Genomic DNA, 57,671 nt, shown 5'->3' with positions numbered 1-57,671 from the left:
GGTTCTATACAAGAATAATAGGGAAATGGGTGAAAATCCCATACAGCCCCCGCTACTGTAAGTGATGATGAAATCAACTTATGCCACTAGAGAAATCTGGGAAGGCGTTGATGGTAAAATGATTCACAAGTCAGGAGACCTGCCTAATAGTATCGAGTGACCTTCGGAGGGAAGGAAAAGCTTCAACTATTGATTAGTTAAATCAGTATATTTCCATCCCTAATCTGTTTCAGGTTAGGGATTTTTATTCTCCTCATAGGTCATCTGCAATAGGAAATAAAGGATTATCCTTTATAAAATAAATGTGAGGTGATTTTATGAAAAAGAAATTGTTCATGTGGGCTGCATTATTCGTTTTAATTATAACCCCACAGATGGCACATGCAATGCATATTATGGAAGGCTTTCTTCCTCTTAAATGGGCATTAGTATGGGCAGCATTAACTTTACCATTTTTAATTATTGGATTTAAGAGATTAGGTAAAAATCTAAAACAAGGACAAGATCAAAAAATGCTTTTAGGATTAGCAGGAGGATTTGCCTTTGTTTTATCAGCTCTTAAGATTCCATCTGTTACTGGATCTTGCTCTCACCCAACAGGAGTAGGCTTAGGTGCAATATTATTTGGACCAACAACTATGACTGTTATAGGAATTATTGTACTATTATTCCAAGCATTATTATTAGCACATGGAGGACTTACTACACTAGGAGCAAATTCATTTTCAATGGCTGTAGTGGGACCACTTGTTTCCTATGGTATTTATAAGGCTTTAGGTAAGGAAGGCAAAAACAAAGGACTAGCTGTTTTCTTAGCAGCAGCATTAGGAGATTTGGCTACTTATGTAATTACATCAATTCAACTTTCCTTTGCATTCCCAGATGCCACAGGAGGATTTACGGCATCTCTTACTAAATTTATATCTATATTTGCCCTTACACAAATACCACTAGCTATTGTTGAAGGTATAGTAACTTTAATGGTATTTAATCTTATTCAGGAATATAGAAAGGAAGGAGTGCTTAAAATTGAAGAATCTATTTAAACAGAATATTATTTTATTAATTTTAATAATTGCAATCGTAATCACTCCATTAATCATAAAAAGAGATTCTGAGTTTGAAGGTGCAGATGGAGAGGCGGAAGGATTAATACAAGAGATAAGTCCTGATTATGAACCATGGTTTGAATCATTATGGGAACCACCAAGTGGTGAGATAGAGAGTTTGCTTTTCTCTCTTCAAGTTGCCATAGGTGCAGGTCTTATTGGATATATTTTCGGTGTATTAAAGGAAAGACGAAAAGTTGTTGCTAATAGATAAATATGCATACACCAATAAGTTAAAGGACTATTCTCCACAGGCGAAAATTATCTTTGCCTGTGGAGGAATAGTATTACCAAGACTAATCAATAATTATTATTTTGATTTATTAACTATTATAATTATGGTAGTATTGGTTGTGGCCATAGCGAAGGTGCCACTTAAAAACTATTTCAAAATGCTTCTTCTGCCCATTTCTTTTCTAATACTTAGTTTAATTGCAATAATGGTTTCAATTAACAGCAATAGTTATCTTCACTATTTTAAACTTGGAAACATATATATTGGCATAACTAAAGATTCTTTAGCCATTGCAGCAAAATTATTTACTACAGTATTATCATCTTTGACATCTGTATATTTTTTAATATTAACTACTCCAATAATAGCTATTATCAAAGTTTTAAAAAAAATAAAAACTCCTAGTTTATTTATAGAATTAATGGTACTAATTTATAGAAGTATATTTATATTCATTGAGGAAGCAAATAATATCTATTTAGCACAAACAATGAAATTTGGGTATGAAAACAATAAGAATACATTAAAATCAATATCCCTATTAATTAGAAATCTCTTTCTTAGAGTGTTTTTAAAGCATAGGGAAATGAATATATCCTTGGAGTGTAAATTATATAATGGGGATTTTAAATTAGGTGATTAAATGATAAAAATAGAAAATCTATATTATGAATATGAAGATGGAACGAAGGCATTAAATAATATAAATATGGATATGTCAAAGGGAAAGATAATAGGTATTATTGGAGCTAATGGTTCTGGTAAGTCTACATTATTTTTAAATATTATGGGGATTCTTAGACCAAGCAAGGGTTCTATAAAATACAATGATATTCCTATAAAATATAAGAAATCTTATTTAAGAGAGTATAGAAAACAAGTGAATATTGTATTTCAAAATCCTGAGCATCAAATATTTTATTCCAATGTATTTGATGATATAGCATTTTCCTTGAGAAATATTGGTATGTCTGAGGATATAATAAAGGAAAAAGTGGATAGAGCACTTAAAAAGGTTAATGGTCTTGATTTAGAAGATAAACCAATACATTTTTTAAGTTATGGTCAGAAAAAGAGAATTGCCATTGCTGGAGTATTGGTAATGGATTCTAAGGTGCTTTTATTAGACGAACCTACAGCTGGTCTTGACCCTTATATGACGAAGCAGATGAAGGGCATAATCAATGAAATTAGCAAAGATAAAAATATTATAATATCAAGTCATGATATGGATTTGATATATGATATATGCGATTATATCTATATACTTAGAAAGGGAAGTATTATTGGAGAGGGAAAACCACAGGAGGTTTTTCTAGAAGATAGTCTAATAGATGAAGCATATTTGTCAAAACCTTGGCTAATTAGAATACATGAAAAATTTGATATACCTTTGTTCAAGAATGAAGAGGAATTTATAACATATAATCGAAAGGAGAACCTATGAAAAGAGGAATAATAGTAGCAAGTTTCGGGACAACCCATGAAGATACTCGAAAACTTTGTATCGAAAATATCGAAAATATAATAAAGGAAAAATATAAGGATTATTTAGTTTTTAGGGCATTTACTTCACAGATGGTTATTAATACTTTGAAAAAAAGAGACAGTATTCATGTTTTCAATCCTAGTGAAGCCATAGAAGAAATGAAAGCTCAAGGTATAGAGGAAATATATATTCAGCCTCTTCATATAATTCCAGGACATGAATATGAGAAACTTACAAAATATAATTTAAGAGTAGGATTGCCTCTATTAAGCTTGCGAGAAGATAATGTAAAAATTGTAGAGGGAATGGGGATTAATGAATTAGGTAATAATGAGGCAATTGTATTTATGGGACATGGTTCAGATCATGAGGCAGATAAGGTTTATGAGGTTTTAGAAAACATTTATCACGATAAAGGTTTAAAAAATGTGTTTATTGGAACTGTTGAAGGAAGTAAAACAATCAATGATATTATATCGAATTTAAAAGAAAAGGATATTAAAAAAGTTAAGCTTCAACCATTTATGTTAGTGGCAGGAGACCATGCAAAAAATGATATGGCATCTGATGATGAGGATTCTTGGAAATCAATACTTGAAAAAGAGGGCTATGAAGTAGAAGTAAGCCTTAAAGGCCTTGGTGAGTATAAAATTATCCAAGATATATTTTTAGAACATCTTGAGAAAACAATAGGAGAGAACTAATGAAGAAATTATATGGAATTGGTACAGGACCAGGAGATAAAGAACTCTTAACTCTTAAAGCTGTTAAAGCAATGGAGAATTCATCGGTTATATTTACTCCAAATAATAGAGGAAAAAATATGGCTGTAGATACTGCAAAGGATTTTATTAAAGATAAACCAATAGTCTTTATTGATTTCCCAATGGGAAATGTTACAAGGGAAGATTATAAGAAGGCTGCAGAAATCATATTAGAAAAAATATCTGAAGGGAAGTCAGGTTCTTTTCTTACTATAGGGGATCCTATGATTTATAGTACATTTATATATATTATGGAAGAATTAGAAGGAAAAGACATAGATATAGAAATAATATCAGGTATCCCATCATTTGTGGCTGCAGCTGGAGAAAGTAAAACTCCCCTAACTTTAAAGGGAGAAAATTTTATATTATGTGATGAATTTAATGGGGAATTATTAGATAATGTAGATTCTATGGCTATATTAAAGACAATAAAAGAAAAGGAAAATATATTAGATACTCTGAAGGACAATGATTTTAGTTATAAATATATTAAAAGGGCAACATTTGAGGAACAGGAAATATTGATAGACAAAGAAAAGATATTAAATGATAGGGACTACATATCATTGATTATAGCTAGAAAAAATTAATATATAATTATATAAAATATTGAAATTAATATTATAAAATGATATAAAGAAGGTGAAGAAATGGAACATGGAGGAGACTTATTATCTTATAAAGATTATTATAAGGGAGAATTAATAGATTATAGCAGTAATATAAATCCACTGGGGCCGCCGAATGGGTTAAATAAGGTACTAATAGATAGTTTTGAAAATCTGGAAGCATATCCGGATATTAAATATAGAAATCTAAAAAATTCCATATCCAATTATTTAAATTGTGATGAAAATAATGTAATAGTTGGTAATGGTGCCGTAGAATTAATAGATAATTTTATAATTTTAGCTAATAGGGTAATAGTTTGCACACCTTCTTTTTTGGAGTATGAAAAAAGGGGTCTCATACATGGAAAAGAAGTAATCAGAGTTCCATATAATGATGATTTTACTATAGATATTTTAGAAATAGGAAATAGAATAGAGAAAGGTGATTTGCTAATACTTGGTAATCCCAATAATCCTACAGGTCTTAGAATAGATAAAATAGAGCTTATAATGATATATAATATGATTGAAAAAGCAGAGGCGCATTTATTACTGGATGAAGCTTTTTTTGAGTTTTGTCCTATTGACTATGATAGTATAGAGCTATTTAGACAAACAAATTATGAGAATTTAGGAATTATAAGGGCTGCTACAAAATTTTTTGCATTACCTGGTATTAGATTAGGATATGGATGTACATCTAAAGTATTGGCAAATATGATAAATAATGTAGAATTACCTTGGAGTGTAAATTCATTTGCGGAAGCAGCAGGTAATTTTATATTTGATGATAGAGATTATATAGAAGAGAGTAAGGGATATATAGAGGATGAAAGAAAGTACATTCACCAAGAATTATCAAAACTTTCTAATATAAAGGTATATCGTACAGAAACCAATTATATATTGATTAAACTTTTAAAATGGGATGAAGAATTTGTATTTAAATTCTTTTTAAAGAGAGGGATAGTCATAAGAAAATGTTCTAGTTTTGCAGGACTAAAAGAAAACCATATTCGAGTGGCTATAAAGAGCAGGGAAAATAATATAAAGCTTATAAAAATTTTCAAAGAACTGGAGAGCGTATAGATGAAGAGCATAATGATAACGGCTCCATCAAGTAATACGGGAAAGACGACCATTACACTTGGAATAATTAGAGCCATTAGAGATAGAGGATTAGATATTTCTGCCTTTAAAACAGGACCAGACTTTATTGATACTAAATATTTAGAAATAGCATCTGGAAAAAGAGCGGGGAATTTGGATATGCATTTAATGGGTAAAATTGGTATAAAAGAATCCCTGTCTATGAATAATGGAGAATATGGTATTATAGAAGGTGTTATGGGATATTTTGATGGAATATATAATACTTATGAGAATTCAAGTTTTCATATATCCAAAGAACTAGATATTCCTGCGATACTAGTATATAGGCCTCAGGGGGAAATGTTTTCTGCTATTCCTAAGATTAAAGGAATGGTAGAATTTCCGGGCTCAAAGATAAAAGGCATTATATTAAATAAAGTTAGCAAGGAAATATTTTTATTATTAAAAGAAAAAATTGAGGAATATGTGGATATCAAGGTATTAGGATATCTTCCCCAAGATATATCCCTAGAAGTTGAATCTAGATATCTAGGATTGATGCAGGCCTGTGAAAATAATGATTGTGAGGAATTAATATCTAATGTAGCTAAAGCTATAGAAAAGACAATAAACATAGATAAAATATTAGAATTAGCTAATTCAATAGAAGTCTTTCCGTATGAATATCCAGAAAAAAGGAATATTCATATTGCTATAGCCTATGATGAGGCCTTTAATTTTTATTATAATGAAAATATAAAATTAATGGAGAATATATGTAAAGTAAAATATTTCTCACCACTTAGAGATAAAGAAGTTCCGCAGGCTGATATTATATATATTGGTGGAGGTTATCCAGAGTTGTATAAGGAGGTATTATCGTCAAATATAGAGATGCTTAATTCTATAAGAGAAAATGCCATGGCTGGAAAATATATTATAGCTGAAGCAGGGGGGTTTATGTATCTAGTATCCTCCATAGAAAATTATTCAATGTGTGATATGTTTAAAGGTAATGCTTCGATGACAGGAAGATTACAAAGATTTGGATATGTAAACATTTTATTAAATAAAGATACAATATTAGGAAAACAAGGTAGTGTAATTACAGGGAATGAATATCATCGTTCCATAATAGATATAGAGGATGAGCCGGCATTTAATATTACTAAACCAATGAATAATGATAAAAAATGGCAATGTGGATATATTTATAAAAATGTGTTGGCATATTATCAACATATTAATTTCCTTGGAAATATAGAAAGTTTTAATTATTTGTTAGATAGGGTAGAAAGTATAAAAAGGGAGGGATAGAAATGTATATTAAAAATCCGATGGAAATAGAAAATAAGAGTATGGATATTATAGATGAAGTCATGGGAGATACTAATTTTTCAGAAGAGGAAAAAGTAGTGGCAAAGAGAATGATTCATACAACTGGGGACTTTGATTATAGAAATATAATTGTATTTAAAAATGATTTTATGAAGGAAGCTAAAAAAGCTATTTCAGAAAAAAAGATTATATTTACTGATACTAAAATGGCATATACTGGAATTAACAAACCTGCATTGGCAAAGGCTGGTTGTGAATTGAGATGTTTTATAGATGATGAAAGAGTATTTACTCTATCTAAAAAGCTTGATACCACAAGATCAGCTTGTGCAGTGGATTTGGCTGTAGAGGAAGGTATTGATATATTTGTAATAGGCAATGCTCCTACAGCGTTATTTAGGATACTGGAATTAGTTAAGGAAGGTAAGGTTAATCCAAGATTTATAGTGGGAGTTCCTGTAGGATTTGTTGGAGCTGCTGAGTCTAAGGAATATTTAAGGGAGTTTAATATACCATCTGTATCTACAGTAGGCAATAAGGGAGGCAGTAATGTAGCTGCTTCAATAATCAATGCCTTATTATATATGATGGTGGTAGGTAGATGAGCCTAGATTTATATGTAATAAAAGAAGGAAAAAGATTAAGATGCGGATATACTACAGGCAGTTGTGCAGCAGGAGCGGCTAAAGCAGCTGCTATTATGCTTGAAACAGGTAAGATAATAAAATATGTTGAAATAGATACACCAGCAAATATAAGGTTAAAACTTGAAGTAAATAATTCATCTATTGAAGAGGATAGAGTTATATGTTCCATTGTAAAGGATGCAGGAGATGACCCTGATAATACAGATGGAATAGAAATATATGCTGCTGTTTCCAAAAGAAATGATGGACAAGTTCTTATAGAAGGTGGACAGGGGATAGGAAGAATAAGTAGAAAAGGATTGTTTGGTAAAGTAGGTGAAGCCGCCATAAATCCAGTACCAAGGCAAATGATAGAAAAGGAAATAAAAGAAGTTTCAAATAATGGATATGATATTTTAATATTTGCACCTCAAGGAGAGGAAATTGGGAAAAAAACTTTTAATAAGAATATTGGTATTGAAGGCGGGATATCCATTATAGGTACCAAAGGTATAGTATATCCAATGTCAGAAGAGGCTCTTATAAAGACTATATATATGGAGATAGATATGGTAGAAGAAAACCATGGAAAATCTAATATTGTTTTAGTGCCTGGAAACTATGGGGAAAAATTAGCAGAAGAATTAGGGAGAAAAGAGCCAAAAGTAAAGGTGTCGAATTTTTTAGGTGATAGTTTATTATATGTTTATAATAAAGGCTTTAAATCCATAACTTTAATAGGTCATATAGGTAAGTTTTCCAAACTATCCATAGGTGTATTCAATACTCATAGCAAAGTATGTGATGGCAGAATGGAAGCTTTTATATACTATTTGGCCTTTATGGGGGCACCAATGGAATTACTTAATAATGTAAATAATGCTGTTACAGCTGAAGAAGGTTTAAATATTTGTATAGATGCTGGTTATGGAGAAGTTGTAAGGCATATGGAAAAAGGAGCTGAAGATAGGATACGAAAATATTTAAAGGATGAGAACTATAAAGTAAAGGTAATTATTTACTCTATGGAAAGAGGTGTGGATATATGCTGATTGTAGCTGGGATAGGACCTGGAAATCCAAGGTATTTGACTTTTGATGTAAAGATGAGAATAGAAAGTGCAAAGAATATATTAGCCTTTGGTAGAGTAGCAAATTCTCTTAAATCAATTAGAGATGATATTATAGAGGTAAATAAAGTAGAAGAAATAATGAAATACATAGATATGGGAAAGGAACTATTATTACTTGCTTCGGGAGATCCAAATTTTTTTGGTATAGTAGATTATTTAAAGAAAAAGGGATTAGAAATAAAGGAAGTATTACCTGGATTATCTTCCTTTCAATATATGATGGGAAAGCTTCAAAAGTCATGGCAAAATGCAAATTTCATATCTCTCCATGGAAGAGATGAAGGTCTAGAGAGTATTAAATTAAATAGACTTAGTATATTATTAATAGATAAGGACAATTCACCTAATAAAATATCAAGAGAATTACATAGATTAAATATTAAAGGAAAGATTTATGCAGGATTTAATTTATCCTATGATGATGAGAAGATAATTATAAAAAATATTGGAGAAGAAATAGAAGATATTTCATCCCTTGGAGTGGTGGTAGTTGAAAATGAAATGGATTAAAGATGAAGATTTCATAAGAGGAAATCTTCCTATGACTAAATTCAATATTAGGATATTAACTATGGGATATTTGGCCATAGAAGAAGGAGATAGATTTCTAGACATAGGAGCAGGTACAGGCTCCATATCCATAGAAGCAGCTTCCCATGGAGCTAAGACTTGGGCGATTGAGAGGGAAAAGGAAGGCATAAAATTAATTAAAGATAATTCTAATAAATTTAATGTAGAGATTAATATAATAAATGGAGAGGCTCCAGATAATCTTCCTAATGAAAAATTTAATAAATGTTTCATAGGTGGTTCAGGTGGAAAATTAGAAGAGATATTTTTATATCTCAAAGAGAATTTAGAAAACAAGGGAATATTATGCGGGAATTTTATAACATTGAAAAATTTGAATCAGTTTATTGAATTATTAAATAAATATAGTTATAGTGATATTGAAGTCCAATTGGTCCAAACATCTATTATGGATAAAATAGGACTTTTAAAGGGACAAAATCCAATATTTATAGTAAAAGGAGTGAAAGACGTTGATTAGCTTTGTAGGAGCAGGACCAGGAAATGTGGATTTAATCACAATTAAAGGCAGGAAACTTTTGGAAGAGGCGGATGTAGTTATATATGCAGGTTCATTGGTGGCTAAGGAACATTTGGAATTTTGCAAAGGAGAGGCTAAAATATATAATTCAGCTTCAATGACATTGGAAGAAGTTATTGAAGTAATGGATATGGCAGTAAAAGATAGTTTAAAAGTAGTTAGATTACATACAGGGGATCCTACAATATATGGAGCCATAAGGGAACAGATGGATTTGTTAGATAGTAAAGGTATTACATATGAGGTAGTTCCTGGGGTTAGCTCATTTACTGCAGCGTGTTCATCTATAAAGAAGGAGTTTACACTTCCAGATGTAAGTCAGACCATAATTCTAACTAGAATAGAGGGACGTACTCCAGTACCAGAGGAAGAAGATCTAGAATCTTTGGCTAAGCATAAAGCCTCCATGGCAATATTTTTATCGGTGCAAGAAATAAATAGAGTAGTAGAAAAATTGATAAAAGGTTATGGAAGAGATGATGTACCAGTGGCTATAGTATATAAGGCCACATGGGAAGATGAAAAGATAATATATGGGACCCTTAAAGATATAGAAAAAAAGGTAAAAGAAGAAGGAATTAATAAAATGGCACAAATTTTAGTAGGGGATTTTATAGAAGGAGAATATGAAAGGTCAAAGTTATATGACCCTAGTTTCACCCATAAATTTAGGAGTGCATCAAAATGAAAATAGCCTGTCTATCATTTACAGATAAAGGGAAATTAATAGGTGATAGGCTAAAAAGTCTAAATGAAGAGAATAAGGAGTATATAATAACTCATTATGTTAATAAGGAGATAGAAGGAGGCATAAAATCCTTATTAGATTATATTTGGAAAGAATATGATGGTTTAGTGTTTATATCATCAACTGGAATAGCAGTAAGAATGATAAATCCATATATTAAAGATAAAATAACAGATCCAGCTGTTGTAGTTATAGATGATTGCGGAAAATTTTCCATATCTTTATTATCAGGTCATTTGGGAGGGGCGAATGAATTATCACAATGGCTGGGAGAAAAGATAAATGCAACTCCAGTTATTACAACAGCTTCAGATAATAGAAAAATAGAAGCTATAGATTTATTTGCAAAGAGGAATGATTATTATTTAGAAGATATGGAATCAGTAAAAAAGATAACAGCTATGATGGTAAATGGGAGAAACATAGGATTTTATTCAGAGGATAAAAAAACAATAGATTATTCTAATCTTATGGTATTGGAAAATTTAGATTATATAAATCCTAAGATAGAAGGAATGATTATTGTTAGTTCAGAGATTAGCAAATCTCTAAATATAAATATACCAGTTACATATTTAAGACCAAGGAATATTAATATTGGAGTAGGGTGTAGAAAGGGAGTAGAAAAGATACGAATTATAGAAGCCATAGAAGAAGTTCTTCATAAGGAGAATTTATCTAATAAGAGTATAAAGGCGATTGGTACAATTGAAGTAAAAAAAGATGAAAAGGGAATTATAGATTCGGCAAGACATTTTAATTGTCCAATGAAAATATTTACTATAGATGAAATAAGGCAAGTGGAAGATAAGTTTAGTAGGTCTCAATTTGTCAAAGAGAAAATAGGAGTTTATTCTGTATCGGAACCTTCTGCATATTTACTTGGGGGAAAATTAATTGTAAATAAATCTAAACACGAAGGTATTACAATATCAATATCAAAGGAGATAAAAAATGGCTAAATTATATGTAATAGGAATAGGTCCAGGTGGTAGAGAGCATATGACCTATAAAGCAGTAGAGGCAATTAAATCTAGTGATATAATAGTAGGATATACACCATATATTGAATATCTTGGAGATTTAGTAGAGGGAAAAGAATTATTTTCTACGGGGATGAAGGGGGAACTAGAAAGGTGTAAAACAGCCATAGATATGGTTAGAAATGGAAAAGATACTGCAATAGTAAGTACAGGAGATGCAGGACTTTATGGCATGGCTGGACCAATTCTTGAGTTGGCAGAAGATATAGAAGTTGAAATAATACCGGGAGTAACTGCTTCATTTTCTGCAGCATCAGAACTAGGTTCACCTATTATGCATGATTACTCCTCCATTAGTCTATCTGATTTATTAACTCCCTGGGAAGTAATAGAAAATAGATTAGAAAAATCAGCAGAGGCAGATTTTGTTATTGCCATATACAATCCTAAGTCAAAAGGGAGGAAAACTCATTTAGAGAAAGCGGTAAATATAATTTTAAATCATAGGAAAGGCAATACTCCAGTAGGTATAGTTAAAAATTCAGGTAGAGAAGGCAGAGAAATAACTATCACCACTTTAGATAATATAGACTATGAAAAGGTAGATATGTTATCTGTAGTCATTATAGGAAATTCAAATTCATATATAAAGGATAATAAGATTATTACACCAAGGGGATATAAGATAAAATGATTTGGATAATAGGAGGCACCAGTGAGGCTAGGGAAATAGTAGATAGAATAAAGGATTTAAATAATTATATCCTTACCATAGCCACAGATGGAGGAAAAGAGTTTGTAAATACCAATAGGGTAATAGTTGGTAGAATGGATTATGATGATATGATATTATTTTGTAAGGAAAATAAAATTTCCTTAATAGTGGATTTGACCCATCCATATGCTAAGATAGTATCAGAAAATGCGAAAAAAGTAGCAAAGAATCTGGAAATATATTATATTAGATATATGAGGGGCAGGACATCTTTAGAGGGAAAGATTGTTTATGTAAATAGTTATGAGGAAGTTTATGATTACCTATTAAAAATTTTTGGAACAGTATTTTTTACTACTGGTTCTAAAAATATTGGAGATTTTGAGAAAATACGAGGTAATAATAGATTTATCTATAGAATACTTCCAGCCATGGAAAGTATAGAGGAATGTAAAAAGTATAATGTACAAATGAAAGATATAATAGCAGTATTAGGTCCATTTTCTAAAGAATATAATAAAGTTATGTTTGAGGAGTATGGGGCTAAATATTGTGTTATGAAGGATAGTGGAGATAAAGGCGGTACCCTAGAGAAATTGCAAGCCTGTAATGAATTAGGTGTAGTCCCAATAGTAATAGGCAGAGAAGATGAAAAAGGAATCAATGATTTGAACTTAATAGAAAAAATTATTAGGGAGAAATCTAAAGGGGGAAAATAAATGGAGAATTCATATAGGTTTTATAGGAACACAGCTTGTGATTATTTTCCATGTCATAGGGTGGAAAATGAAGAAGAATTTAACTGTATGTTTTGCTATTGTCCATTATATCTTATGGAGGAATGTGGTGGAAATCATATAGAAAATTATGGTGTTAAGGATTGCTCCAACTGCCTTATACCACATAGACCAAATGGATATGACTATATAAACAAAAAATTAATTGAGAGAAACAATATGAAAAGAAATAAATAATAAAAAGGGTGGAATACATATGAATCTATTAAAAGAAACTATAAACTCAATAACGCCTTCAAATGAAGAGGCAAAAAGGTTAGCCAGAGAAAAATGGGATGGTTTAGTTAAGCCAGTAGGCAGTTTAGGTACATTAGAGGAGGCTACTATAAAAATAGCAGGTATGACAGGGAAAGTAATCAATAAAATTGAGAAAAGAGCCATAGTTGTAATGTGTAGTGACAACGGAGTAGTAGAAGAAGGAGTAAGCTCAGCACCTCAAATCTTTACTAAGGTATTAACAGAAAGTATGCCTAAAGGTTTAACAGGGGTAGCTACTTTAGGAAAATATGCAAATACTCACATTGTTACAGTAAATTTAGGAGTAATAGGTGAAATAAATGATCCTAAGATAATAAATAGAAAAATAGCAGATGGAACAAAGAATTTTGTGAAAGGGCCTGCAATGACCTATGATGAAGCAATTAAGGCTATAGAAGCAGGTATTGAAATGGGAGATAAATTATATAAAGAAGGATATGATATTTTAGGTACTGGAGAAGTGGGAATAGGAAATACTACTACTGCAGCAGCAGTTCTATCAGTCTTAGCAGATTTAGATGTAGATATAACCTGTGGTAAAGGTGCTGGTCTTACTGATGAACAGCATGATAATAAGAAGGCCGTAATAAGAAAAGGAATAGAATTAAATAAACCAAATAAAGAAGACCCAATAGATACAATAGCAAAAGTAGGTGGATTTGATATAGGCGGTATGTGTGGATTATTTTTATCAGCTGCTAAAAATAAAAAGCCTGTAGTGGTAGATGGGTTTATATCATCATCTGCAGCTCTTTGTGCTGTTAAACTAAATCCATTAGTTAGAGATTATATAATTCCTTCCCATCTATCAGGAGAACCAGGAGCAAAACATATAGCAGAGGAATTACAGTTAAAACCAATGTTAAATCTAGGTATGAGATTAGGAGAAGGAACAGGCTGTCCATTAACTTTTCAAATTATAGAGGCTGGAATGTATACATTGGAAAATATGGGGACTTTTGAAGAAGTATCTTTAAATGGATCAGCATTAGTTGATATAAGAGAAGAATAAATGAAGGTGAGAAGATGATAGCTTTAGTCACAGGTGGAGCTCGTTCAGGGAAAAGTAGATTTGCAGAAAGTTTATATAAAGACAGAAAAGATGTAGTATATATAGCAACATCTAAAATAGCAGATGATGAAATGAAGGAAAGGGTAAAACTTCATCAAAACTCTAGACCTATGGAATGGAGAACCTATGAAGGAAACTATAATATTAAAAATGCCATAGGGGAAGAAAGGAACTATCTTCTTGATTGTATAACTGTTCTTACTTCTAATATAATGTTTGATATATCAAAGGATATAGAGTATATAAATTATGATATGCAAAGAGAAATAGAGAATACAGTTGTATTAGAAATGGAAAATCTAATTAAAGAAATTAGACTAAAAGACTACAATTTAATTCTGGTAACAAATGAAGTGGGAGATTCCATAGTGCCGGAACATCATATATCAAGGGTTTTTAGAGATATTCAAGGAAGGGTAAACCAAAGGCTTGCATCTTTAGTGGATGAGGTTTATTTGGTATGTTGTGGCATACCAGTGAAAATCAAATGATAAAAGGACTTATACTTTCCTTACAGTTTTTTTCTCATATACCTGTTAATATAAATGTGGATTTCGGTGGGAAAAACATTAAATATAGTATATTCTTTCTTCCATTAGTAGGGGCAATTATAGGAGCATTGGGAGGAGTGGTATATTACTTAGTTCATCCTTATAATAATCTTATTGCTTCCTTTTTAGGATTACTAGCTACAATATTAGCAACAGGTGGACTGCATTTAGACGGTCTTTCAGATACTTGTGATGGTTTTTTATCCAATAGGGATAAGGAAAAAACCTTGGAGATAATGAAGGATAGTAGAATAGGAGCTTTTGGGGTACTTAGTTTAATTCTATTAATTCTATTTAAATTTATATTGATTTATAGTACTAAAAACCTACCTTTAGCTATGATATTATCATTTACAAACAGTAGGCTAGTAGTTGCTTGGATAATATCATATAAGAAGAATGCAAGACCTGGAGGATTAGGAGATTTGTTTCACCAGAGTAATCCTAAAAATCTAATGATAATAAGTGGGATTGTTTATATAATTATATTAATGTTATTAGATATAAGATATATAATTCCATTATTAATTAACTTTTTAGTCGGAGAATATATATCCTATGTAGCTTATAAAAAAATAGAAGGATTTACTGGTGATGTATATGGTGCTGTTATTGAAATAGGAGATACTATTTCATTACTTGGTTTTTGGGGTGTGATGTTATGGATATAATTATGATAAGACATGGTGAGTCAGAAGATAATATACAGAGAATATTCAGTAGAGATGATACCAGTCTTACAGAAAATGGTACAATGCAGATAAAAAATACTAAGGGATTACTAAAAAAATTTAGTTATGATAAGGTATACTATAGTCCATTAAAACGAACAGTGGAAACCCTAGAGAACTTGGGGTTAACTGGAATAGAGGAATTAAGAATTAGGGAAATTAATTTTGGGATTTTTACTGGAAAAACCTTTGAAGAAATATCAAAGATTCATCCAGGTGAAACGAAACTATGGCTAGATGATACACAAAATTATATTATACCTACAGGTGAAAGTGTATTAGGTGTATATAATAGGGTAAGTGAATTTTTAGAAGAAATATCAAAACAGGATGAAAATATTTTATTAGTTACCCATGATTGTGTTATTCGATTAGCTTTATCATGGATATTCAATAATCCAGATTATTTCTTTAGATTCAAAGTAGATAATGGCAGTATAAATATAATATCAATAGATGAAGGATATAAATATATAAAGAAGTTGAATTATATTTAAGGATGTAAGAGGACGAATCTTCTGCGGCAATAATTTTCATATTAGAAAGAATTTCTGTTTCTATAATATTAGGCTTTAAGGTATAGATTTACAAGAGTTATCTATAGAGGTGGAAGGAGATTTAGATCCTGCCCGTCCGAGATACTATGACAAACCCATCCACTATGAAAACTGAATTTGTCTTAGAAAAATAACAATTAAATAAAAGGTATAAAAATATAAGGTGGAGTTTATTGATAAACCCCACCTTTATCTATTTTAATATTTAAAACAATATATGCATAAACAATGCAGTTATAGGTATAGCTATAATAGTTCTTTCAAAGAAACATATGATTAATTCACTTAATTTTACTGGCAATTTTGCTGCCATCATTACAACTATAGTTTCAGAGAAGAAAATAATTTGGACTATGGATATAGTTGTGACTACATATCTAGCGCCGATATCTAATAATTCTACTTTATCAGCAATCAATAATACTGGTAAAAACATTTCGGCAATTCCTACTGGAAGAGAAGGTGCTATTTCAACGGCATTAGGTATTTGAAATAATTTAAGCAGTGGAACAAACAAAGCACCAAGCCAATTAAAAAGAGGAGTATACTCAGCAACAATTAATCCTAGAATTCCCATGGAAGCTAGTAAAGTCAAGACCTTAGGAAATACACTATAGCCATCAATTAAACTAGATTTTATTTCACTAAAAATATTATTAGCAGTATAAGATTTTTTTATAGCTCTATCCAAACTTGTTTTAATAATTCCTTTTCCCCTATTTTTTTGAGTTTTAATATCGTCTTTCGTTTGAGCCTTACCATTATAGTAAATATCTTTTTTTCTACATAAAGGTGGTATCCTTGCCATTATTGCACTAATCAATAGAGTGATGAATAATGCTATAAAATACACTTTTAAGAAATGATCGGCTAAACCTGCCGTTTTAATTACCATATAAGCAAATCCTACACTTACTGCACTAAATCCTGTGGCAACGAGGACAGCTTCTTTCTCTGTATAGACTCCTGTATGATATAGTTTATTTGTAATCAAAACTCCTACTGAGGAGGAACTAACAAAAGATGCTATAGCATTTACTGCTGCTCTTCCAGGAACTTTAAAAATAGGTCTCATCAGGGGTTCCATCAATGACCCAACAAAATCTATTACTCCATAATTTAATAGAAAAGGCATAAAGAAACAGCCAACTGGGATTATCCAAGCTACACCCATTACTATTGCTGGGACAACAGTTCCGCCAGTACTAGCTCCTACTATCCATTCTGGACCTGTAAATCTAGGAACTGTTGCATCCAGAGTATATAATAAGGTAAAGAAACCACCTAGTAAATACATAAAGGGATGAAACACAGAATCTTCATCAAAATAGTTACCTAACATAGTATCTTTTTTAGCAAAGAATTTTCCATATACGCTCAAAACTCCAGTCAATACTATAACTAAGGTTATTAACCATAGTCCAAAATTTCCTAAAGTCTTTATAAAGAAATTGTAGATAAAACCAAAAGGAACATCTGTTGTTCCTTTTATGGTTAAAGGTATAAAGAATACGAATATGGCAATTGCAGTAAAAAAAACAGATTTTATCAAACCTATTTGGCTGCTTTTTTTGTTTAAGGATAAAGAGTCTAGAACTGTAACATCATTTAAATCTAGATTTAATTTTTTTAGTTCTTCTAAATTATCTCCCTTAATCAAAGTATCGGACATATATAAATCCTCCAGTCTTTGGTTTATTTTTATCTTATTATCTACTATTTTTTTTCTTTAGAGCAAGGATTGATAAAAACTCGAAAGCAATATTAGCAGCCATATATGATGTAATCTCTCCAAAATCATATGGTGGTGCAACTTCAACAATATCAAAACCTACAAAGTTTAATTCCTTAATTCCTCTAATTAAATTTAAAGTTTCAAGGGAAGTGAATCCTGCTACTTCTGGTGTTCCTGTACCAGGAGCATAGGCTGGGTCTACAAAGTCAATATCAAAGGTAAGGAAAGCTTTTTTATCTCCTACTCTTTCTTTAATTTGTTTTAATAGTTCTTCAAAGCCCATTTCTCTAATTTTGTGAGCTGGAATTAGCCTTAGACCTAGTTCAGCAGCCATTTTATGTTCATTAGGGTCATATAATGAGCCTCTCATACCAATTTGGATAGAATGTGAAGGATCTATTAAGCCTTCTTCAATAGCTCTTCTAAAAGGAGTTCCATGATTGTATTTTTCACCAAATACCTCTTCATTAATATCCGCATGGGAATCAAAATGAACCAATGATACTGGACCATGTTTTTTGGCAATTGCTCTTAATTCAGCAAGGGTTATTGAGTGGTCTCCTCCTAAAGCTATTGGTGTAACATCTGCATTGACGATTTTAGTCATTTCCTCTTCGATTTTTTCATAGCTAGGTAGTATATAGCCTGGGACTATATTTATGTCCCCATAGTCTCCGCCCTTTAGCTCATCTAAGATATTGATTTCCATTATTACATTATTAGGCTTCATCATTACAGAAATGTTTCTGATTCCATTAGGGCCAAATCTTGCACCTGTTCTAAAGGAACTTGCTGTGTCAAAAGGAATCCCCACAATAGCAAAGTCTAAACCTTCTAAATTATCAATTCTTGGCATCCTCATAAATGTGCCCATATTAACAAATCTTGGTGAGGATGAAGCACTTGCTGGTTGGTTTGCATTAATATTTTCCATTTTTATACCTCCAAATAAATTTTATTTTTCGATATACTATATAGCAAGTTTTATGCCAAAAAAACAACCTGATAAATCAAGGGTTTACAACAGGAAAACTGAAAATAGGAGGAATAATTTCCTCCTGAAAATGCTTAAATACTTATGGAATAAAAGCTAGTCAATATCAATAATTTAAGGAGGAATAATTTCCTCGTGGGAAATCATTCCTCCTTAAATTTGAGTTTGATATTTAGCCTTTTGAATTTTTTTCTTATGGTACTCCTATCTAAGTTTAGTATTTCAGCCATTTCATAGGTACTTTTGCATTGAGACATTACATCTAGGAGTAATTTTCTTTCATATTCTGCAATAATATTTTTATAGCTGCTAATCTTATTTATATCAAAATTTGAATAATCTTCTATAGAAACTAATTGGCAATCAATAATATCCTGCCTATTAATAACATCATCATTAGTTGTAACTACTAGTCTTTCAATAAGGTTTTCAATTTCTCTAATATTTCCAGACCAATTATAACTCAATAATATTTTCATAGCTTCAGGGCTTATCTTTTTATTATAATTATATTTCTCATTAAATCTATTTAAGAAATTTAAAATAAGAGGAGGGATATCTTCTTTTCGCTCTCTTAGTGGGGGAATTGTTATGGGAACCACATTAAGTCTATAATATAAATCTTTTCTAAAGACTTTGTTTTTTACCATATCTTGTAGATTCCTATTTGTAGCCGCAATAATTCTAATATCAATAGGTATTGTAGTAGTACCTCCTACCTTAGTTAATTCTCTATTTTGTATTACATTTAGTAATTTTACTTGTAAATTAAGTGGTAATTCTCCTATTTCATCAAGAAACAGAGTCCCTTTATCCGCTAATTGAATTAGTCCCACCTTTCCCTCTTTATTTGCACCAGTGAAAGAGCCTTTTTCATAACCAAATAATTCTGATTCTAAAAGATTCTCGGGTATTGCACCGCAATTAATTTTAATAAAAGGCTTATTATATCTAAGACTATTGTTGTGTAAGAAGTAACTTAAAACTCCCTTACCAACACCAGACTCACCTTCAATAAGAACTGTTGAATCAACTTTAGCAACCCTAAGGGCTAGATCTATTATTTTATCCATCTTGTCACTATTATAGATGATATTGCTATTCTTTGCTTTATCCTTAGAGCTGATAATATCCAATTCTTGTTGATATTTTTTGTTGATCAATTTAGCTTCTTCCAGACCTATTTTCAAATCTCTTAATTCAGTTATATCTCTAGAATTAATGACAATTCTATATAATTCTCCATTTTTAAATATTGGAGTTCCCGTTCCTATAACTTCTTTACCATTTACTTGTTGGAGCATAGAAATTTGTTTTTTTTCTTTAATTACAGCTAAAGCAACGGACTCTGAATATATACCTTCTGCTACTAATTCTTCCATATGTTTTCCTATTACATAATTAGCCTTTACACCATCAATTCTTTCACAGGATTTATTAAATCTTAAAGTTACTCCTTTTCCATCAGTAATATGTATTCCATCGTTTGAGGCGTCGAGAATAGCATTAAATTCTTCCATTAAATCCTCATAAGCATTTTCGCAGTCTTTTATTCTATTATGTTTTACGGTAATAGGAATATTATCTGTAAAGATATTTTTATTCATAATTTTATCCTCCACAAAAGTTAAAAATCTTTCTAAGTTTTCATTTTTATTTTCTAATACTTATATTATATCATTTGAATTTATTTTATTTAACAAAATAGATTATACACTATTAATTTGGTATACTATAATAATGTACTTATCTTATTATACTAACCATGGTATAATATTAATAGGTGGTGAATGAAGATGGAAAAATATCATTTATGTCCGAAATTTGAAGATGCATTTGAATTGCTAGGAAAAAGATGGACGGGACTAATTATAAGAACATTATTAAATGGACAAAAGCGTTTTACTGATATATCAGCTGCAATACCTAATATGAGTGCAAGAATGCTTACAGAGAGATTTAAAGAATTAGAGCAAGAAGGTATAGTAATACGAAAAGTATATCCAGAAACCCCTGTAAGGATTGAATATGAGCTTACAGAGAAAGGTAAAGATCTTAGTTCAGCTATGGATGAAATACAGAAATGGGCTGAAAAGTGGGGCTAATAATTAAATAAACTATCAAAAATCCTCTATTTTAATTAGAGGATTTTTTTATAACCTACGGGAAAGTTCTATTTCATTTTAATTCGAACTTTCCATAGAATATGTTTAGAAAAATGCTTCCTATTGATAGTTCAATGGAGGCGTTTTCTATTTAAAATATTTTTTGAATTATACTTGACATATAAATTATCTTGTGCAATAATATAATTAAATCAAGTAATCAAAAGTAACTAAATAATAAATGAGAATAGGATATAAAAAAGTAATTAAAATAAAGGAGAGAAGACTATGTTAAGAAAGTTAGATAATAAAAACATGGGTAGATCTGATTTAGGTTGGCTAAAAAGTATCTTTCATTTTTCTTTCTCAAACTATTACAATAAGGATAATATGAATTTTGGAGTGTTGAGAGTATTAAATGATGATTTGGTTAAAGCTAATACTGGATTTGAAATGCATCCTCATAAAGATATGGAGATAATATCCTATATAGTAGATGGAGAACTTACACATGGAGATAGTATGGGAAATAAAAATACTCTAACAAGAGGACATGTACAATATATGAGTGCTGGAACAGGGGTATATCATAGTGAACATAATTTAGGAGATGAGACTTTAAGATTTTTACAAATATGGATATTTCCTAATAAAAATGGACTTACACCAAATTATGGAGACTACAGATTTCAATGGGAAGACAGAAAAAATAAATGGCTTAATATAGTATCAAGTAATGAAGGGAATGCACCAATAAAAATATATCAAGATGCAAATATATATGTATTAGAACTAGAAAAGGATAAAGAAATTGATTTTAAAGTTGGAAATGGAAGGCAAGCATATTTAATACAGATAGAAGGAAGCTCAGAAATAAATAATGTTGAATTAATGAATAGAGATGCATTGGAAATAGTTGAAGAAGATATATTGATAAAATCAAAGGAACTATCTCATATAATAGTCATAGAAATGAAAAAAGAAGATTAGAAGATTTAATATAAATATGAAAAATTCAGACATTAGTATTACATGCTGAAACTTTATAGATAGAGTTTGTAAGATTTTATGTTTACACAAGAACATATTTGGATATGTATTAGGTAGATATTAGTAAATTTAAAATTCAATATGAGAATTGTTTAATCTTTAGTAAATAATAGAAAAGAATTAAAATATTATTTCGCAAATAAATTAATATGATGAAAAGTACAATAAAAAATATTAGGAGGAATTAAAATGACAATGAATTTTTATGACGCAGTAGAAAAGAGAAGAACATATTATGGTATTGGTAAGGATAAAGTAGTATCTGATGAGAGAATCCAAGAAATTATAGAACACGCAGTAAAACATACACCATCAGCATTTAACTCACAAAGTTCAAGAGTAATTTTATTACTTGGAAACCATCATACAAAATTATGGAATATAGTTAAAGAATCATTAAGAAAAATAGTACCAGCTGATAAATTTTCAACTACAGAAGAAAAGATCAACTCATTTGAAGCTGGATATGGTACAATTTTATTCTTTGAAGATAATAGTATAGTGGAAAATTTACAAAATCAATTCCCAACTTATAAAGATAATTTCCCTATTTGGTCTCAACAAACTAGTGGAATGCATCAATTTGTAATATGGACATCATTGGAAACAGAAGGATATGGAGTATCATTACAACATTATAATGAACTTATTGAAGAAGAAGTTAAAAAAGAATGGGGTATAGATAATAATTGGAAATTAATCGCTCAAATGCCATTTGGAAAACCAACATCTATGCCAGGAGAAAAGGAATTTTCACCATTAGAAAATAGAGTTAAGATATTTAAATAAGAATAAATCCTCCTTTCTAGAATAATCAATTAAGATTAAAATAGAAAGGAGGATTTTATATTTATCGTAAAACTTTTCTTAAAAAATCTTGAGTTCTAGCATGTTTAGGATTATTAAATATTTCATCTGGTGTTCCAGCTTCTATAATTTTACCATCATCCATAAATATAACTCTATTTCCAACTTCCTTAGCAAAACTCATTTCGTGAGTAACTATTACCATTGTCATGCCATCTTTTGCTAAGGACTTCATTACATCTAGTACTTCTCCTACCATTTCAGGGTCTAGGGCAGAAGTAGGTTCATCAAATAACATAAGTTTTGGTGACATTGCCAGTGCCCTTACTATGGCTATTCTTTGCTTTTGTCCCCCAGATAATTGATTAGGATAATTATAAGCTTTATCTTCCAATCCAATGCGTTTAAGTAAATTCATAGCAGTACTTTCAGCATTCTTTTTTGACATATTTTTAATTTTTATAGGGGCTATAGTTATATTTTCCAATACTGTAAGATGTGGAAATAAGTTGAATTGTTGAAAAACCATGCCCATTTGTTCTCTTATTTTATTTATATTAGAATTACTATCCATAATGGATTTTCCTTCAAAGATTATATCACCATTACTTGGAGTTTCCAATAAGTTCAAACATCTTAAAAAAGTAGATTTACCAGATCCGCTAGGACCTATTACTACAACTACATCACCTTTTTTAATATCTTCATCAATTCCCTTTAATACTTCTAAATTACCAAACTGCTTATATAGATTTCTTACTTCTAACATCAGAACCTAACCTCCTTTCTAAGATACCTATTAGTTTTGAAAGAGAGAAGGTAATGATAAAGTAAATAATTCCTGCATATATTAAAGGTGCAAAAGGCTTATAAGTAATGCCTCTTAGGGTATCAGCATTATACATAAGATCTTGAACTCCGATAACAGATATTATTGCAGACTCTTTTACTAAAACTATAAATTCATTACCTAATGCAGGCAATATATTTTTAAAAGCCTGAGGAATTATTATATACATCATTGACATTCCAGAAGTCATACCTAAAGACCTAGCTGCTTCCATTTGCCCTTTATCTATGGATTGGATTCCGGCTCTTATTATCTCAGCTACATAAGCTGAACTATTTAAGAGTACAGCTACGGTTCCAAGAAAAATCCTAGAATCAGGTAAAGGTAAAATCATTGGAAGACCGTGATAAATTAAATATATTTGAAGTATCAATGGAGTTCCTCTAACTACTTCAATGTAAGATGCTGAGATTCCTTTTAAAATTTTGTTGTTTGAAAGCTTCATCAATGCTAACAATACACCTACTAATGTTCCAAAAATAACTCCAAATAAGGAAATTAATAATGTTGTAGCAGTGCCTTTAAAAAAATAACTGTAATATTTCAGAAAAAAATCTAAATTCACGAATACACCTCCTAAAAATTTAAGCCATATAAAAGAGGCAAAAGAGAGTAGTAAACTACTAACCTTTGCCAACTATGCTTCACATTAATCTTGTTCCGCCAATATAGTTGCTTCTTGAATTAATTTGTCTATGGAACCTTCTTTTACTAGCTTGTCCAGTGTTTCGTTAATAGAGTCTTGTAAATCTTTATTACCTTTATTTAGTGCTACTGCTACATTTGGTTCTTCACCTAGTGTAACTTCAGCCATATATAGATTTTTATTTTGGGCTACATAAGCCTCCGCTACAGGTTCAGATAATATTATACCATCTATTTTATTATTATTTATTTCTAAAACTAAATCGGTAATCTTACTTAAACCTACTATTTCTGATTCTGTAAATTTCTCTACTGCAATATCTTCTTGAGTTGTTGATTTTTGCACACCTATTTTTAGACCTTTAAAATCTTTTGGTTCTTTCAATTTAGCGGCATCATCTTTTCTTACAATTAATTTTTGTTTACCTGCATAATATGATATAGAGAAATCAACTGTTTCAGCTCTTTCAGGTGTTGGAGCCATACCAGCAACTATAAAATCAACATCATTAGTAACCAATGCGGCTAGTAAACCATCAAATTTCATATCTACGATTTCAAGTTCTACACCAATATCATCTGCAATTTTTTTAGCAATTTCAATATCAAATCCTACTATTTCATCCTTGCCATTTATTAGCTTATGGAATTCATAAGGTGGATAGTCTGCTGATGTACCTAAAACTATTTTCCCTTTTTCTTTTATTTTCTCAAGGGAACTACTTGTACTATCAACATTTGCTTCTGATTTGCTAGTTGCCTTAGTGCATCCTATTGTTGCAATCATCATACTTAAAATAAGAATACCAATAATTATTTTTTTATACATTTTTATTCCTCCCAAAATTATATTATTTGATTATAATTTTGAGGAATATCTGGTGTCTTCGGAATTCTTTCCAAGCTGCGTTGTAATAGAATTCCAATTGCTCTTGTAAATGTCTGGATTTTTCAAGATTAAGGCCTCCTTTGTGCATTACGATAGTAATTTTATGATAGTAATTTTTAAAAATTATTATATTACAAATAATAAAAAGATGCAAGAAGAATTTGCAAAAATCTTCCTGTATTTCTTATTATTTGTCGAAAATTGAAATTAATATTACTGCTGCAAGTATTGCTCCGATTCCAATAAAGGTTTTTACTCCAAAACTTTCATCTAATATTAATATTCCTATAATAACACTAGTAATAGGTTCAAAAGTGCTAAGAATAGATGTACTCTCAGGACCAACTATTTTTATTCCAATTTGAAAAAGATTTACACCTAACCCTACTGATAAAGATAAACATAATGTCATTAACCATCCTAATGGTTTCATATGTATAGTAAATGTTTTAGTTCCTATGCTAAATAGAAACATCATAACTGCGGCTATTGAACATAAGTAAAATGTTAATTTTATAGTACTTATTTCTTTTAATCCACTTTTATCCAAATATATAGTATAGAATGCAAAGGTGATACTTGAGGCAAAAGAAAGAAATATCCCCATAAGATTAATATCTCCATTACCATCATAAAACATTGAAACTCCCAATATACAAAGTATAACTGCAATTATTTTTACAATACTTGGCTTTTCTTTAAAAAATAATATACATCCAAGTATGACAAATACTGGATATATGAAATGTATTGTTGTTGCCATACCAGAAGGAATATAATTATAGGATAAATATAATAATAATGCTGTTGCACCATATCCCATTATGCCTACTAAGGCTATTTTTTTAAATTCTTCTTTAGTAATTTTTAAACTCTCTTTTTTATCCTTTTTTATTAATAAATATAAAAAAGGAATTATCAATAAGAATCTATAAAAAGCTAAACTTATTGGATTGCCTCCCTCTCTAAAAACAATTTTTGCCATTAAAGGCATACTTCCAAATACAATTGCTGAAATCATAACTGCTAATATTCCTTTAGATTTAACGTTCATAATTACCACCCCTTATATGATTGATCATACTTTTAGTATATAGAACTTTTATATTATAAGCAATTGTTACTATGCTGAGAAAAACTTAATCCTAGTACAAGATACTTCCAATAGATGTATATTATTTAACAAAATGCAAGAAAAAAATAAAAACTTGCAAAATAGGCTTGATATTATTAAATAAATATGCTAGAATTGTTTAAAATATTGTTTAATGATTAAAGCAAAAAATAAAAAACAAACAAAAATTTATTACTGTAAAAAATAGTATATATGCGAACTATAAAGCGAAATGATAAAAAGCTACATAAAAATTTAATTAATTAATAATACAGTGAAAAGTAAAAAAACAAAATATATTACCAAATCTTACAAAAGAAATATAAAATAAAAAACTTGCAGAATTGAAAAAATATTAAATAGGGAGGAAAAATAATGAATTATAGTGGTATTGATACTTTAAGACCAAATCTTTTCAAGGAGGAGTTCCCTTATTCTGAAATTCCAAAGGTAAAATTTAACAATATCCAATTACCAATGGATATTCCAGAAGACATATGGATTACTGATACTACATTTAGAGACGGACAACAATCCATGTCATCTATGACAGTGGAACAAATGGTTAGAATCTATGATTATCTTCATGAATTAGATAATGGCTCAGGAGTCATAAGACAAACTGAGTTTTTCTTATACTCTGATAAAGATAGGAAGGCTGTAGAAGAGTGCATGAAAAGAGGATATAAGTTTCCGCAGATTACTTCTTGGATTAGGGCTAATAAAGAAGATTTTAAATTAGTAAAAGACATGGGAATTAAAGAAACCGGTATACTTATGTCTTGTTCTGATTATCATATATTCCATAAATTGAATATGAGTAGAAGAGAAGCTATGCAGACTTATCTTTCTATAGCAGAATCTGCTTTGGAAAATGGAATTACTCCTAGGTGTCACTTTGAAGATATAACTAGGGCAGACTTCTTTGGATTTGTTGCTCCATTAGCTAAGAATTTAATGGAATTAGCTGATAAGTATAAAATGCCTGTAAAGATAAGGGCTTGTGATACTTTAGGAGTTGGTATTCCCCATGTTGGAGTAGAATTACCTAGATCAGTACCTGCTCTTATTCACGGTTTAAGATATTATTGTAAAGTACCTTCATCATCTATTGAATGGCATGGACACAATGACTTTAATTCTGTAGTTGTAAATTCTACTACATCCTGGTTATTTGGAGGTTCTTCTGTGAATTCTACATTATTTGGGATTGGTGAAAGAACTGGGAACTGTCCTTTAGAGGCTATGGTATTTGAATATGCACAAATAAAGGGAACTGCTAAAAATATGGACCTTAAAATTATTTCTGATATAGCTGATTATTTTGAAACAGAATTAGGCTATGCTATACCACCTCGTACACCTTTTGTAGGTAGTGAGTTTAATGTTACTAGAGCTGGAATTCATGCAGATGGTATGTTAAAAAATAAGGAAATATATAATAGTTTTGATACGGAAAAGATTTTAGGCAGACCACCAATAGTTGCAGTAAACTCTTATTCTGGATTAGCAGGTATTGCAGCTTGGATTAATGGATATTTTAAATTAGTTGATATGAAAAAAATTAATAAGAATGATCATAGGATTTTACCAATTAAAAAATGGATAGATGAAGAATATACTAATGGAAGGACTTCAAATATTAGTAACGATGAACTTAAGGAATTAATCTTTAGATTTATTCCAAATATCTTAGGGGACAAAGAAACAAAGGCAATTTAGATCTTGATTGGAGGCAAAAAAAATGAATTTAACTGTTGCAGAAAAAATAATAAAGGACCATCTAGTTACAGGAGAGTTAACAAGAGGGACTGAAATAGGATTAAAAATAGATCAAACTCTTACTCAAGACTCCACTGGAACCATGGCTTATTTACAATTTGAAGCCATTGGAGTAGATAAGGTAAGGACAAAGAAATCAGTAGCATATATTGATCATAATATGCTTCAAGCAGGATCTGAAAATGCAGATGACCATCTATATATACAAACTGTAGCGAAGAAATATGGAATATATTTTTCCAAACCGGGAAATGGAATATGTCATCAAGTGCATTTAGAAAGATTTGGAGTGCCAGGAGAAACTCTTTTAGGATCAGATAGCCATACACCTACTTGTGGAGGGTTAGGAATGATAGCTATAGGTGCTGGAGGTTTAGATGTGGCTGTAGCAATGGCAGGTGGAGAGTATTTTATAACTATGCCATATATTGTTAAAGTTGAGTTGACAGGAAAATTAAATCCGGGTGTATCTGCTAAGGATATTATCCTTGAGGTTTTGAAAAGATATAAAGTTACTGGTGGATTAAATAAGATATTTGAATATACAGGTAAAGGGTTAAAAGCTTTATCCATACCTGAAAGAGCAACTATTGCTAATATGGGGGCAGAGTTAGGTGCTACAACTTCCATATTCCCTTCTGATGAAGTAACTTATGAGTTTTTAAAACTTCAAGGAAGAGAAAAAGAATATAGGAATATAGTTGCTGATAATGGTGCTATTTATGATGAAGAAATAATAATTAATCTTGATGAATTGGAACCAATGGCAGCTTGCCCGCATAGTCCTGATAATGTAGTTAAGGTATCTCTTTTAAAAGATATTAAAGTTAATCAAGTAGCTATAGGCAGCTGTACTAATTCATCCTATATAGATTTAATGAAAGTAGCTGATATTTTAGATGGAAAAACCATAGCAGAAGATGTGTCTTTAGTTATTTCTCCAGGATCAAAACAGGTATTAAATATGCTTGCGGCAAATGGAGGTCTTGCTAAATTAATATCGGCTGGAGCTAGAATATTAGAGTCTGGATGTGGTCCTTGCATAGGCATGGGACAGGCTCCAATTACTAATGGAGTATCTTTGAGGACTTTTAACAGAAATTTTAAAGGAAGATGCGGAACTCCTTCGGCTAATGTGTATTTAGTGAGTCCAGAAGTAGCTGCAGTATCAGCTTTAACAGGATATATTACTAATCCAATTGAATATATGAATGATATTAATGTATCTATGCCTGAAAAATTTTTAATAAATGATAATCTAATAGTTAGCCCAGCTAAAGATGGAGAAGGTATAGAGATTGTTCGGGGACCAAATATTAAGCCATTCCCAAAATCTAAACCATTAGGTGAAGAAATTAGTGGGAAGGTTCTTATAAAAGTTGGAGATGATATAACTACTGACCATATAATGCCTTCTAATGCTAAACTTTTACCATATAGATCCAATATTCCTTATCTATCGGATTATTGCTTAACACCATGCGATTCAGAATTTCCTAAAAGAGCTAAGGAGAATGGTGGAGGTATTATAGTTGGAGGATTTAATTATGGACAAGGCTCAAGTCGAGAGCATGCAGCTTTAGTTCCAGTATATTTAGGTATTAGAATTGTTATAGCTAAATCCTTTGCAAGAATTCATAAACAAAATTTAATCAATAATGGGATAATTCCTTTAGTATTTGAAAATATAGGTGATTTTAATGATATAGATATGCTAGATGAGTTAGTTGTTGAAAATATTCCTAATCAAATTAATGAGAATAAAATTATTCTAAAGAATAAAACTAAAAATCAAGAATATAATCTATCTTTAGATATAACTGAAAGGCAAAGAGATATGCTTAAGGCTGGCGGCCTTTTAAATATGAAAGGAGAATAATTATGGGACATAATATAACGTTAATTCATGGAGATGGCATAGGGCCAGAGGTTATATCTTCTGCGATAAAGGTTATTGAAGCGACGGGAATAGACATTAATTGGGATATAGTAGAAGCAGGAGAAAATGCCATTAAAAGCCATGGAATACCACTTCCTGATTATGTTATAAATAGTATAGAAAATAATAAAGTAGCATTGAAAGGACCTGTAACTACTCCTGTAGGAAAAGGATTTAGAAGCATTAATGTAGGATTGAGACAAGGATTAAATCTCTTTGCCAATATACGACCTATAAAATCTTATGAAGGTGTTGATAGCCTGCATAAAGATGTGGATTTCATCATAGTAAGGGAAAATACAGAGGATTTATACGCAGGTATAGAACATAGGATAGGTGAAGATGCAGCAGAGAGTATAAAGATTATAACTAGAAAAGCAAGTGAAAGAATTTGTAGATATGCTTTTGAGTTGGCAAAGAAAGAAGGTAGAAAAAAAGTCACATTAGCTCATAAAGCCAATATTATGAAATTATCTGATGGTCTGTTTTTAGAATGTGGCAGAAAGATTTCGGAGGAATATAAAGATATTGAATTTGAAGATATTATAATAGATGCTATGTGCATGAAACTTGTACAATTTCCTCAGGACTATGATATAATCGTTGCACCTAATTTATATGGTGATATATTATCAGATTTATCAGCAGGACTCATTGGAGGTTTGGGATTAGCACCGGGTGCAAATATAGGAGAAGAAATTGCAGTATTTGAACCAGTTCACGGTTCAGCACCAGATATTGCAGGGAAAAACATTGCAAATCCTACTTCTGCAATATTATCGGGGATAATGATGATAAAACATATTGGTGAATTGGAAACTGCAAATAAAATAGAAAAAGCTTTAATAGATACATTAAAGGATGAAAATTGTAGAACAATAGATTTAGGGGGAAGCTTAGGAACAAAAGAATTCACAGAGGAAATTATAAATAGGATGGAGACATCTATATAGGAGAATATCCTAGAGTAAGGAACTTTTAGGTCTATCCGATTTAATTATGGAGGTGTTATTAGTGAAGAAGAAGTTTAAAAAGGTTTTAGTTGCCAATAGAGGCGAAATTTCAATAAGAATATTCAGAGCTTGCAATGAACTTGGAATAAGGACAGTTGCTGTTTATTCTAATGAAGATAAGAATTCTTTATTTAGAACCAAAGCAGATGAATCCTATTTAATAGGAAGGAATAAAGGACCTATAGAAGCTTATTTGAACATAGATGAGATTATTAATTTAGCATTGAAAAAAGGAGTAGATGCTATACATCCAGGATATGGATTCTTATCTGAAAATCCAGAATTTGCACGGAAATGTAAAGAAGTAGGTATTGAATTTATAGGACCAACCTATGAGATGATGAACAGTTTAGGAGATAAGATAAAGTCGAAGAAAGTAGCAAATAGTGTAGGAGTACCTACTATTCCTGGAATTGAAAAAGCAGTGAATTCTGAAGAAGAGGCAATGGAATTTGCTAAGTATTCAGGTTATCCTATTATATTGAAAGCTGCTGCTGGCGGCGGTGGTAGAGGAATGAGAGTAGTAAAAGATGAGAAGGATTTAATAAAAGAGTATTATAGTGCAAAAAATGAAGCTAAAAAAGCCTTTGGTATTGACGATATATTTATTGAAAAGTATCTAGAGAAACCAAAACATATAGAGGTTCAAATTTTGGGAGATAAATATGGAAACATAGTTCATTTATTTGAGAGGGACTGTTCTATACAAAGGAGACATCAGAAGGTCATTGAATATACTCCTGCTTTTTCTATTACTGAAGAGCAAAGACAAAGTATATGTAATGATGCAGTTAAAATAGCTAAAGCTGTAGATTATGTAAATGCGGGAACTGTTGAATTTTTATTAGATAAACATGGAAATCACTATTTTATTGAAGTAAATCCTAGGATACAGGTAGAACATACAGTATCTGAAATGGTTACTGGAATTGATATAGTTCAATCTCAAATTTTAATAACTGAAGGATATTCCCTTGACTCTGATGAAATAGGAATTAAAGGTCAGGAAAATATAGAACCAAGAGGGTATGCAATACAATGTAGGGTCACTACAGAGGATCCATTAAATAATTTTGCTCCAGATACAGGAAATATTGATATATATAGAACTGGCTCTGGTTTTGGCATTAGATTAGACGGAGGAAGTGGATTTACTGGTGCAAATATTAGCCCTTATTATGACAGCTTGTTAGTAAAGGTAACTTCTTGGTCTAGGACCTTTGAAGATGCTGCTAGAAAAGTAAAGAGGGCATTGAAAGAAGTAAAGATTAGAGGAGTAAAGACTAACATCCCATTTCTAATAAATGTATTAAATCATGAGAACTTTTTAGCTGGTAAATGTGATACTGGATTTATTACTTATAATCCAAGTTTGTTTGAGATTACTGCAAAAACAGATATTGAACTTAAGGTTTTAAACTTTATCGGGGAAAAAGTAGTAAATGAGACAAAGGGAAATAAGCCGGATTTTGATATTCCAAAGGTTCCAAAGATAACTAGACCTAAAGAACAATATGGAACGAAACAAATATTAGATGAAAAGGGTCCAGAAGGATTAGTTAAATGGATTAAAGAAAGTGAATCTCTATTAATTACAGATACTACATTAAGGGATGCGCATCAATCCCTTATGGCTACTAGAATGAGAACTGCTGATATGTATAGAATATCTAAAGCGGTTTCAGTGTTAGGAAAGGATTTATTCTCATTAGAAATGTGGGGAGGGGCAACTTTTGATGTAGCTTATAGATTTTTAAATGAGTCCCCTTGGGAAAGACTAGAAATTTTAAGAAAGAAGATACCTAATATATTATTCCAAATGCTTTTAAGAGGTGCTAATGCCGTAGGATATAGAAATTATCCTGATAATCTTATTAGAGAATTTGTAAAAGAATCTGCTGAAAAAGGTATAGATGTATTTCGAATATTTGACTCATTAAACTGGCTAAAGGGAATGGAAGTAGCCATAGACGAAGTCATTAAAGTAGGGAAAGTAGCTGAAGCTTGTATCTGCTATACAGGAGATATTTTAGATAAATCAAAGACTAAATATGATTTAGATTATTATATAAGGACAGCTAAGGAAATAGAAAAAACTGGGGCTCATATACTGGGGATCAAAGATATGTCTTCTTTATTAAAACCTCAGGCAGCCTATGAGTTAATTGGAGCATTAAAATCTGAAATTAAAATTCCAATTCATCTCCATACCCATGATACTAGTGGAAATGGAATAGCTACAGTTTTGATGGCAGCTCATGCTGGTGTAGATATAGTAGATACTGCATTTAATAGTATGGCAGGATTAACATCTCAGCCTGCACTTAATTCAGTAGTTGCAGCTCTGGAATATACAGATAGGAGTACAGGGTTAAATTTAGATGATTTACAGATTATTTCTGATTATTGGAGTACCATAAGACCAATATATAATCAGTTTGAATCTGGATTAAAATCAGGAACAGCTGAGATATATAAATATGAAATCCCAGGAGGACAGTATTCAAATCTTAAACCTCAGGTTGAAAGTTTTGGGTTAGGTCATAGATTTGAAGACGTAAAGGAAATGTATAGAGTCGTAAATGAAATGCTAGGAAATATCGTAAAGGTAACACCTACTTCTAAGGTTGTGGGAGATATGGCCATATTTATGGTTCAAAATGATTTAACTCCAGAGAATATCTATGATAAAGGAAAAGATATGGCATTTCCAGATTCAGTAGTATCATATTTTCAAGGAATGATGGGTCAGCCAATGGGAGGATTTCCTGAAAGGCTTCAAAAATTAGTACTAAAGGGAAAACAACCTATTACTTGTAGACCAGGAGAACTTTTAGAACCTGAGGATTTTGGAAAAATAGAAAAGTATCTAAGTGAAAAATATAATGTAACTACAGAGAAAAAGGATTTATTATCCTATGCATTATATCCTAAAGTATATGAAGATTATTTGAAGTATTTAGAGGATCATGGAGATTTCAGTAGAATGGGCAGTGATATATTTTTCCATGGTCTAAGAGAAGGGGAAACGGGAGAAGTAGAAATTGAAGAAGGTAAAATATTAGTGATTAAACTTCTTGAGATAGGAAGATTAGATGATGAAGGATATAGGACATTATATTTTGAAGTCAACGATAGTAGAAGGGCAATAAAGGTCTTTGATAAGGCAAGTAATATAGTGAAGGAAACGTCATTTAAACAGATGGCGGATTTAGAAAATAAATTAGAGATTGGAGCAAGTATTCCAGGAGTTGTAGCAAAGATTTTAGTAAAATCAGGTGATAAGGTTAAAGAAAAACAAATAGTTGCAATAATAGAGGCTATGAAAATGGAAACCCAAATAACTGCGGCAATAGCTGGTACTATAGGCTCAATAGTAGTTAAGGAAGGTCAAAACGTAGAAGCAGGGGAACTATTAATGAGATTAGAATAAAAGACGTAAAGGGTTAAGCTTATAACTAGCTTAGCCCTTTAATAAATTTATCTAAAAGATATAGAAAGATTAAGGAAAATTATGTAGAATATATAATAAAATATATAATGAAAAATTCTATTAAAGGGTGTGGGGGTAAATGGATATAAAAAGAGATAGGTATAAAGGAATAATTTTAGCGGCAATTGCCTCAATGATGTGGAGTACAGGTGGAATATTTATTAAATTAGTAGATTGGAATCCCATATCAATATCAGGTTTTAGAAGTCTTATAGCTTCATTAGTAATGTTGACTTATATAAAAAAACCTAAATTTACAAAATCAAAACCACAGATTCTAGGCTCATTAACTACTTGTACTACTATGTTATTTTTTATTATAGCAAATAAACTTACTACATCAGCAAATGCAATATTATTACAATATACAGCTCCTATTTTTGTGGCAATTTTAGGAGTATGGATTTTGAAGGAGAAAATTAGGTGGTATGATACTATTTCAATAATAGCTGTATTTTTAGGAATGATATTATTTTTTATAGATAATGTGAATATAGGAAATACACTAGGTAATATTATAGCCATATTATCAGGATTTTCTATGGCATGTATGACGATATCTCTTAGATTACAAAAAGATGGCTCTGGTATTGATACTACTTTTTTTGGGAACATTTTAACTTTTATTATAGCCATACCTTTTTTGATACTTACTCCATTGCCAGATATAAAAAGTATAGGGGTAATATTTATAATGGGAGTATTTCAACTTGGAATTCCCTATATCTTTTATGCAAATGCAATTAAATATCTTAGTGCATTAGAGGCAATATTAATTACTGTTATTGAACCTTTGTTAAATCCATTATGGGTATATATTTTTGCAGGAGAGAAGCCTGGGACCTATGCCATAATAGGTGGAATAGTAGTTATAGTTGCTATACTTTTAAGAGGTGTTTATGTGTCGAAGTTGGAGGCTCAGGAGGGGTAAATAATTAAAGGTGAAGCATTTGCTTCACTTTTAAATTATATGATATTAAATACGGTGCATAAATCAATTTCTAAATTTTCAAAAAGGTTTATTTTAACTCTATCTTCATCTGTATAGATTTCGGGTCTTCCATATCTACCGCTATCTTCTAAAGTAAATACAGAAATAAACTTTCCTTCTGGCTCAACGATCCAATATTCTTTAACGCCAGCTTTTTCATATTTATTAAATTTTAAAACCTTATCCTTTCTAATAGTAGATGGAGATGTAATTTCTACAATTAATTCAGGTACACCATAAAATCCAGTATCTTTAAGTCCATTACTATCACAAATTATTAGAATATCTGGTTGAACAACATTTCGTGAATCATTAATATTCTTATTTTCTGTAGGTAAAACTAAATCAAAGGGAGCTGTGAATACTTTACAAGTTTTATTTACTAAATAATTAGCAAATTGTCTTGATAATTCTAAAGATATTGACTGATGTTGCCACGAAGGAGCAGCTTGCATATAAGGAACTCCCTCCATTATTTCCCATCTCTCATCTTCAGGCCATGTTAAATAATCAGCATAAGTATAGGTCTTATTCTCGTCAATTAAAGACATATCATCACATCCTATCATTTATTATATATATTATAACAAAAAAATAGGTATAAATCATTATAACCCATTTTAATGTTATAATTATAAAAAATATGAACCAGATTAGAAGTTGTTACAATATATAGATGAGAGGCCGATCAATATATAATATTTTTAAGAAAGGTTAAGGCAGAGGAGGGGATAAGGGATTGGATGTTGCAGAGTTAACTCATTTAATTGAAAACCATGGTAAGGATGTCTATGGATTTTGTTATAAATTAACAAGGGATAAACATCAAGCAGATGATTTATATCAGGAAACCTTTTTAAAGGCAATAGAGTTATGTCATAAAATAGATAAAGATAAAAATCCAAAGAGCTTTCTTATAGCTATTGCAGCAAATCTGTGGAAGAATCAAAATAGAAAGTTTGGTTGGAGGCATAGGATTGCAAACATAGTGGAATTTAAAGATGATTTTGATAATGAGTCATATATGATTGATACTACAACTCCAGAACTTGTAGCCATAAGCAATGAAGTTCATACGATGATTGATAAAGCTTCAGCATCGTTAAATGATAAATTAAAAATACCTTTATATATGCACTACAATACTGGACTATCAATTGAAGATATTGCATCCTCACTTAAAATTCCAGCTGGAACTGTAAAAAGCAGGCTTTATAAAGCTAGAAAATTGATTAAAGAATATATGGAGGTCAATGGATATGAAGGATTTTGAAAAATTAGATAAAATGCTATGGCAAGTCCTTTCTTCAGATAATGAACCAGATGACAGTTTGAATCGAAAAATTATAAATAAGATGGGAGAGGGAAATAGGATGAGAGGTACAAATAAAGGGAGATTATCAGTATCAGTTATGGTTGCTATACTTATAGTAGCAACATCCATTTCAGCATTTGCAGCATGGAAGCTATTAACACCTAGGGAAATTGCAGAAAATTTAGGGGATAAAGGGTTGGCTCTTGCTTTTGATAGTGAAGGAGCTGTATCTATAAATCAGACTCAGACTATTGGAGATTATAAGATAACTTTAATGGGAATAGTATCTGGTAAGGAAATCAGCGATTTTACACACTCTGCAGAAGATATATTTCTAAATAGAACATATTCAGTACTTTCTATTTCTAAGGTAGATGGAACACCAATGCCGGATCCGCTTGATCCTGCATATGATGAAATGTCATTTCTTGTTTCACCTTTTATAAAGGGACAGCACCCGAAAGACCTTAATATTTTTACGATGAATGGTGCAGCAAGTTGGTTTGTAAAAGATGGGGTAATGTATAGAACTATGGAATGTGATGATATAGAAGTTTTTGCAGATAGAGGCTTATATATCGCTGTTATGGATAAGTTTGATATTATTAATTCCTATAAGTTTAATAAAGAGACAGGGGAGATTAGTCGGAACACAGATTACAAAGGAATCAATGCCTTATTTGACTTACCTATAGATCCATCAAAAGGAAATTATGAGGAAGCGGAGAAGTATATTCAGACACTACTAAGGGATGATGAGGAAGTATCAGATGAAGAATTACCAGAGATAGAAGATCTATTAAAAGATGCAGTATTAATACCAGAATCTGTACAGAAAGTGGTTCCAGACAAAGATGGTATGATTGATTACTACTTTGCTGAACATAAACTTAAAGCAGATATTAATAGTTTCTTTGAAGAAGGTCAGGTAGGTTTTTCTGATAGCAGATTTATGGATGATGAGAAAATTCTTGTTTTTTCAAGAGATGATGATGGAGTTATTACAGTTATGACCTATAGAAAAAATAAATGAGCATTATAGATTAAAATTAAGAAGATACCATCAACAGTAGAAAGTTGATGGTATTTTTATATTTTTTATACCTTTATTGACATATATAGACTATCTATATATACTATATGTAGATAATCTATATATGGAAGGGAAGTGAAAAGATGACTATTAATAAAAATTTGATTACGGGAAGTACAACAATGCTGATACTAAAGCTCCTTGAAGATAAGGATATGTACGGTTATTTAATGATTGAAGAATTAGCTAAAAAATCCGATAATACTTTTTCCTTAAAGGCAGGGACACTTTATCCTTTACTTCACAATTTGGAGTTAGAGGGAATGGTAAATTCATATGATGAAAAAGCAGATAGCGGAAGAATAAGAAAATATTATAGTATCACCAAAAAGGGTAAAAAGATGCTTAAAGAAAAGAAAGAAGAATGGAATACCTATGCTTCTGCTATTAATCAAGTTTTACAAGGGGGTGCTAGTTTTGGAACAATCTAATAAAATTAAGGAATATTTAAAAACAGTTTGCGAGCAAATAAGATGGAAAAAGGCTCATGAGATTATTTCAGAAGAAATAGAAGACCATATTGTAGATCAGAAGGAAACATTTTTAGCAGAAGGATTAAGTGATGAAGAGGCAACCAATAGAGCCATATTGGAAATGGGGGATCCTGTTATTGTAGGCACAGAACTAGATAGTGTTTACAGGCCAAAACCAGAGTGGGGAATAGTTATATTGACAGGTATAATGTTAATTTTAGGTGTTTTAATTAGAGCTTTCGTTACACATGATGTAGAGATGCCATGGAGATTAAATAATATTATAATACATGCAGTGATAGGAATGGCTTTTATGGTTGCTGCCTATTTTATAGATTTTAGTATTATAGGAAAATATCCTAAGATAATATATTTTGGTTTAATTATATTAACTATGGGAACTGTGATTTTAGGTCCTATGATTTGTGGGCAAAATTTCTATTTAAAATTCATAATGCTTCTATATCCAACAGCTTTTGCAGGGATATTATATACCATGAGAAATGAGAGATATATAGGGATAATTTTAAGTGGAGTATACTGTATTATCCCGGGAATTATTTGTTTAAGTGGTGCTGGTCTATCTAGTTTAGCATTATACTTGATAACCTGTTTTATACTACTTATATTTGCAATAATGAAATGCTGGTTTAAGGTAAAAAGAATTAATGCTTTATTACTTGTTTGCATACCGATGATTATTGTATTAATAGTTACAGTTTTATCTATGAATGGACATCAATTATGGAGAATAAAAACGGCATTTAATCCGTCTCTTGATCCTTTAGGATTAGGATATCAAGGATATTCAATGAGAACAATAATTAAAAATGCTAATTTCATAGGACATAATATACAAGGCGTTGATACTAATGATATATTGCCATACCCGTATATGGATACAGAATATTTACTGACTCATTTAATAGACAAGATGGGCTGGATATCATTTATAGTAATAATGTCTATTATTTTAACCTTTATTATACGTTCCCTTAGATTTAGTTTAAATCAAAAAGGTGTATTAGGTGGACTGGTGTCTATGTCTGTTATAATTAATTTTACAATGCAGGTTTTATTATATGTTTTATATAATTTAGGATTTCAACTAATTGTACCATTAACACTGCCGTTGATTTCCTATGGTGGAATATCTACAGTAATAAATATGTTTCTCATAGGCATTATGCTGTCAGTATATAAATCTGGTGCCTTATATAAAAAGGATGATAATTTAGATACTAGTAAATCCAAAATTTTTCAGTTTGTAGATGGAAAAATAATTATTAATTTAGAGAGAAGATAAATTAAACAAATTTTCCTTATAAACTATTAAAATATAATTATAATTTTTCACTAGTAAATAAATTTACCACATTATGTGATAATATAATATCAATTAGGGTATAAATTCAAAAGATAAGATACCTATGAATATAAGATGAATATAAAAATGATTATCTAAAAAATTGGGATTAGCATATCCATGATTCATTAGTATATATACCATTTTTATTGGCTAAAGAGTATAGAGAAAAAGAAATGACAGTGGCAAAAGATATGATGAAATACATTAATGTAAATGAAAAAGATATATTAGATAAGGAAGATAATTAATTAAAAATAGTTAAATATCTGCAGACATCTTAAACAAAGATAAGAAATTATTCTGATATTCTGTTAATTTTATAAAAGTAAAAGGAGAGATAGGGTGAAGATTTTAAAACATAAAATAGTAAAAGGAATATTATTTATATCATTTCTAATATTTATTTTAATTGAGAGTTTAATTATTATAGAGGGTAGAAGAACAGTAGATGATGATATAGACTATGTCATAGTTTTAGGAGCAAGACTATATGGAGATACACCTTCTCCCTCTCTAGTAGAAAGACTTAAAGTAGCTAAAGAATATTTAATGGAGAATAGAGATATAAAGGTAGTAGTATCAGGTGGACAAGGTCTAGATGAAGATGTTGCTGAGGCATATGCTATGGAGAAGTATTTAATAGATAATGGCATTGAAAAGGAAAGAATAATAGTTGAAAATAAGTCTACAACAACTTTTGAAAACTTAAAATTTAGTTTAGAAAAAATAAAAGAAGGGGACAAAAATGGGAATATAAAAGTTTTAATAGCATCTAATAGGTACCATATTTTTAGATCGAAGCTATTGGCTAGGAGATTAGGGGTAACCCCATATGGATTACCTGCTAAAACCCCTTTAATAATTGCTTTACATTCCTATACAAGAGAATTTTTTGCAGTAATTAAATCTTTTTTCATTGATAGGTAATATAAATATCTATTATTTTATTTAATTCGTTTAGCATATCATCAATATTATTTTAAAAAGGTAATAAGAATGAAATTAATTTATGTATTTTTAAATAAATAATGCCATGGCATATTACCTAAAAGACAATATCACCATGGCATTTTTAATTATTATATTAATATGTTTCTACGAAAAGTTCAAAATGTGCTTGTGGATGGATACAAGCAGGACAGACTTCTGGTGCATTTGGACCTTCGTGTACATATCCGCAATTTCCACATTTCCATAATACTTTTTCTTCTTTTTTAAAAACTTTATCATTTGCTATATTTTCAGCAAGTTTATTAAATCTAATTTCATGTGCTTTTTCAGCCTTAGCTATAGCTCTAAATGCAGCTGCTATTTCTTCAAAACCTTCTTTTTCAGCAACATCTGCAAATGCTGGGTATAAATCTGCCCATTCTTCATTTTCTCCACTTGCTGCACTTTTTAGATTATCTAATGTATTGCCTTGGGCAACTGGAAAAGAAGACTCTATACTTATATTAGCTGGAAGCTCGTCTTTTAATCCTGCAAGTAAAAATTTATAGAATCTTTTTGCATGTTCTTTTTCATTATCAGCTGTTTCAATAAATATATTTCTAATTTGTTTAAATCCTTCTTTATCAGCTGCAGAAGCGTAATATGTATAACGATTTCTAGCTTGTGATTCTCCTGCAAATGCCTTCATTAAATTTTCTGCTGTTTTTGTTCCTTTTAAATTGTTCATTTTTTACCTCCTAATATTAGTGATTTTTATTTTTGATGCAGTTAGGACATAAGTCTTTAAAATAAATGTTCCTTCCATTAAGCTTAAAATTAGTAAGCTGATTGTCAATAATATTATCTAAATCAATAGGAAAATCAAAGATTTCGTTATAAGATTCACATTTAAAATGACTATGGTTTTCATATAATATCATACTTGGATTCAATACCATCTATAAATATTAATCTAATTACTGAATTTTAATAAATAACTTAAAGCATTATAAATTATGGTCTTTGAAAGGGCAGGTATTTCATTATGAAGATCATTATAAATCATTTTAACTGCGATATGATATCTATTTATTAATAAATATTCCAAAATTTTGATTCTCTCATTACTAATCTATAATTATTGCAAGTACAATGATAATAGCAATTCCACAATTTGTCAACATATTATTGTTAAGATAAAATATTAATTCAATTCTTAAAATGATATAGACCTTCTTCTTTTGCATGAAATTTAATCTACTATAGATTTAATAATAGTAAATAAGTATTATGGTTATTATTTATATACAATGAACCTAATTAATTGGCTAGTAAAGAATATCTATATGCTATATAAAAAAATTTAATGCACATATAGACATGCTATTGTTAATGATAACTTCTTAGAGTAGAAAATCAAAGCATATTATTAAAGCTTACAACCCAAGCATTAGTTATATTTTCTTCAATAATTTTCCTAGATAAATTAAACCAACTTTTACATTCATCAAGTATTATAGAATCTGAGGTTACTACTCTTTCCATTTTAGAAAGTATGCTATCGGGATTTGGTACTAGTTCTACCTTTAATGGTATTTTCCATTTATCTTCAAGACTAGTAATTTTAGTTTTTAATATCCTGGAATTAGAAACTGGCGAATCAAGGAAAAAAATCACCTCAGGAACTTCAAGCTGATGATGCCCTCCAACAAATTCTGATATTGAAGATAATTTATAATTTCTATCTAGCAGCCATTCAATTTCTTTTGCGCAATACTGAGTTTTATTAAAGATTGTTTTGAAAACCATTTATAATCATTAGGATCAAATCCTCTTTTTACTATTTTTACAGACAATTTCATTCCTCCTAAAGTTTAAGATTAAATATTTTACTTCTTTACATATTATTTACCTATTGGCAAGATATTAGTGGAAAAAGAAGATATTAAAGTAAATCATTTTATATTATAGAATAATTTATAGGAAGATAATTTGCTGGTTCTAGTGATAATTCCATAAAAAATTAAACCATTGGAAGGTATTGGTAAAAGGGTTGAAACTACTAAGAAAGATATATTAAGTTAAGGATATTGCTAATTTGAAAAAATTAGGTAAATATTCTATACTTAAATATAGGTAACTTTTTAACATAAATTATTAGCATTAGTTTTATGATTAAAGGGGGAATTAAATTGAGTATTGGTGTACAAAGGATCTTAGGTAGTATGAAAAAATATTTAGATATACCAAGTCCAACTGGAAATACAAAACAGGCTATATTAGAAATCCAAAAGGATTTCGAGGAATTGGGACTAAATACACAAATAACTAACACAGGGGCTTTAATCGCAACTTTAAAGGGGCAGAATGACGATGAACATGTGTTGATATCGGCACATATTGATACCTTAGGAGGAATGGTCAAGGAAATAACTAATGATGTTAAGTTAAGGTATACTAGGGTTGGTGGTGGCAGCTGGTCGGCGGTGGAAGGAGAAAATTGTTACGTAATAACAAGAAAAGGTAAAAAGATTCGAGGATCTATAATTCCAAGGATGGCTTCTACTCATATATATGGACAAGAAAAGGCAAGCGTAGTTAGAGATCAAACTAATATGTTTGTTAGAATAGATGAAATAGTGAAATCAAAGAAAGATGTATTGGACTTGGGCATTAGGGTAGGGGATTATATCGCCATGGATACCAGAACTGAAATAACAGAATCTGGATTTGTAAAATCGAGGTATTTAGATAATAAGTTAGCAGTAGCTATAGTATTAGAAATATGCAGATACTTCAAAAAAAATTCTCTAACACCAAAGCATACTACATATTTTTACATTAGTAATTATGAAGAAGCAGGTCATGGAGTTTCTTTTATTCCAGAAAAGACAAAGGAAATGATAGCGATAGATGTGGGAATAGTAGGTGAAGGGCAAGAATCTAATGAGTTCAGTGTAAGTATCGCAGCGAAAGACAAAAAGAGTCCATATGATTATGAATTCAGAAACAGACTTGTAGACATAGCAGAGGAGAATAATATAGATTATGTTGTTGACTTGTATAATTTTTATAGTTCCGATGCCAGTCAATGTATGTTACAGGGGAAAGATGTAATTTTTGCTGCCTTAGGACCAGCTGTAGATGCATCACACCATTATGAAAGAACTCATATTAGGTCTATAATAAATACAACAAATTTATTAATCAAATATTTAATTTAGAAAACCCAATGTATATGAAAATACTTCATTAATAGTTTTATTTTTAGACAATGGAGTATTAATATTGTTTATTCTAACAATAGGATGAAGGGACTGCATTGATTATTACATTTCTTGCTAAATAATAAATTAAATAAGTGCAACTATTATCTTTGCTTTAAGCAGGGGCAAGTTTTGTTGTGCAGATTTGGGGAGAAATCTCATTGGGTATTTTGCATTAACTTCATTATTAATGATAATTAGAAGATTATTTTGCATTTTAAGTTGAGAGTAAAAAACTCTCAACTTTGTTGTTTATGAATAGAACTAGTACAATACTTTAAATCCATAACTTTTTTAAAAGGTTCTTTTGTGTTAGTATATAAGTATAGTAGGGATAAGGTCGAATTTACTAAAAAATCAAGGTGGTAGGTGCCTTAAAATTTTGAAAGTGAAAAATCTTTATCTATGAATTTAAAATAATAATTACATAATCCGTATTTTAGTTAAAAACAGCAAAACAAGATAGTGATAAATATAGTCTAATTGAAATAGAAGTATTTAAGTGGGGAAGCTTTATATAAGGACATAATTTATTGTCATAAATCTACTGATTTAGTATTGAATATTTATAATATTTGAAGAAAAAATACATAGAAAGTAGGGGTATGAGCAGATGAGTAAAATGATTCGAAAAATTCTTGTTGGAGATTTATTTTATCTTCAAGAACATGAAGAATATTTCTCTGAAATGTCTAGAAAAGGACTTCACTTACAAAAAATAGGTAGAATTTTTGCCTATTTTAAAGAAGGACAGCCTAAATCATTAAACTATAGAATTGATGTTATTAGTGATGATAAACAAGAAAGAATAATTGAGAAACTTAAAGAAGAAGGTTGGAATTTTGCTGGGAAAAAAGATTCATTTTTAATATTTTCTTCGGAGGAAGGTTCACAACTGAAGGAATTATATGAAACTCCAGAAGCACAAAAATTAGCTTTAAGTACTGCAAGGAAGGAAATTTTTGGTGAAAAAGCTCTTAATATATTTAGTCTAATTTGTACTATAATAATTATAATTCTTACTGTAATGATGAAATTAAGAGATGGTCTTTATTTTGCTTTAGCAAAAGGAAATGAATTTTATGCTTTTATCATTCCACTTTTTTCTATCTATAAATCTAAAGAGAAAAAAATAAGGTTGGGAAAAATTGAGAAAACATTAGATACTGGAGAATTTTTAAAACATCAAGGAGATTATTCTTTGATGAAAACGAAATTTATAATTAGAAAAATTATTTTCTATTTTTTCATAGTAGCTATGATAGGAATTCTTTCCCATAAAATATCTCAAAATAAAAAAACAAATCTTAGTGAAATTGATGATTTAGAAAGTTTACCAATGATTACTATAGCTGATATTGAGCCAATGGACTATCGTCGTGATAGGAGTAGGAGTTTTTATAAAGATGATGGTATAGACTATGGAAATGTTATATATCAAGACTGGAATCTTTTGATACAAAAAGATAATACTTTAGTAGAATCAGTAGTATTAATTGATAAAGATCAGAAGAGGACAGAAATAGAACCTATGTTAAGAGAGGATTATTATTTGACAAGATTTGATTTTATTGCAAGGGGCTTGGAAAAGGATATTTTAGCAAGAGAAAAAGAGAGATATTCTTTATCACTTAATGTAATTGAAAAAGAAAATGAATTTAGCTGTTATGGAGTTGAGAAAGAAAATAAAAAAATTCTATTATATAGAAAAGGAAAGCAAGTTATATTTTTAACCTATTCTAATGGAACGGTTTCTTTAGAAGAGTTGATTAAAGTTGTAGCAGAGAAGTTAGGCTGATATTCATGGGGCAAGGAAGTCATGTTTAATGTTACAATATAACTAGATTATTCGTAGTATCTTTATCATCAAGATTTGTCATCTATTTAGATATTATTTTATTTCCATATCAGAATCTTTTTTAATAATGTTGGGCATGTACTTTATATTATTGGGGAAGAGGATATGTAAATTAAAATTCAAAAAAATGGGAGGTAATATTCTTTGAATAAGAATAGATAACTTAATAGATTGATTCTTAAAAAATTAACTAATAAGGAATAGAAAGATAGGACTATAGTCAAAGATAGATAGTAAATGATATTAAAAGGGGATAATGATTATTAATCATCCCGACTTTAAAATAATAAGTTTATCTTGTATAATATTAATATATTGAAATATTTTATGAGAAGGTTAGGAGTGCAATGAAGAGAATAAATGAAATTTTCAATGATTATGAAATAAAAGGTAATATAAATAATGCAATAGTAGAAGGGGTTGTTTTGAGGAAAGAAGATAAAACCCTAGAAATGAAGATTAGAGCTGATAAATATATTGAAATTAGAGAAATTGAAGGACTTAATAATTTTATAAAGGAAAGATTTTCATTAAATGATTCTAAAATCACTGTAGAGTATTCTGAGAAAGTTAATAAGATTCCTACAGAAGACGAACTAAGAGATATTATATTTCGCATGTCAGATAAATACCCAGTCTTAAAGGCAACCATAAACAAATGTGAATTTGAAGTATTTGAAAATACTATTAATTTTTATTTTAAGATTCCAGCAGCAAATGTCTTAAATTCCATGGACTATAATAAAAGGATCAGAAAAACTGTAAAAAACATTTATGGCAGAGAATATGAAATAAATTTTGTTGATAAAATATGCAATGAAGAGTTAAAAAAGCTGCAAGAGAATATGTATACAAATGAAATTAAGTCAATTCAAGAGGAAGTTAGGACTACACAAGGAAACAATGATTTCAAATTACCAAAGGAAAGTGTAAAAAAACAAGAAATAAAGATAGAAACTAATGGGAAAAAGAATGATCCATCATTAATACTAGGTAGAAGTTCTAAAATTAAAGAAGCTATAACAAAAATTACTGATATTACACCTTATGAGGGGAAGGTAGCCATAGAGGGTGAAATATCCAATATAGAATCAAGGGAATTAAGAAGTGGGAAGATATTAATTTCTTTTGATTTATACGATGGCTCAAGTTCAATTACTTGTAAGTCTTTCATAAAGAATGAAGACATTGAAGTGTTAAATAAGATTAAAAAAGCTAAAGGTGTTAGACTTTCTGGAAATGCAGGCTATAGCAAGTTTTCAGGAGAAGTTGAGATTATTGCCAATACTATAGTAGAAACAGAAGGAATAAAGAGGGTTATAAGAGAAGATAATGCAGAGATGAAGAGAGTAGAGCTTCATATGCATACCCAAATGAGTCAGATGGATGCAATGACCAGTGCTACTGATTTAATTAAAAGAGCTATGAGCTGGGGAATGAAATCTATTGCAATAACAGATCATGGGGTGGTACAGTCCTTTCCTGAAGCTCATAAGCTTTTAGGGAGAGATAATCCAGATATGAAGGTTATATATGGAGTAGAAGCTTACTTAGCACCAGATAAAAAGCCTTCTGTAACAAAACCTCAGGGACAGAGCATAGATACTACATATTGTGTGCTTGATTTGGAAACAACAGGATTTTCAGCAGTAACAGAAAAAATTACTGAAATAGGAATTATGAAACTTAAGGACGGAGAGGTAATAGATAAGTTCAGCACATTTGTAAATCCTGAAAAACCCATTCCGCAAAGGGTTGTGGAGATTACTAATATAACTGACGATATGGTTAAACATGCAGAAACTATAGACAAGGTTTTTCCTAAAATGTTAGATTTTATTAATGGAAGTGTTTTAGTTGCACATAATGCTGATTTTGATATTAACTTTTTAAAGCAGAATGCAAGGGTACTAGGGTATGATTTTGACTTCACATATATAGATACCTTGTCCTTAGCTCATGAAATATTCCCTGATTTTAAAAGCTATAAATTAGGAAGAATAGCTAAAAATCTTGGCATAAAGGTCGAAGTTGCTCACAGAGCCTTAGATGATGTGGATACTACTGTAAAGGTATTTAATATTATGCTTGAGAAGCTAAAGGAAATGGGTGTCGAAACCCTTGAAGACATAGATATATATGCTTCTACTGAGGAGGCTAAGAAGGAGGAGTACAAAAAGCTTAGGACCTATCATGCTATAATTCTTGCAAAGAATTATATCGGATTAAAGAATCTATATAAGCTTGTATCTTATTCTCATTTAGATTATTTTTATAAAAGACCACGTATTTTAAAAAGTCTATATAAAAAATATTCTGAGGGATTAATTCTTGGCACTGCCTGCAGCGAAGGAGAGCTTTATCAGGCAATACTTTTAGGAAAATCCGAGGAGGAAATTGAGTCAATTGCAAAGGAATATGATTATTTAGAAGTTCAGCCTTTAGGAAATAATGATTATTTAGTCAGAAATGAGCAAGTGGAGAATATAGAAGGTTTAAAGGAAATCAATAGAAAGATTGTACGTCTTGGAGAAAAATTAAACAAACCTGTAGTAGCTACAGGAGATGTTCATTTCTTAGATCCTGAGGATGAAATATATAGGCGTATATTGGAAACAGGACAGGGATATAAAGATGCAGACAATCAGGCTCCTTTGTATTTAAGAACTACAGAGGAAATGCTTAAGGAATTTTCATACTTAGGAGAGGAAAAGGCTTATGAGGTTGTAGTTACAAATACTAATAAGATTTCTGATATGTGTGAGCAAATTAGTCCTATTTCACCAGAAAAAGCTACACCACATATAGAGGGTTGCGAGAAGACAATTCGAGATATTACTTATGGGAAGGCTCATGAACTTTATGGAAATCCATTACCTGAAATTGTACAGGAAAGACTTGATAGAGAGTTGGATTCTATTATAAAAAATGGATTCTCAGTAATGTATATTATCGCACAAAAACTGGTATGGAAATCCAATGAGGACGGTTATCTTGTAGGGTCTAGAGGCTCTGTTGGTTCCTCTGTTGTAGCATATATGACTGGTATAACAGAAGTAAATGCTTTACCACCTCATTATAGATGTTCAAAATGCAAGCATTCGGATTTCTCGGATTATGGTTATAAACTTGGCTTTGACCTACCTGATAAGATATGTCCAGTTTGTGGAGAAGATTTAACTAAAGATGGTATAGATATACCTTTTGAGACCTTTTTAGGATTTAATGGTGACAAGGAGCCGGATATAGACTTAAATTTCTCTGGAGAATATCAGGCAAAGGCCCATAGATATACAGAAGTTATATTCGGTAAAGGCACAACCTTTAAGGCAGGAACTATAGGTACAATTGCAGATAAAACAGCATTTGGCTATGTGAAAAAATATTTTGAGGAAAAAAACATAACAGCAAATAAGGCGGAAATTATCCGAATATCAAAAGGTTGTACAGGTATTAAAAGAACCACGGGTCAGCATCCAGGGGGAATAATAGTTGTACCAAAGGGACGAGAAATCTTTGAATTTTGTCCAGTTCAGCATCCTGCTGATGATTCAAATTCTGATATTATAACAACCCATTTTGACTATCACTCTATTGATGAGAACTTATTGAAATTAGATATATTAGGTCACGATGACCCAACAGTTATAAGAATGCTCCAAGACATTACTGGAGTAGATCCACAAAAAATACCTATGGATGATAAAAAGACCATGTCCATATTTTCATCTACAGATGCTTTGGGAGTAATGCCAGAACAGATAAATTCTAAGATAGGAACATTTGGCATTCCTGAATTCGGTACTAGATTTGTAAGGGGAATGCTCTTAGATACATTGCCAAAGACCTTCATGGAATTAATATGTATATCTGGACTTTCCCATGGTACAGATGTATGGCTTGGAAATGCAAAGGATTTAATTGATTCAAAAATAATAGATAGTATAAGTGATGCAGTATGTACTAGAGATGATATTATGGTTTATCTTATTAAAAAGGGTTTACCACCAAATACTGCTTTTAAGATAATGGAAACAGTTCGTAAAGGAAAGGCTTTAAAGGAGCCAAAATGGCCAGAATATGAGACATTAATGAGAGAGTGTGATGTACCAGAATGGTATATTAATTCATGTAAAAAGATAAAGTACATGTTTCCTAAAGCCCATGCTGCAGCCTATGTAATGATGGCTTTTAGAATAGCATGGTTTAAGGTTCATATACCTAAGGCATATTATGCAGTATATTTTTCAATTAGGGCAAAAGCATTTGATGCAGAATTTATGATATTTGGTAAAGAAAAGGTTAAAGAAAAGATGAGGGAAATTGAAGCCTTGGGAAATGATGTTACTCCTAAGGATAAGGATATGTACGATGATTTGGAATTGGTTTTGGAAATGTATGAAAGGGGAATTAGTTTTTTACCTATTGATTTATATAAATCCCATGCAACTAAATTCCTAATTGAAGAGGATTCTTTAAGACCACCTATAAACTGTATATCAGGAATGGGAACTGTTGCTGCAGAAGGTATCTATAATGCAGCTAAGGAAGAGCCTTTTAGCTCTATAGAAGATCTAAGGAAACGTGCTAAGATTGGAAATGCTGCCATAGATTCACTTAAAAAGTTTGACTGTCTAAAAGGTCTTCCAGAGAGTGATCAAATTAGTTTTTTTGATGTAATCTAATAAACGTGTCGTTTATATAGTAATTGAATATTTATATTAAACAAAAAGATTATAAGCTTAATAGACCAGCTCATGATCTTTTTATTTTACCTAATACCATCTAGCTATTTTGGGTATAATATTAAAAATATACTTAATAAAGGAGCGTGATAACATGCCTAACTCAAATAGAGTACCCAATAGATTGATTCATGAAAAATCTCCATACTTACTACAACATGCGTATAATCCAGTAAATTGGTATCCATGGGGAGAAGAAGCTTTAAACAAAGCTAAAGAGGAGAACAAACCTGTTTTTTTATCTATTGGGTACTCCTGAAATTGGTTATAGATAGCTACATGCCATTGGTGCCATGTAATGAACCGTGAATCATTCCAAGACGAAGAAGTCGCTAAAGTACTAAATGAATACTTTGTACCTATTAAAGTAGACAGGGAAGAAAGACCAGATATTGATAAAGTATATATGACATTTTCTGAAGCTATGACAGGAGCTGGAGGATGGCCGCTTAATACTTTGGCAACCCCAGAAGGTAAACCTTTTTTTGTTGGGACTTATTTCCCTAAGAGGACTACAAATAGGATGACGGGAATAATTGATTTACTAGAAAGAATAAATAAATTATGGAATAGTGATAAAGATAAAGTTTTAGAGGAATCCCAATATATATTGGAAGAAGTTAAAAAAAGATATTTAGTTAACGAAAATGGAAATATTAAAGATACAGTAGCTGATGATGCAAAAGATGGATTGGTAAGTATATTTGATAAAAAGAATGGTGGTTTTGGACTATATCCAAAGTTTCCTATGCCACAATATCTTTGGTTTCTTTTAGAATATAGAAGTAAAAATGGAGATAAAAAAGCATTAGAAATAGGAGAAATTACTTTAGAAAAGATGTATAAAGGAGGTATATTTGACCATATAGGCTATGGATTTTATAGATATTCTGTAGATGAGAAATGGTTAATACCTCATTTTGAAAAAATGTTATATGACAATGCACTATTAGGAATTGTCTATACAAGAGCATATGAAATAACTGGAAAGGTATTCTATAAAGAGGTAGCTGAAAAGATATATAAATTTGTGGTAAGGGATATGATGCATAATGATGGAGGATTTTTCTCAGCATTAGATGCAGAATCAGAAGGTGAAGAAGGAAAGTTTTATATATTGAGTTATGATGAGGTAATAAATGTTCTAGGTAAAGATTTAGGAGAATTATATTCTAGATATTATGATATTACAGAAGATGGAAATTTTGAAGGTTACAATAATCCTAATTTAATTTTACATGATTTAAAAGAGATATCAGAATCAGATAAATTAAAACTTGATAAAGACAATGAAATCTTATTTGAATATAGAGAGAAAAGAGTTAAACCTCATAGGGATGAAAAAATATTAACTTCATGGAATGGTTTAATGATAGGTAGTTTAGCATATGCTTCTAGAGTATTTAATAATGAATATTACAGTGAAATAGCAAAAGAATCAGCAGATTTTATTATAGCAAATTGTATAGACAAAGAAGGATATTTATTATCTACTTATATAGATGGAAAATCTTATAACATTGGTTTCTTAGAAGACTATGCCTTCTTTATATATGGACTTCTACAATTATTTGAATCTACAAAGGAGGAAGTATATTTAAATATTGGCATGAAGTTAACTGAAAATATGTTAAATCTATTTTGGGATGATAAAGAAGGAGGGCTATATTTCTATAGTAATGTATCAGAACAGCTAATTTTAAGACCAAAGGATTTTTATGATGGAGCTATACCATCCGGAAACTCTTTTGCTTTAATGAGTTTGTTAAAATTATACAATTTAACTAAAGAAGAAAAATATAAAAAGATTGCAGATGGTATACTCTATGCCTTTGGAGACGATATAAACAATAATCCACTCGCACATCTATATTCAGTAATTACAATAGGATAAAGATAAAAATAAAAGGAGATAAGAAGCTTACAAACGATTCTTATCTCCAAATTTTATATAATTCCTAATGAGTTTAAAAATACAATTAATAGAAGTATTGGCGTAATATATTTTAAGACAAAGTAATAAATAGTAATAGTTTTTGAGTTGTTTAGTTTATGATTATTTGATAATTCATCTAATATACTATTTTTATCAGCAAAATAACCAACAAAAATTGCTATTAGAAGTCCTCCAACGGGTAGAATAATATTAGACGATATATAGTCGAACAAACTAAAAAGATTCTTTCCAAAGATCGTTACATGTCCCCAAATACTAGTGGGATGTACAGTTAGGGCACCTACTATAAACGTAGATAATGATACAATAATAACTGAATATTTTCTTTTAATATTCCATTTTTCTGTAATAAAGGCAATAGGAACTTCTGCCATTGATAAAGAAGCAGTAGTAGCTGCAATGGCTGCAAGAATAAAAAAAGCAACAATTAATAGATTGCCAAATGGAATATGTGAAAATACTAAAGGTATAGTATTAAATAAAAGGCTAGGTCCTGAATTTGGCTTTATACCAAAAGTGAATACTACTGGAAATATGGCAACTCCAGCTAATAGAGAGACAAATGTATCTGATAATGCAACTTTAGCAGATGTATGAATTAAATTATTATCTTCCGTAAAGTAACTTCCATAAGTGATCATGGTTCCCATTCCAAGAGAGAGCTTAAAGAATGCCAGACCTAGTGCAGAAAGAATAACAGATGGATTTATTTTTGAAAACTCTATTTTAAATAGAAAGTTAAAACCTGCTTTAACTCCTGGTAATGTTAGGGCTCTTATACAAGAGATTACTAAGAGAATAAATAATACAGGCATAAGAGTTTTTGTTATTCTCTCAATTCCATTTTTAACTCTACCAATTAATATTAATGCAACAACTAAAATGGAAATTCCTTGCCATATGATAGGAGAATATAGACTTTCAGTAGTAGTTAAAAATTGACTCTCTACTATGCTCGTTGCTTGCTCAAAAGATAAATTAGAAAGATTTGAAAAAGCACCATTTATAGCTTTAAATACATAAGAATATACCCATCCAGCAACAGCACTATAATAGAACATAATCAAAAACGCAGCAGCTACTCCAGAATAACCAATAATTTTCCATTTTGAGTTTGCTTTAAGTTTAGTAAAGGCAGAGACTGCATTACTTCTAGATTTTCGTCCTATATAAAATTCAGATACCATTACTGGCATACCAACTAATAATATGGATAAAAAATAAATTAATACAAAGGCCCCGCCACCATTTTCGCCTACAAGGTAAGGAAATTTCCAGATATTACCTAAGCCTACTGCTGAGCCAAGTGTTGCAAAAAATACTGCTAATCCAGATGAAAATGTTTCACGTCTTTTATTTGCATGGACTGATTCGTTATTTAGCTTTTTCATCTTTAGTTCCTCCTGTATGAGTTTGCCGATAGTATATTTGATATAAAAAATATTGTAATATTAATCTTAACTTACGTCAATAATTAAATTTTACCTAATTTCCTAGATAAAACATCATTTAGATAAAGCTGTGATAAAATTTAAAGAATTCAGATATTAGAATTAATAATACTTGACACCATAAGTACACTAGCCTATTATATATAATAAAGTGATAAAGGAAAGAAAGAAGGGGATCAAATGACAAGTAAAAAACCTACTAGAGAGGAAGCGTTATTATTATTTAAGAAATACAATAAATCTGATAGTCTACTGCGTCATGGATTAGCTGTTGAAGCTACAATGAAACATTTTGCAGAATTTTTTGATGAGCCAGATGTGGAAAAATGGACAATAGTAGGGCTTATTCATGATTTGGATTATGAAATGTATCCAGATGAGCATTGTATAAAGGTACAAGAAATTCTTAAGGAAGAGGGATATCCTGAAGATTATATAAAAGCAATCGCGAGCCATGGTTATGAAATATGTTCAGATATAGAACCTACAGAAAAGATGGAAAAAGTACTATATGCTATTGATGAGTTAACTGGACTTATTACTGCAGTGGCACTTCTTCGTCCTAGTAAATCTGTATTAGATTTAGAACCAAAATCTGTAAAGAAAAAATGGAAAGATAAAGGATTTGCAGCAGGTGTAGATAGATCTATTATACAAAAAGGAATAGATATGCTTGGCATGGAGAGAGACGAAGTAATTATGGAAACTATTCTTGCAATGAGAAAAGTGGCAGAAGAAATAGGCTTAAAAGGAGAATTATAATAAATTTTTGGTAATAAATAATGTGTATGAGTGTACAATAAGGAGAGACAGCATATGATAAAAGATTTAAAGGATAAAAAAACTAAGATCAATGCTAAAGCATTTATTGCCGAAACAGCAAATGTTTTGGGAGATGTAACCATAGGTGAAGGCAGTAGTCTTTGGTATGGTGCAGTGGCTCGTGGAGATATGAGCTATATAACTATTGGAAAATATACTAATATACAGGATAATGCAACAGTACATGTTGATACAGATTTACCATGTAAGATAGGGGATTATACTACTGTAGGACATAATGCAGTAGTTCATGGATGTGAAGTAGGTAATAATTGTTTAATAGGAATGGGTTCAGTAATTTTAAATGGTGCAGTTATTGGAGATAATTGTATAATTGCAGCTGGAGCATTAATTACACAAAATGCAGTCATACCTCCAAATTCTTTGGTGATGGGTTCTCCTGGAAAGGTAAAGCGAGAAGTAAACGAGGAGGAAATAGAAACAGTAAGACATAATGCCATTAGATATGAAAAATTATGGAGAAACGAACATATATAAATGAGTACTAGGTTTCCAGTGCATTTTTAGTTCTACAATTTATCAAGATTGAATAACATATACCAGATTAATTTGTTCCTAAGTATTTTAATAAAATAAGGAGGGAATATTATGTTAACGAATCCAGTTTTGTTATCAGTATTAGTTATGACGGTATTATGTTTATTGAAGATGAATGTATTAATTGCACTTATTTTGTCTGCTTTAACAGGGGGACTATTAGCAGGAATGTCATTTAAGGAAACCATAGGAATTCTCATTGGTGGCATGGGCGGTAATGCAGAAACAGCACTATCTTATATATTACTTGGAGCATTGGCAATAGCAATTGGAAAAACAGGAGTTGCTGATATATTAGCTAGGAAAATTGGTAGAGGGGTTAGAAATAAAAAATCAATATTTGTATTTTTAATAGCTATAATAGCTTGCTTTTCTCAGAATCTGATTCCAGTTCATATAGCTTTTATTCCAATATTAATACCACCATTAATTCCAGTTATGAATAAATTAAAAATTGATAGAAGGTCAGTGGCAGCAGCATTGACATTTGGACTTAAAGCACCATATGTAATGATTCCAGCAGGGTTTGGGCTTATTTTTCATAATATAATTAGGGATGCATTAATAGATAATGGAATGCCAGTGGAGACTAGTATGATTTGGAGGTCAATGCTATATCCTGGCATAGGAATGATAATAGGTCTAATTATAGCAGTATTAATAAGTTATAGAAAGCCAAGAGAGTATGAAGACATTGAACTAGTTAAATCTGATATGGATAATCAGAATGAAAGAATAACGAAAAAGCATGTAGTAGCTTTATTAGGGGCAATAGCAGCCTTTGCTATTCAAATTATAACGAAATCACTTCCATTGGGAGCAATAGCAGGTTTAATAGTAATGTTGGTATTTGGTGCTTTTAAATGGGAAGAGCTTGATGATATGTTAAGTGGTGGAATTGGATTAATGGGATTTATTGCCTTTGTAATGCTAGTAGCTTCTGGATATGGTGCAGTTATTAGAGCAACAGGTGGTGTAGAAACTTTAGTAGAGGCGGCAGCAGGTATGATGGGAGGAAGTAAAATTATAGCAGGATTTCTAATGTTGTTAATTGGGTTGATTATTACTATGGGAATAGGTACTTCCTTTGGTACAGTTCCAATAATAGCTGCAATATTTGTTCCATTGTGTATAAAGTTAGGTTTTAGCCCTGCTGCTACAATTTGTTTAGTAGGTACCGCAGGTGCTTTAGGAGATGCTGGATCTCCAGCATCAGATAGTACACTAGGACCTACGGCAGGACTTAATATAGATGGTCAGCATGACCATATATGGGATACTTGTGTCCCTACGTTTATTCATTATAATATTCCATTATTGATATTTGGAACTATAGCAGCATTGCTACTTTAGAAGGATTATAATAAATATATAATATGAAGAATTGTTAAAAGTCTGCAACATAAGTTGCAGACTTATTTTCTAATATGGTATAATATGGCGGAATGAAATCATAACTAGGAAGTGGAGTCATGGGAAAACCTATTAGGATATTTTGCTTATTTTTTATATTGAGTATAGTTACGCAGACTTTCTTAGCTATACATACGGAGTTTAACCTAGTATATATTATAGTAGCAATGGGAATATCTTTGTTATTAGCCATAGGATTAATATTTATGTGGGATTATATATGTAAGAAAATGCAGAATTCTAACAGCAGAGCATGGAAAATCTTCAAGAAGGTAATTAATAGAGTTAGCTTTTTATTAGGAGTTATTTTAATCCTAATGATTATTAAGGTTATATTACAAGAGACGAGTAATATGTCTTATTTCAATAAAATTATATTGTTAACTGTAATAGTAGTTGCTTGGGCTATGCGTTAATTAAAATGTTGATTGCTTTTAAAGTTTGAAAATTTATTATAATAAAAAAGCAGTATAGAGTTGTTATATTTCAACACTCTACACTGTTTCTTTATTAAATTATCGGAACACTTAACTATGTTATATTATTTCATAGCTTTCTTAGCAAATTCAGTAGTGACTATTTTAGTATAATCTGCTCTCTTATCTAATTCTCCTGCTAATTCCATTATACTCATCATATGATTTAATCCATCCTCTGTAATGATTAAATCTGGTTTCCAAGAATCCTGATCTCTATATCTTTCTACTAGAGTAATAAGTATTTCTTTATCTGTATCAGGAAATTGTGGCATTACAGCATCTGCTATTTCTTCACTACTATGTTCTTGAACCCATACCATAGCTTTATATAGTGCATTTGTAAATTTTTGAATTGTTTCTGGATTTTGTTCAATATATTCCTTGGTTGCAGAGTAGCATGTATATGGAATATATCCTCCTTCTTTACCTATGGAAGCTACTACATAGCCTTTGCCTTCTTTTTCTAATGTGGCTGCCACAGGTTCAAATAATGTTACATAATCACCTTCACCACCAACAAAAGCCCCTGCCATTACATCAAATTGTATGTCTGTTCTAACTATTACATCTTTATCTAGTTCTAAACCATTGTTTTTAAGTACATATTCTAAGG

General features: G+C 30.5%; 54 protein-coding genes, 1 pseudogene and 1 riboswitch (2 of these 56 cut by a window edge). Of the genes and pseudogenes, 42 read left to right on the top strand and 13 right to left on the bottom strand.

Features of this window, described 5'->3' with window-relative positions; translation table 11 throughout:
- A riboswitch (cobalamin riboswitch) is annotated at positions 1-161 on the top strand; it begins 18 nt to the left of the window's first position.
- Between the two features lie 156 nt (positions 162-317).
- From ABWP20_RS00545 to ABWP20_RS00445, 21 genes are read left to right on the top strand one after another with little or no spacing between them, the layout of a single operon-like run.
- On the top strand, positions 318-1,046 hold the full coding sequence (locus ABWP20_RS00545; RefSeq protein ID WP_353092674.1) for an energy-coupling factor ABC transporter permease: 729 nt from the start codon (positions 318-320) through the stop codon (positions 1,044-1,046).
- Entirely contained in the window at positions 1,030-1,323 is a 294-nt protein-coding gene (locus ABWP20_RS00540) for an energy-coupling factor ABC transporter substrate-binding protein (RefSeq protein ID WP_353092672.1), read from the top strand. The genes ABWP20_RS00545 and ABWP20_RS00540 overlap by 17 nt, the downstream gene beginning before the upstream one ends.
- Positions 1,307-1,987 carry a cobalt ECF transporter T component CbiQ gene (gene cbiQ / locus ABWP20_RS00535; RefSeq protein WP_353092670.1) on the top strand — a complete coding sequence of 227 codons (681 nt, stop codon included), beginning with the start codon at positions 1,307-1,309 and terminating at the stop codon, positions 1,985-1,987. Before ABWP20_RS00540 ends, cbiQ begins: the two co-directional genes overlap by 17 nt.
- On the top strand, positions 1,988-2,791 hold the full coding sequence (locus ABWP20_RS00530; protein WP_353092668.1) for an energy-coupling factor ABC transporter ATP-binding protein: 804 nt from the start codon (positions 1,988-1,990) through the stop codon (positions 2,789-2,791).
- Positions 2,788-3,537 carry a sirohydrochlorin cobaltochelatase gene (locus tag ABWP20_RS00525; protein ID WP_353092666.1) on the top strand — a complete coding sequence of 250 codons (750 nt, stop codon included), beginning with the start codon at positions 2,788-2,790 and terminating at the stop codon, positions 3,535-3,537. Before ABWP20_RS00530 ends, ABWP20_RS00525 begins: the two co-directional genes overlap by 4 nt.
- A complete protein-coding gene (locus ABWP20_RS00520) occupies positions 3,537-4,190 on the top strand; it encodes a precorrin-2 C(20)-methyltransferase (protein ID WP_353092664.1) in 654 nt (217 codons plus the stop codon). Before ABWP20_RS00525 ends, ABWP20_RS00520 begins: the two co-directional genes overlap by 1 nt.
- Positions 4,191-4,250: 60 nt before the next feature.
- Positions 4,251-5,300 (top strand): pyridoxal phosphate-dependent aminotransferase, encoded by a 1,050-nt coding sequence (locus ABWP20_RS00515; RefSeq protein ID WP_353092662.1) that lies wholly within the window; start codon positions 4,251-4,253, stop codon positions 5,298-5,300.
- Positions 5,301-6,620 (top strand): cobyrinic acid a,c-diamide synthase CobB, encoded by a 1,320-nt coding sequence (locus ABWP20_RS00510; RefSeq protein WP_353092660.1) that lies wholly within the window; start codon positions 5,301-5,303, stop codon positions 6,618-6,620.
- 2 nt (positions 6,621-6,622) lie between these two features.
- A complete protein-coding gene (locus tag ABWP20_RS00505; RefSeq protein WP_353092658.1) occupies positions 6,623-7,246 on the top strand; it encodes a precorrin-8X methylmutase in 624 nt (207 codons plus the stop codon).
- On the top strand, positions 7,243-8,319 hold the full coding sequence (gene cbiD, locus ABWP20_RS00500) for a cobalt-precorrin-5B (C(1))-methyltransferase CbiD (protein ID WP_353092656.1): 1,077 nt from the start codon (positions 7,243-7,245) through the stop codon (positions 8,317-8,319). The genes ABWP20_RS00505 and cbiD overlap by 4 nt, the downstream gene beginning before the upstream one ends.
- Positions 8,313-8,909 carry a precorrin-6y C5,15-methyltransferase (decarboxylating) subunit CbiE gene (cbiE, locus tag ABWP20_RS00495; protein WP_353092654.1) on the top strand — a complete coding sequence of 199 codons (597 nt, stop codon included), beginning with the start codon at positions 8,313-8,315 and terminating at the stop codon, positions 8,907-8,909. The genes cbiD and cbiE overlap by 7 nt, the downstream gene beginning before the upstream one ends.
- A complete protein-coding gene (gene cbiT / locus ABWP20_RS00490; RefSeq protein WP_353092653.1) occupies positions 8,896-9,450 on the top strand; it encodes a precorrin-6Y C5,15-methyltransferase (decarboxylating) subunit CbiT in 555 nt (184 codons plus the stop codon). Before cbiE ends, cbiT begins: the two co-directional genes overlap by 14 nt.
- Positions 9,443-10,198 carry a precorrin-4 C(11)-methyltransferase gene (cobM, locus tag ABWP20_RS00485; protein ID WP_353092651.1) on the top strand — a complete coding sequence of 252 codons (756 nt, stop codon included), beginning with the start codon at positions 9,443-9,445 and terminating at the stop codon, positions 10,196-10,198. The genes cbiT and cobM overlap by 8 nt, the downstream gene beginning before the upstream one ends.
- The gene (gene cbiG, locus ABWP20_RS00480) at positions 10,195-11,220 is read left to right on the top strand and encodes a cobalt-precorrin 5A hydrolase (protein ID WP_353092649.1); all 1,026 of its coding nucleotides are present in this window, start codon (positions 10,195-10,197) and stop codon (positions 11,218-11,220) included. Before cobM ends, cbiG begins: the two co-directional genes overlap by 4 nt.
- Positions 11,213-11,935 carry a precorrin-3B C(17)-methyltransferase gene (gene cobJ / locus ABWP20_RS00475; protein WP_353092647.1) on the top strand — a complete coding sequence of 241 codons (723 nt, stop codon included), beginning with the start codon at positions 11,213-11,215 and terminating at the stop codon, positions 11,933-11,935. The genes cbiG and cobJ overlap by 8 nt, the downstream gene beginning before the upstream one ends.
- On the top strand, positions 11,932-12,675 hold the full coding sequence (gene cobK / locus ABWP20_RS00470; RefSeq protein WP_353092645.1) for a precorrin-6A reductase: 744 nt from the start codon (positions 11,932-11,934) through the stop codon (positions 12,673-12,675). Before cobJ ends, cobK begins: the two co-directional genes overlap by 4 nt.
- Positions 12,676-12,930, top strand: a complete 255-nt coding sequence (locus ABWP20_RS00465; RefSeq protein WP_353092643.1) for a cysteine-rich small domain-containing protein — start codon at positions 12,676-12,678, stop codon at positions 12,928-12,930.
- 19 nt (positions 12,931-12,949) lie between these two features.
- Positions 12,950-14,023, top strand: a complete 1,074-nt coding sequence (gene cobT, locus ABWP20_RS00460) for a nicotinate-nucleotide--dimethylbenzimidazole phosphoribosyltransferase (RefSeq protein ID WP_353092641.1) — start codon at positions 12,950-12,952, stop codon at positions 14,021-14,023.
- 14 nt (positions 14,024-14,037) lie between these two features.
- Entirely contained in the window at positions 14,038-14,574 is a 537-nt protein-coding gene (cobU, locus tag ABWP20_RS00455; RefSeq protein ID WP_353092639.1) for a bifunctional adenosylcobinamide kinase/adenosylcobinamide-phosphate guanylyltransferase, read from the top strand.
- Complete coding sequence (gene cobS, locus ABWP20_RS00450) at positions 14,544-15,305, top strand: adenosylcobinamide-GDP ribazoletransferase (RefSeq protein ID WP_353092638.1); 762 nt, start codon at positions 14,544-14,546, stop codon at positions 15,303-15,305. The genes cobU and cobS overlap by 31 nt, the downstream gene beginning before the upstream one ends.
- Positions 15,296-15,862 (top strand): histidine phosphatase family protein, encoded by a 567-nt coding sequence (locus ABWP20_RS00445; RefSeq protein ID WP_353092636.1) that lies wholly within the window; start codon positions 15,296-15,298, stop codon positions 15,860-15,862. The genes cobS and ABWP20_RS00445 overlap by 10 nt, the downstream gene beginning before the upstream one ends.
- A gap of 265 nt (positions 15,863-16,127) precedes the next feature.
- On the opposite strand, the gene ABWP20_RS00440 is transcribed toward ABWP20_RS00445, so the two are convergent.
- The 3 genes from ABWP20_RS00440 to ABWP20_RS00430 form a co-directional block, all read right to left on the bottom strand.
- Positions 16,128-17,594: a YjiH family protein gene (locus ABWP20_RS00440; RefSeq protein WP_353092634.1), complete on the bottom strand. Its 1,467-nt coding sequence runs from the start codon at positions 17,592-17,594 to the stop codon at positions 16,128-16,130.
- Between the two features lie 37 nt (positions 17,595-17,631).
- On the bottom strand, positions 17,632-18,591 hold the full coding sequence (gene speB, locus ABWP20_RS00435; protein ID WP_353092632.1) for an agmatinase: 960 nt from the start codon (positions 18,589-18,591) through the stop codon (positions 17,632-17,634).
- A 203-nt stretch (positions 18,592-18,794) separates the two neighbouring features.
- A complete protein-coding gene (locus ABWP20_RS00430) occupies positions 18,795-20,258 on the bottom strand; it encodes a sigma-54 interaction domain-containing protein (RefSeq protein WP_353092630.1) in 1,464 nt (487 codons plus the stop codon).
- 189 nt (positions 20,259-20,447) lie between these two features.
- On the opposite strand from ABWP20_RS00430, the gene ABWP20_RS00425 reads away from it, so the two are divergent.
- From ABWP20_RS00425 to ABWP20_RS00415, 3 genes are all read left to right on the top strand, one after another.
- On the top strand, positions 20,448-20,756 hold the full coding sequence (locus ABWP20_RS00425) for a winged helix-turn-helix transcriptional regulator (RefSeq protein ID WP_353092628.1): 309 nt from the start codon (positions 20,448-20,450) through the stop codon (positions 20,754-20,756).
- Positions 20,757-21,044: 288 nt separating this feature from the next.
- Positions 21,045-21,746, top strand: coding sequence for a pirin family protein (locus tag ABWP20_RS00420; RefSeq protein WP_353092626.1), 702 nt, complete (start codon positions 21,045-21,047; stop codon positions 21,744-21,746).
- A 249-nt stretch (positions 21,747-21,995) separates the two neighbouring features.
- Positions 21,996-22,595 carry a nitroreductase family protein gene (locus tag ABWP20_RS00415; protein WP_353092624.1) on the top strand — a complete coding sequence of 200 codons (600 nt, stop codon included), beginning with the start codon at positions 21,996-21,998 and terminating at the stop codon, positions 22,593-22,595.
- A gap of 61 nt (positions 22,596-22,656) precedes the next feature.
- Here the strand turns inward: ABWP20_RS00415 and ABWP20_RS00410 are convergent, their stop codons facing one another.
- The 4 genes from ABWP20_RS00410 to ABWP20_RS00395 all read right to left on the bottom strand — a co-directional run bounded on the left by ABWP20_RS00410 (position 22,657) and on the right by ABWP20_RS00395 (position 26,051).
- Positions 22,657-23,382, bottom strand: a complete 726-nt coding sequence (locus ABWP20_RS00410) for an amino acid ABC transporter ATP-binding protein (protein WP_353092622.1) — start codon at positions 23,380-23,382, stop codon at positions 22,657-22,659.
- The gene (locus ABWP20_RS00405; protein WP_353092620.1) at positions 23,357-24,028 is read right to left on the bottom strand and encodes an amino acid ABC transporter permease; all 672 of its coding nucleotides are present in this window, start codon (positions 24,026-24,028) and stop codon (positions 23,357-23,359) included. The genes ABWP20_RS00410 and ABWP20_RS00405 overlap by 26 nt, the downstream gene beginning before the upstream one ends.
- Positions 24,029-24,112: 84 nt before the next feature.
- Positions 24,113-24,937, bottom strand: a complete 825-nt coding sequence (locus ABWP20_RS00400) for a transporter substrate-binding domain-containing protein (RefSeq protein ID WP_353092618.1) — start codon at positions 24,935-24,937, stop codon at positions 24,113-24,115.
- 247 nt (positions 24,938-25,184) lie between these two features.
- A complete protein-coding gene (locus ABWP20_RS00395; protein WP_353092616.1) occupies positions 25,185-26,051 on the bottom strand; it encodes a DMT family transporter in 867 nt (288 codons plus the stop codon).
- Positions 26,052-26,486: 435 nt separating this feature from the next.
- Between ABWP20_RS00395 and ABWP20_RS00390 the strand changes: the two genes are divergently transcribed.
- From ABWP20_RS00390 to ABWP20_RS00370, 5 genes are all read left to right on the top strand, one after another.
- Positions 26,487-27,833, top strand: coding sequence for a hydroxymethylglutaryl-CoA lyase-like TIM-barrel protein (locus ABWP20_RS00390; RefSeq protein ID WP_353092614.1), 1,347 nt, complete (start codon positions 26,487-26,489; stop codon positions 27,831-27,833).
- A gap of 22 nt (positions 27,834-27,855) precedes the next feature.
- A complete protein-coding gene (locus ABWP20_RS00385) occupies positions 27,856-29,772 on the top strand; it encodes an aconitate hydratase (RefSeq protein ID WP_353092612.1) in 1,917 nt (638 codons plus the stop codon).
- Positions 29,773-29,774: 2 nt separating this feature from the next.
- Positions 29,775-30,785 (top strand): isocitrate/isopropylmalate dehydrogenase family protein, encoded by a 1,011-nt coding sequence (locus ABWP20_RS00380; protein ID WP_353092610.1) that lies wholly within the window; start codon positions 29,775-29,777, stop codon positions 30,783-30,785.
- 61 nt (positions 30,786-30,846) lie between these two features.
- Positions 30,847-34,278 carry a pyruvate carboxylase gene (locus ABWP20_RS00375; protein ID WP_353092608.1) on the top strand — a complete coding sequence of 1,144 codons (3,432 nt, stop codon included), beginning with the start codon at positions 30,847-30,849 and terminating at the stop codon, positions 34,276-34,278.
- Positions 34,279-34,417: 139 nt separating this feature from the next.
- The gene (locus ABWP20_RS00370) at positions 34,418-35,269 is read left to right on the top strand and encodes a DMT family transporter (protein ID WP_353092607.1); all 852 of its coding nucleotides are present in this window, start codon (positions 34,418-34,420) and stop codon (positions 35,267-35,269) included.
- A 35-nt stretch (positions 35,270-35,304) separates the two neighbouring features.
- Here ABWP20_RS00370 and ABWP20_RS00365 read toward each other — a convergent pair whose 3' ends face one another.
- The gene (locus ABWP20_RS00365) at positions 35,305-35,880 is read right to left on the bottom strand and encodes a Uma2 family endonuclease (RefSeq protein WP_353092605.1); all 576 of its coding nucleotides are present in this window, start codon (positions 35,878-35,880) and stop codon (positions 35,305-35,307) included.
- Positions 35,881-36,068: 188 nt separating this feature from the next.
- Between ABWP20_RS00365 and ABWP20_RS00360 the strand changes: the two genes are divergently transcribed.
- The 5 genes from ABWP20_RS00360 to ABWP20_RS00340 all read left to right on the top strand — a co-directional run bounded on the left by ABWP20_RS00360 (position 36,069) and on the right by ABWP20_RS00340 (position 40,506).
- Positions 36,069-36,602, top strand: a complete 534-nt coding sequence (locus ABWP20_RS00360; protein ID WP_353092603.1) for an RNA polymerase sigma factor — start codon at positions 36,069-36,071, stop codon at positions 36,600-36,602.
- The gene (locus ABWP20_RS00355; protein WP_353092601.1) at positions 36,589-37,677 is read left to right on the top strand and encodes a hypothetical protein; all 1,089 of its coding nucleotides are present in this window, start codon (positions 36,589-36,591) and stop codon (positions 37,675-37,677) included. Before ABWP20_RS00360 ends, ABWP20_RS00355 begins: the two co-directional genes overlap by 14 nt.
- A gap of 143 nt (positions 37,678-37,820) precedes the next feature.
- Positions 37,821-38,168 (top strand): PadR family transcriptional regulator, encoded by a 348-nt coding sequence (locus ABWP20_RS00350; protein ID WP_353092599.1) that lies wholly within the window; start codon positions 37,821-37,823, stop codon positions 38,166-38,168.
- Positions 38,155-39,516, top strand: a complete 1,362-nt coding sequence (locus tag ABWP20_RS00345; RefSeq protein ID WP_353092597.1) for an FtsW/RodA/SpoVE family cell cycle protein — start codon at positions 38,155-38,157, stop codon at positions 39,514-39,516. The genes ABWP20_RS00350 and ABWP20_RS00345 overlap by 14 nt, the downstream gene beginning before the upstream one ends.
- Positions 39,517-39,921: 405 nt before the next feature.
- Positions 39,922-40,506 (top strand): YdcF family protein, encoded by a 585-nt coding sequence (locus ABWP20_RS00340; RefSeq protein WP_353092595.1) that lies wholly within the window; start codon positions 39,922-39,924, stop codon positions 40,504-40,506.
- 157 nt (positions 40,507-40,663) lie between these two features.
- Here ABWP20_RS00340 and rbr read toward each other — a convergent pair whose 3' ends face one another.
- The 3 genes from rbr to ABWP20_RS00325 all read right to left on the bottom strand — a co-directional run bounded on the left by rbr (position 40,664) and on the right by ABWP20_RS00325 (position 42,318).
- Positions 40,664-41,257, bottom strand: a complete 594-nt coding sequence (gene rbr / locus ABWP20_RS00335; protein ID WP_353092593.1) for a rubrerythrin — start codon at positions 41,255-41,257, stop codon at positions 40,664-40,666.
- Between the two features lie 225 nt (positions 41,258-41,482).
- Complete coding sequence (locus tag ABWP20_RS00330; RefSeq protein WP_353092932.1) at positions 41,483-41,626, bottom strand: hypothetical protein; 144 nt, start codon at positions 41,624-41,626, stop codon at positions 41,483-41,485.
- Between the two features lie 299 nt (positions 41,627-41,925).
- Positions 41,926-42,318, bottom strand: coding sequence for a DUF434 domain-containing protein (locus ABWP20_RS00325; protein WP_353092591.1), 393 nt, complete (start codon positions 42,316-42,318; stop codon positions 41,926-41,928).
- A gap of 383 nt (positions 42,319-42,701) precedes the next feature.
- Between ABWP20_RS00325 and ABWP20_RS00320 the strand changes: the two genes are divergently transcribed.
- The 4 genes and pseudogenes from ABWP20_RS00320 to ABWP20_RS00305 all read left to right on the top strand — a co-directional run bounded on the left by ABWP20_RS00320 (position 42,702) and on the right by ABWP20_RS00305 (position 52,272).
- Positions 42,702-43,733 (top strand): M42 family metallopeptidase, encoded by a 1,032-nt coding sequence (locus ABWP20_RS00320; RefSeq protein WP_353092589.1) that lies wholly within the window; start codon positions 42,702-42,704, stop codon positions 43,731-43,733.
- Between the two features lie 655 nt (positions 43,734-44,388).
- Entirely contained in the window at positions 44,389-45,573 is a 1,185-nt protein-coding gene (locus ABWP20_RS00315; protein WP_353092587.1) for a DUF2812 domain-containing protein, read from the top strand.
- Positions 45,574-45,980: 407 nt separating this feature from the next.
- Positions 45,981-50,318, top strand: coding sequence for a DNA polymerase III subunit alpha (gene polC / locus ABWP20_RS00310; protein WP_353092585.1), 4,338 nt, complete (start codon positions 45,981-45,983; stop codon positions 50,316-50,318).
- Between the two features lie 154 nt (positions 50,319-50,472).
- Positions 50,473-52,272: pseudogene (locus tag ABWP20_RS00305) on the top strand (thioredoxin domain-containing protein).
- A gap of 53 nt (positions 52,273-52,325) precedes the next feature.
- On the opposite strand, the gene ABWP20_RS00300 reads toward ABWP20_RS00305, so the two are convergent.
- Positions 52,326-53,726 (bottom strand): sodium-dependent transporter, encoded by a 1,401-nt coding sequence (locus ABWP20_RS00300; protein ID WP_353092583.1) that lies wholly within the window; start codon positions 53,724-53,726, stop codon positions 52,326-52,328.
- 240 nt (positions 53,727-53,966) lie between these two features.
- Between ABWP20_RS00300 and ABWP20_RS00295 the strand changes: the two genes are divergently transcribed.
- The 4 genes from ABWP20_RS00295 (at position 53,967) to ABWP20_RS00280 (ending at position 56,995) form a co-directional block, all read left to right on the top strand.
- Complete coding sequence (locus tag ABWP20_RS00295; protein ID WP_353092581.1) at positions 53,967-54,548, top strand: HD domain-containing protein; 582 nt, start codon at positions 53,967-53,969, stop codon at positions 54,546-54,548.
- 54 nt (positions 54,549-54,602) lie between these two features.
- Complete coding sequence (locus tag ABWP20_RS00290; protein WP_353092579.1) at positions 54,603-55,106, top strand: gamma carbonic anhydrase family protein; 504 nt, start codon at positions 54,603-54,605, stop codon at positions 55,104-55,106.
- Positions 55,107-55,217: 111 nt separating this feature from the next.
- Complete coding sequence (locus ABWP20_RS00285) at positions 55,218-56,519, top strand: Na+/H+ antiporter family protein (RefSeq protein WP_353092577.1); 1,302 nt, start codon at positions 55,218-55,220, stop codon at positions 56,517-56,519.
- Between the two features lie 119 nt (positions 56,520-56,638).
- Positions 56,639-56,995, top strand: a complete 357-nt coding sequence (locus tag ABWP20_RS00280) for a hypothetical protein (protein WP_353092575.1) — start codon at positions 56,639-56,641, stop codon at positions 56,993-56,995.
- 125 nt (positions 56,996-57,120) lie between these two features.
- On the opposite strand, the gene ABWP20_RS00275 is transcribed toward ABWP20_RS00280, so the two are convergent.
- Positions 57,121-57,671: the 3' portion of an ABC transporter substrate-binding protein gene (locus tag ABWP20_RS00275; RefSeq protein ID WP_353092573.1), read on the bottom strand. The gene runs 448 nt beyond the window's last position; the window shows 551 of its 999 coding nt (coding positions 449-999); its start codon lies off the right edge, out of view; its stop codon occupies positions 57,121-57,123.

It is taken from the genome of Tissierella praeacuta, from assembly GCF_040396155.1.
GTDB lineage: Bacteria > Bacillota > Clostridia > Tissierellales > Tissierellaceae > Tissierella > Tissierella praeacuta_A.
The sequence above is the reverse complement of the archived record's forward strand: the minus strand, read 5'-3'. Positions and strand labels throughout refer to the sequence as shown.

What these genes read in the sequence shown, in the direction of transcription:
- cobS (WP_353092638.1), top strand. Translation starts at nt 14,544, where the DNA reads ATGTTGTGGCATACCAGTGAAAATCAAATGATAAAAGGACTTATACTT.
- ABWP20_RS00525 (WP_353092666.1), top strand. Translation starts at nt 2,788, where the DNA reads ATGAAAAGAGGAATAATAGTAGCAAGTTTCGGGACAACCCATGAAGAT.
- ABWP20_RS00410 (WP_353092622.1), bottom strand. Translation starts at nt 23,382, where the DNA reads ATGTTAGAAGTAAGAAATCTATATAAGCAGTTTGGTAATTTAGAAGTA.
- ABWP20_RS00415 (WP_353092624.1), top strand. Translation starts at nt 21,996, where the DNA reads ATGACAATGAATTTTTATGACGCAGTAGAAAAGAGAAGAACATATTAT.
- ABWP20_RS00545 (WP_353092674.1), top strand. Translation starts at nt 318, where the DNA reads ATGAAAAAGAAATTGTTCATGTGGGCTGCATTATTCGTTTTAATTATA.
- ABWP20_RS00445 (WP_353092636.1), top strand. Translation starts at nt 15,296, where the DNA reads ATGGATATAATTATGATAAGACATGGTGAGTCAGAAGATAATATACAG.
- cbiD (WP_353092656.1), top strand. Translation starts at nt 7,243, where the DNA reads ATGAGCCTAGATTTATATGTAATAAAAGAAGGAAAAAGATTAAGATGC.
- ABWP20_RS00350 (WP_353092599.1), top strand. Translation starts at nt 37,821, where the DNA reads ATGACTATTAATAAAAATTTGATTACGGGAAGTACAACAATGCTGATA.
- ABWP20_RS00290 (WP_353092579.1), top strand. Translation starts at nt 54,603, where the DNA reads ATGATAAAAGATTTAAAGGATAAAAAAACTAAGATCAATGCTAAAGCA.
- ABWP20_RS00425 (WP_353092628.1), top strand. Translation starts at nt 20,448, where the DNA reads ATGGAAAAATATCATTTATGTCCGAAATTTGAAGATGCATTTGAATTG.
- cbiG (WP_353092649.1), top strand. Translation starts at nt 10,195, where the DNA reads ATGAAAATAGCCTGTCTATCATTTACAGATAAAGGGAAATTAATAGGT.
- ABWP20_RS00440 (WP_353092634.1), bottom strand. Translation starts at nt 17,594, where the DNA reads ATGTCCGATACTTTGATTAAGGGAGATAATTTAGAAGAACTAAAAAAA.
- ABWP20_RS00380 (WP_353092610.1), top strand. Translation starts at nt 29,775, where the DNA reads ATGGGACATAATATAACGTTAATTCATGGAGATGGCATAGGGCCAGAG.
- cbiT (WP_353092653.1), top strand. Translation starts at nt 8,896, where the DNA reads ATGAAATGGATTAAAGATGAAGATTTCATAAGAGGAAATCTTCCTATG.
- ABWP20_RS00420 (WP_353092626.1), top strand. Translation starts at nt 21,045, where the DNA reads ATGTTAAGAAAGTTAGATAATAAAAACATGGGTAGATCTGATTTAGGT.
- ABWP20_RS00295 (WP_353092581.1), top strand. Translation starts at nt 53,967, where the DNA reads ATGACAAGTAAAAAACCTACTAGAGAGGAAGCGTTATTATTATTTAAG.
- ABWP20_RS00395 (WP_353092616.1), bottom strand. Translation starts at nt 26,051, where the DNA reads ATGAACGTTAAATCTAAAGGAATATTAGCAGTTATGATTTCAGCAATT.
- ABWP20_RS00300 (WP_353092583.1), bottom strand. Translation starts at nt 53,726, where the DNA reads ATGAAAAAGCTAAATAACGAATCAGTCCATGCAAATAAAAGACGTGAA.
- polC (WP_353092585.1), top strand. Translation starts at nt 45,981, where the DNA reads ATGAAGAGAATAAATGAAATTTTCAATGATTATGAAATAAAAGGTAAT.
- ABWP20_RS00430 (WP_353092630.1), bottom strand. Translation starts at nt 20,258, where the DNA reads ATGAATAAAAATATCTTTACAGATAATATTCCTATTACCGTAAAACAT.
- ABWP20_RS00365 (WP_353092605.1), bottom strand. Translation starts at nt 35,880, where the DNA reads ATGTCTTTAATTGACGAGAATAAGACCTATACTTATGCTGATTATTTA.
- ABWP20_RS00285 (WP_353092577.1), top strand. Translation starts at nt 55,218, where the DNA reads ATGTTAACGAATCCAGTTTTGTTATCAGTATTAGTTATGACGGTATTA.
- ABWP20_RS00400 (WP_353092618.1), bottom strand. Translation starts at nt 24,937, where the DNA reads ATGTATAAAAAAATAATTATTGGTATTCTTATTTTAAGTATGATGATT.
- cbiE (WP_353092654.1), top strand. Translation starts at nt 8,313, where the DNA reads ATGCTGATTGTAGCTGGGATAGGACCTGGAAATCCAAGGTATTTGACT.
- ABWP20_RS00530 (WP_353092668.1), top strand. Translation starts at nt 1,988, where the DNA reads ATGATAAAAATAGAAAATCTATATTATGAATATGAAGATGGAACGAAG.
- ABWP20_RS00515 (WP_353092662.1), top strand. Translation starts at nt 4,251, where the DNA reads ATGGAACATGGAGGAGACTTATTATCTTATAAAGATTATTATAAGGGA.
- ABWP20_RS00280 (WP_353092575.1), top strand. Translation starts at nt 56,639, where the DNA reads ATGGGAAAACCTATTAGGATATTTTGCTTATTTTTTATATTGAGTATA.
- ABWP20_RS00505 (WP_353092658.1), top strand. Translation starts at nt 6,623, where the DNA reads ATGTATATTAAAAATCCGATGGAAATAGAAAATAAGAGTATGGATATT.
- ABWP20_RS00325 (WP_353092591.1), bottom strand. Translation starts at nt 42,318, where the DNA reads ATGGTTTTCAAAACAATCTTTAATAAAACTCAGTATTGCGCAAAAGAA.
- ABWP20_RS00390 (WP_353092614.1), top strand. Translation starts at nt 26,487, where the DNA reads ATGAATTATAGTGGTATTGATACTTTAAGACCAAATCTTTTCAAGGAG.
- cobU (WP_353092639.1), top strand. Translation starts at nt 14,038, where the DNA reads ATGATAGCTTTAGTCACAGGTGGAGCTCGTTCAGGGAAAAGTAGATTT.
- cobK (WP_353092645.1), top strand. Translation starts at nt 11,932, where the DNA reads ATGATTTGGATAATAGGAGGCACCAGTGAGGCTAGGGAAATAGTAGAT.
- speB (WP_353092632.1), bottom strand. Translation starts at nt 18,591, where the DNA reads ATGGAAAATATTAATGCAAACCAACCAGCAAGTGCTTCATCCTCACCA.
- cobT (WP_353092641.1), top strand. Translation starts at nt 12,950, where the DNA reads ATGAATCTATTAAAAGAAACTATAAACTCAATAACGCCTTCAAATGAA.
- ABWP20_RS00385 (WP_353092612.1), top strand. Translation starts at nt 27,856, where the DNA reads ATGAATTTAACTGTTGCAGAAAAAATAATAAAGGACCATCTAGTTACA.
- cobJ (WP_353092647.1), top strand. Translation starts at nt 11,213, where the DNA reads ATGGCTAAATTATATGTAATAGGAATAGGTCCAGGTGGTAGAGAGCAT.
- ABWP20_RS00355 (WP_353092601.1), top strand. Translation starts at nt 36,589, where the DNA reads ATGAAGGATTTTGAAAAATTAGATAAAATGCTATGGCAAGTCCTTTCT.
- ABWP20_RS00520 (WP_353092664.1), top strand. Translation starts at nt 3,537, where the DNA reads ATGAAGAAATTATATGGAATTGGTACAGGACCAGGAGATAAAGAACTC.
- rbr (WP_353092593.1), bottom strand. Translation starts at nt 41,257, where the DNA reads ATGAACAATTTAAAAGGAACAAAAACAGCAGAAAATTTAATGAAGGCA.
- ABWP20_RS00465 (WP_353092643.1), top strand. Translation starts at nt 12,676, where the DNA reads ATGGAGAATTCATATAGGTTTTATAGGAACACAGCTTGTGATTATTTT.
- ABWP20_RS00510 (WP_353092660.1), top strand. Translation starts at nt 5,301, where the DNA reads ATGAAGAGCATAATGATAACGGCTCCATCAAGTAATACGGGAAAGACG.
- ABWP20_RS00315 (WP_353092587.1), top strand. Translation starts at nt 44,389, where the DNA reads ATGAGTAAAATGATTCGAAAAATTCTTGTTGGAGATTTATTTTATCTT.
- ABWP20_RS00370 (WP_353092607.1), top strand. Translation starts at nt 34,418, where the DNA reads ATGGATATAAAAAGAGATAGGTATAAAGGAATAATTTTAGCGGCAATT.